This is a genomic window from Bacillus sp. NPDC094077 (assembly GCF_050279465.1).
Lineage (GTDB): Bacteria > Bacillota > Bacilli > Bacillales > Bacillaceae_G > Bacillus_A.
This window is the reverse complement of the sequence record NZ_JBNNUF010000009.1, coordinates 16,819-74,489: the sequence shown is the minus strand read 5'-3', so window position 1 is coordinate 74,489 and position 57,671 is coordinate 16,819. Positions and strand designations below refer to the sequence as shown.

Below are 57,671 nucleotides of genomic sequence, written 5' to 3'. Positions count from 1 at the left end.
TCTCTTGAACCATTCCCGGATCGTCGACGTGAGCGTGTTGCAACAGTAGCGTATCAAGCTTCGAAAGAAATTGAACAAGTGCTCCATCATGATAATTCGTTATTGTACAAGCCGTGGCAATTCCGTTCATATACACCTGTAGCACGTACATTAAAAACGACGTATGATGAACTCTTCTTGATTACGAAAGAAAAGGCTTTTGTGCGCCCAACATTCTTTGTGGAAAATAAGCATATATATATTCCTTCATTATTTGCTAAAATATCAGGCGTTTCAAAGAATGATAAAGAGTATTTTCAGCGATTAAAAGCTGTGACCTCATTTGATAACAGTTTATTAATTAATACATTTCCTTTTACGAAAGAACAAAAAGCAAATTTCCAATACCATTACCGTGATGCATTGGATCGAGGGGGGAAATTACACCCTGATTTAATTATGAACAGCCATTGGTGGCCACATAAACGTTTACCAGAAGGATTACAACATGGCATTGCAGAGGCAATTATTCATGCATGTGAAAGTGAAATGTGTAAACCAGTTGGGAAAGAGACGAAACAAGAGGTAGCGCTATATGTTTTCGCACAACTTTCCCAAATACCGCCGAATATTTTAGAACAGCTTGAGAAATTTGATTATTCACAAGATGTACCGAAAATTGTTATATTTAATAATGAGAAGAGCGGAGAATTGACTCGTTCTGATGCTGTTTTATTACTATTTTTAAATCAAATTGGAGTAGACGTATTCCACTTCAATCCAACGGGAAGAAACGATATTGAACCGTATATTGAAGCAGGGGCATTTGATTCGCATTGGCTTGAAGAAGTTAATTTCGATCTTGAGTTTCATGGTTCATCAGCCTATAAAAATTTATCACAAACAATAAAAGGACTATTTCGTCCATTTTTATAAGGAAAGGGAGAATACCATATGAATAACCCAGTCGTACTAGATTCGAAAACAGAATTAAATGAGCAAACCGCACAAGATGTTCGCTTGCAACTTAGACAAGATGCGGATGTACAACGTATTTATAATGCCGTAGATATTAAAGATCAGTTAGAATTAATTGAACTTGGAAAAGAACCTTCTATGGAAATTTCACGTTTTGCAGATCAAATTTTACATACAATGTCTTTATCAAAAATAGAAGACTCTGGTGAATTATTAAAACAGCTTGGTAAAATTATGGACCGATTCGATAGCAAAGACTTTGCGGAAGAGAAAAGTGGTTTCTTCTCACGTATGTTCAAAAAAGCGGATAAAATGATTGAACAAATCTTTAGCAAGTATCAAACGATGGGCCGTGAAATTGATAAAGTGTATGTGGAAATTACGAAGTATCAAGATGAAATGAAAAAATCAATTGGTACGTTAGACGGTTTATATGAGCAAAACTTAAAATATTACTTAGATTTAGAAAAATACGTAGTAGCAGGAGAAATGTTATTAGAGCGTTTAAATACAGAGCTAGTTCCGATGTATGAAGAGCGTGTACGTAATAATGATCAATTAGCAGGTATTGAATTAGAGTCGCTTAAAAACTCTGTTGAAATTTTAGAACAACGTATTGATGATTTAGAAAAAGCACGTATGGTTGCGTTACTTACAGCACCACAAATTCGTATGATTCAACGTGGTAATAATAAATTAATCGGTAAGATCAATACAGCATTTATTACAACAATCCCTATCTTTAAAAATGGTATCATTCAAGCGGTGAATGCGAAGCGTCAAAAGCTTGTTGCAGACTCTATGGCTGAACTGGATCGCCGTACAAATGAATTACTTAAGAAAAATGCACAAAATATTGCAACGCAAAGTGTGGAAGTAGCCAGATTATCAGGTTCTTCTAGTATTAAAATGGAAACACTTGAAGAAACTTGGAACATTATTTCAAGAGGTATGCAAGAAACACAACAAATTGAAGAGCAAAATAAACGTGAGCGTGAAGAAAGTCGCAAACGTATGGCTACATTAACAGAGAACATCAAAAAAGAATTACAAGGATAAAGTGAAACTTTAATCAGTGGGGGCATCTCTCACAAATAGCGGGATAAATGAAAAGGCAATGAGGACTGCTCCTCATTGCCTTTTAGTTTCTCTTAACTAATTTAATGATTTCATTCACAACAAGTGGAATGATACTTAATAAGAGAACGAATCCCCAATCTCGCATCGTTAATGCATGTACACCGAATATATTTGCAAGAGGTGGGATGGAGATGATACAAACTTGCATAAGAACACCGATAAGAAGTGAGAAGACTAAGTATTTATTTGTGAATATCCCAATTGAAAAAATAGATTTCGTTCTGGAACGCAAGTTAAATGAATGAACGAGCTGAGAAAAACTAAGAACGACAAATGCCATTGTTTGAGCATGTAATAGGGCATCTTCATCAATTTGCTCTGGGAAAAGAGGGAATAAATTTGTATCTCCGGTATAGAATTTTGCCCCGACGATAAAGGCTACTAACGTTAAAAGTCCAATTACAACCCCATTGAAAATGAGAAAAGGAATGCTACCGCTAAATAGGCTTTCTTTCGCACGTCTTGGCTTTTCTTTCATCACATCTGAATCTTCAGGATCAACACCGAGTGATAGTGCAGGAAGTGTGTCGGTAATTAAATTGACCCACAAAATGTGGATTGGGCGTAACGGTGTTGCCCAGCCGAGTAAAATTGCTAAAAATAGCGTGATAATTTCTCCAAAGTTACAAGACAATAGGAAGAGAATAGCTTTTTTTATGTTACGATAAATATTTCTACCTTCCTCAACAGCTTTCACGATAGATGAGAAATTATCATCTGTTAACACTACATCCGCTGCCCCTTTTGCAACGTCTGTTCCTGTAATGCCCATCGCTACGCCAACATCGGCTTGCTTTAAAGATGGAGCATCATTGACGCCATCACCAGTCATAGAAACGATATTTCCTTTCGCACGTAAAGCTTTTACAATCTTCACTTTATGTTCTGGAGAGACTCTAGCAAAAACATTTAAATGATTAATTTTATTTGCTAATTCTGTATCTGAAATGTTATCTAAATCAGTTCCAATCATAACCTCAGATTCTTTTTCAGCAATACCAAGTTCTTTGGCAATTGCAAATGCGGTGTCTTTATGATCACCTGTAATCATGACTGTACGAATGCCAGCCTTTTTACATTCTGTAATAGAATCTTTTACTTCTGTACGCGGTGGATCAATCATACCGACAAGGCCGATAAATATGAGGTCTTCTTCAAGATGATCTATATCCACATCGTTTGAATTGTATTGTTTAAATGCGAATGAAAGTACTCTTAAAGCTTCTTGAGACATTGATTGGGCAGCGTCTAATATTTGATTTGTATCAGAATCAGTTAAAACCTCGATTTTGCCGTTTTTAAAAATATGGGTACAGTGAGGTAAAAGTTTATCAATGGCGCCTTTTGTCATGCTATAGTAGCTTTCATCGTATGTATGCACTGTTGACATCATTTTACGATCTGAATCGAAAGGTACTTCGTTAACGCGCTTATGTTTATTTTCTAAATCATCTTTTTGAATGTTAAAAGAGCTTCCGGCAACGAGAAGAGCAATTTCAGTAGGGTCCCCGGTTTGTGATTCGCTACTATAAGACGCATCATTACATAACACCATATTTTCTAATAATAGACGTTGTACATCATTATTTACATTCAAATTTTCTAAGTGATCGTATGTGTTATCACTATAAAAGTGAGTAACGGTCATTTTATTTTGAGTTAATGTACCTGTTTTATCTGAACAAATAATTGTGACAGACCCGAGGGCTTCAACAGCCGGTAGTTTACGAATGATAACGTTTTGTTTAATCATGCGCTGAACACCAATTGCAAGAACGATGGAAACGATGGCTGGTAGTCCTTCAGGAATAGCTGCAACAGCTAAACTAATAGCAGTCATAAACATTTCTAACGTATCTCGACCTTGTAAAAAGCCAATGAGAAACATAATGATACAAATAGCTACAGCGACAAAGCCTAAATATTTTCCTACTTGAGCTAAGCTTTTTTGAAGTGGTGTCATATCATCGTCTGCTTCATGTAAAAGGGTAGCAATTTTACCAATTTGTGAGTTCATTCCAGTTTCAACAGCAACACCGACGCCTCGTCCATATGTTACTAGCGTTGACATAAAGGCCATGTTTTTTTGATCGCCCAGTGGTACTTGTTCATCAGCTTGCATCGACATAGAAGGGTGGTAAAGTGCTTCCTTATCAACAGGGACAGATTCACCAGTTAGGGCAGATTCTTCAATTTTTAAATTTGCTGTTTCAATAAGTCGCAAATCACATGGGATATAACGCCCTGCATCGAGCATGACGATATCACCTGGAACGACGTGTTCAGATGGAATTTCTTTTAGCTCGCCGTCCCGTTTTACGATGGCTTTAGGTGTTGACATTTTTTTTAGTGCTTCTAAAGCTTGCTCGGCTTTTGATTCTTGAATCACTCCAATAACTGCATTTAAAACGACAACGAGCGCGATAATACTTGCATCCGCCCATTCTCCTACAAATGCAGAAATAAGGGCAGCAATAAGAAGGACATATACGAGGACGTCATTAATTTGGGCGAAAACTCGCTGCCATAAAGTACGTTTTTGTTTTGTAGCTAATTCATTTGGACCAAACTGCTTTAAGCGTTCATTTACGCTGTCAGCTGTTAAACCACTTTGTTCATTTGTTTTAAGATTTGTTAATATCTGATTTTTCGTCTTACTGTACCAATTGCTCATAAGTAAGCACCCCCAGTAAAAACAGTTAGCAATGGTAGTGTTGCTATTATTTGCGAGTAGTATGTACGGAGAAAAAATCTAAGATGAGGTTCTACTTCTATTGTACAGTATTTTAGAATGGAATGAGGGAACGAGAAGAGTTGTCATGAATTTGTTGGAAATAATAAAGAGCCTCATATAATCGAGGCTCTTTGTTATTTTTTAATTAATGTACCTAATTCTTCTGTAATGGCTTGCATTTCACTAATGCTGAATGTTTCACGTTTCATAACATGCTCATAAATGTCACGTAAATCTTCGTACATTTCTTCATTAAAGCTAGCAGCTCTCATTGCTCCAGCGTTAACCATGCGTAATTTTTCTTTAATAGCTTCGACCATATATTCAACGTTTTCTTCTGATTTTACGGATAAATCCACCGAAGTGTCCCCCTTTAAAATAACATAAGGCTATCTTAACATTTTTTATCATTTTCGTTAATGAAACTTTTCAATCCTATTAAATTAGTAGGGATTTCCTTTATAATTAATAATTGGTTGTTTATACTATAAGTATATATAAAGAAATGCACCAAGAAGGGAAGAAACAAAAATATGGTTCAAGTATTGTTTGTTTGTCTTGGGAACATATGTCGTTCCCCAATGGCAGAAGCAATTTTTCGAAATCTTGTCGTAAAAGAGGGACTCGAAGAGAAAATTGTCATTGATTCTGCAGGAACTGGAGATTGGCATATTGGTCATCCACCACATAAAGGAACACAAAAAATTTTAAAAGAAAATGAAGTCGATTTTGAAGGAATTAAAGCAAGGCAAGTAGAAAAAGAAGACTTAACAAAGTTTGATTATATTATTGCCATGGACAACAAGAATATAGCGGATTTAAAAAGTTTAGGTAAAACTGGAGGCTATATTGGCAGGCTGTCCGATTTTGTTCCAGACGGTGGCTGGACAGACGTTCCTGACCCTTACTATACAGGGAACTTTCAAGAAGTGTATGACCTTGTAACAGAAGGGTGTGCAAAGCTATTAGCTTTCATTCGAAATGAGCAAGGAATATGAGGAAGCTTAGAAAGAAATACTTTCTAACATAAGAAATGAAAGGGTGAAGGAATATGGCAAAGAAAAATAATATTGCTCGAAACATTGCGCTTGGTGTAGCGGCAGGTGTAGCTGTATCCATGTTAAAGAAGGAAAACCGTGAAAAAGTAAAAAATACAGCAGAAAAAGCAAAAACAAAGATGATTGAAATTGGTGAAAATGCAAAGATCAAAGAAAAAGTGCAAACTGTTACAGATAAAGGGCGCGAACTTGCTGATTTCAATGTAGTGAAAGCGAAAGTAGCAGAAATTAAAAAATTGACACCGTCCGTTGTAGAGACGTTAAAAGAAACGAAAGAAATTTTTAGTAAGAAAAAAGTTGAGCGAGAAGAAAAGCCAGAAACGATTGAAATTCAAGCTGTATCTCCAAAGGTAGATGAGCTTAAAGCAGAAGAAGAGCCAGTAGTCGCTGAAGATGGTGGTATGAAAGAAGCACGTGAATTATTTATGAAAGACTCACATACAGAGGAAAAAAAAACTGAAGCGTACATTGAGTTAAAGCAAGATAAAGAAGAGAAGAAAAGCGTTTAAACATATATGAGAAAAATTTTAGAAAAGGTGAGAAGAAATCGCACTTATTCGTTCGGTAAAGATTTGTATGACCGGACGATGCGCGATGATGTAGCGGGCTTGGCAGCACAGCTCGCTTATTTCTTCTTGCTTGCTATTTTTCCTGGGCTTGTTTTCTTAATTACGCTTCTTGGATTCATTGACCTTCAAACAGAAAGTGTGCTCAATTTATTAGAACCGTACGTACCGGAAGATGCGATGAACTTAATTGAAGTAAACGTAGATAAAGTTGTAAATGAGCAAAATGGTGGTTTATTATCATTTGGTTTACTATCGATGTTATGGTTTGCTTCAAACGGAGTAAACGCGGTTATGAATGCTTTCAACCGTGCGTATGATGTAACAGAAACACGTTCCTTTATTAAAACACGAGCGTTATCAATTGTGTTTACGTTAGCTATCATTTTTATGATTGTATTTGCGCTGATTGTTCCGGTGTTCGGACAAGTGATTGGGGCAGCTGTGTTTAAAGCAATTGGTTTATCAGATAGTTTTTCTTACGTGTGGAGTATTACGCGATTAGTAGCGAGTTTCTTTGTACTATTTGCCTTGTTTAGTTTTGTATATACGTTTGCACCAGATCGAAAGTTAAAAAGAAGAGAAGTTATTTCAGGAGCAGTATTTGCTACTGTAGGATGGATTGTGGTATCGTACTCATTTGCTTATTATGTAGATAAGTTTGCGAATTACGCCAATACATATGGTGGTCTCGGTGGTATCATTATTTTAATGTTATGGTTTTACTTAACTGCGTGGGTAATTTTACTTGGCGGTGAAATCAATGGTTTACTCCATCATTATAGAACGGGTGACAATAATTCCCGTAATGAAAAATGAGCTCTTGTTCCATAATAAAAGGGAACAGGGGGGATATTTCATGAGTAATAATAAAAAGAACCACAATAATAAAAATAATAGTAAGAAAAAGAGCAGTTCGCATCCAAAGCATAAAACAAGCAGTAGTGCGAACGGTCATAATAGCTACCATTAAAAAAACGGGTCCTTTATGAGGGACCCGTTATTTGTTTCCTTTTAATAAGCGTAAGCCATTTAAAATGACAAGAATCGTACTTCCTTCATGCCCAATAACGCCAAATGGAAGAGCTAAAAATTGCAAGAAGTTTGAACAAATCAGCATTGCAATGACAGCTAAAGAGAAGATAACGTTTTGCTTAACAATGCGATTCATTCGCTTGGATAGACGAATTGCTTGAGAAAGGCGAGATAATTCGTTCTTCATAAGAACAACGTCTGCGGTTTCTAAAGCTACGTCTGTTCCTTCACCCATCGCGACACCTATACTAGCAGTAGCGAGTGCTGGCGCATCGTTTATACCATCTCCAACCATTGCTACTGTACCGTATTTTTCTTTTAACTTTTTAATCGTTTCAACTTTTGTTTCTGGTAAACATGATGCGTAATATTCTTTTATATTACTTTCACAGGCAATTGCTTTTGCTGTTTCCTCATTATCACCGGTAATCATAATTGCTTCAACACCAATGCTTTGTAAGTCTCGAATGGCAGCTATCGTTTCCTGGCGAAGCGTATCTTTTAAAGCGATAAGTCCAAGAATACCATCTGCATCACTTATATAAACGACAGTTTTACCTTCTTTTTCAAGTGAGGCAGAAATACCACTATGAAATGTTTTTGTTTCTTCACCGATAAAATCAGCCTTACCGATTTTATAAGCTTTGTTTTCCAATATGCCCTTTAAGCCAAAACCAGTTACATCTTCAACGTTTTCTGGTTTTTGTAATGTAATGTCATAGGCATGTTTTGCATATTTAACAATTGCTTCGGCTAAAGGATGGGTAGAGTGATTTTCAATCGATGCTGTAATAGAGAGTACTTCTTTTTCTGATATAGTATCTCGAACATATACGTCTGTTACGGTAGGTTTTCCTTGTGTTAATGTTCCTGTTTTATCAAACGCGATTGCTTTTACTGAAGCGAGACGCTCTAAATGTATACCGCCTTTAAAGAGAATTCCGTTTCTCGCTCCGTTAGAAATTGCAGATAACGTTGCTGGTGTAATGGCAGCAACGAGTGCGCAAGGGGATGCAACTACAAGTAAAATCATTGCGCGATAAAACGTTTCATTCCAGCTCCAGTCAAGTAAGAAATGAGGGACGAACATCATTAGTGCAACAACGACTAGTACCCCTTTTACATAAGTTCCTTCAAATTTTTCGATGAATAGTTGTGATGGTGATTTTTCACTTTGTGCACTTTGAACGAGACGAATAATCTTTTGAAATAGTGTTTGATCGCTCGGTTTTGTAATTTTAACTTCGATAGCACCACGTAAATTTACAGTACCGGCAAATACTTCATCACCATATTTTTTTTCATTAGGAATAGGCTCTCCAGTGATCGCTGCTTCATCGATATTTGTTTCACCGTTATGAATTGTACCGTCAGCAGGAACACGTTCTCCTGGTTTAATTAAAATAATGTCGTTAATTTGTAATTGTCCAACGGGAACACGTTCCTCAGTTCCATTTGAAATACGCAATGCTTCTTCAGGTTGTAAATCAAGAAGCGCTGAAATTTCTTTTTGACTTTTACTTAGCGTATAAGATTCCATTGCACCGCTTAGTGCGAAGATGAAAATTAAAATTGCACCTTCTGCCCAGTAGCCAATTATTGCGGCACCGATAGCAGCAAAGAGCATGAGCATTTCGACATTTAGCTCTTTTTCTTCAATTGTATCTTCAATGCCTTCTTTCGCTTTTGCATATCCACCAACTATATAAGCAAGGATATAGCAAGTAATACCTACATTCATCACATCGTTCTTTGTGAATAACCACCCAGCTAAAATGAAAATACCAGATGCGACTGCAAATATAAGTTCATAATGTTTTTTTAATGTATCCCATAAAGAGGGATGAGAAATCGTTTTTTTTGCTTGTAACGTTTTTGCTTCTGAGTTCATTACTACCCGCTCCTTCCGAATTCTTATTGAGAAAAATAATCAAAATCGAAACCCCTATAAAACGACGAAAGCTGCCATCCATAATGGATAGCAGCATTTCTGTTGAATCTGATTTTAATAGTTATTATGTTGTAATTATTCTATATTATATCATATGTTTTTATGAGATGATATGCTTTTGTTTTAAGTATAAACTGAAAACTTGTGTTTTCGCAATTCCTTTGGTATATATGAATATTGTTCGTAAAAAGGTCGGAAAGGAAGACAACAAGTGAAGACAGAGAAATTTTTTACCCATCCGATTGGCGTGTTTATTGCTGCAATAGTAACAACTTTTTTATGGGGGAGCGCATTCCCTTTTATTAAATTAAGTTATGCTGAACTTGGAATTCAGCCACAAGAAGTTGGGGAGCAAATACTATTTGCTGGTTATCGTTTCTTCTTATCTGGAGTAATGCTCTTACTATTTTTTAAAGTGTTAGGAAAAGATATGAACTTCAAAAAAGGAACGGGGAAACAGTTAGTACAAATTGGTTTATTTCAAACATTTCTTCAATATATATGTTTTTATATTGGAATGAGTTATAGTTCGGGGATTGAAGGAGCTATTATTTCAGGAACATCGTCATTCTTTCAAATTTTACTCGCGCACTTTTTATATAAAGATGATGCTCTCAATATAAGAAAAATAATTGGAGTATCTATCGGTTTTTGTGGTGTAATTTTAGTAAATGTACCGAGTGACGGTAGCTTATCATTTCATTTTGGAATCGGTAGCTTATTACTTCTTGGTGCAGCAATGATGTATTCATATGGAAACATATTAGCAAAAGAAGGTAGCAAAACACTAGATGTTGGCTATATGACAGCATATCAAATGATTTTTGGTTCTATAGGACTATTATGTATAGGTGCTTTACAAGCTGGAGTCATGCCATTTACATTTAGTCTGCATGCAATATTTATGCTGATCTATTTATCCTTCTTATCCGCAGCGGGTTTTTGCATTTGGAATACAATTATGAAGTACAATAAGGTTGGAAAAGTATCAATGTATATGTTTTTTATACCTGTATTTGGTGTGTTATTATCGAGCATAATTTTAGGGGAAGCAATTCATTCCTTTGTATTATTCGGTTTAGCATGTGTAGCAGCGGGCATTATTGTCGTAAATCGTACCCCGGCTAAGCAGAAAATGGAGCAAAAAAAACAAGTAGCGTAGAGAACAAAAAAGTGATTAAAATGGAAGAACAGTATTGTTCTTCTTTTTTTAGGGAGAAAAAGGAGAACAGACTACATATAACGAAAGAAGATACAATAAAGTATTTATTGAGGAGAACAGGTTATGAATGTACTTTACATGGTGTTAATCGGACAAATAATTATTTTTTTAACAGGAGCAATTTATGCAATAGGACAGACAAAAAGAACAAGAGAAAATATGCCGTTACCTTTAGCGGTTCGCCTTATTCTTAGTTTTTCTTTAACAGGTAGTGCAATTTGGATATGGTTACAAGATCCATCGATAGAGTATAGCAGTTGGGTTGCACTAGGAATGACTTTATCGACTGTAGGAGATTTATTTATGGCAGGTTTGATTCCCTTTGGCCATCGATTAATTGGAGGGATGGTTACTTTCGCTCTTGCCCATTGTTTTTATGTAAAAGCATTTTTGCAAACAGGTATTTCATGGAATGGTTTTTGGATTGGTTTACTTGTATACGGACTCTTTCTAATTATAGGGTGGTTCTTTTTTATCCGAAATGAAAAACAGGATAAACTGTTTACGATAGGGGCTCTGATTTACGGATTGTGGGTTGGGGGAATGGCTTGTTTTGCATTCGCCTTATACTACGAGAATACAGGAATATGGTGGATACCAGCGTTTGGTGGTTTACTGTTTGTAATTTCTGATTTTATTATTGGTGTGACAGATATCGGAGGGCGTAAATTGAAGTATGAGCCACTTTGGATTTGGTTTACATATGTCGCTGCTCAGATGTGTATTGTATATGTAGGATTATAAAAAGATACTCTCAAAAATAGTAGATAGACTATTTTGAGAGTATCTTTTTTTATTACTATGCCACTATATTTTTGTTGTAAATAAAGTAACACTAGGTTAGAGACTCCCAATGAAGATAATGAAAACCCATTTCTAGTTTCCGCAGAGTATAACAGACAAAGAATAAAGTGAAACTTTAATCAGTGGGGGTTTTGTTCATCCCCCACTGATTATTAGTTGAACCAATCGGGAGTCTTACTGCCCATAAATAGCGGGATAAAGAAATACAGTCCAACTAAAGTCGATTTTTTTGTTTAATTTTGTCAGTATTTTTCTTTTTAAGCATAATTCTCATAGAAACTTAATAAATGAAAAACATAGTATATAAGAATAATAAATTTATGAGAATTATTATTCTTATATTTGTAATATAATAATTTTTAAATTTAGAATTTTGTGGAAAATAACTAGTTGGAGTACTTATAATAAAAATAAAAAGATGATGAGATGGTGGAATGATGCAAAAGAAAAAACGCTTGCGTGAATTCTTTGAAATAATTGCAATTGCATGTGTATTGGTGTTTTTAGCGAAAATTTTTTTGTTTTTCCCTACGACGGTAAAGGGAGCATCTATGAGGCCAACGTTACAAGATGGAGATAAGGTGATTATTAATAAACTTGCAAAAAGATTTGAAAGTTATGAGAGAGAAGATATTATTGTTGTGAAGACGGATAATTTTTATGTAAAGAGAATAATTGGATTACCGGGTGATGTAATTGAGATGAGAAATGACCAATTATATGTGAATCATGAAGTGAAAAATGAAGAGTACTTACAGAATAATAAAAAACAGGCTGAAAAATTACTTATCAATTTAACAGAAGACTTTGGGCCAATTACAATTCCTAAAAATAAGATTTTTGTTATGGGAGATAATCGTTTAGTCAGCAGGGATAGTAGGAATGGTTTGGGATTCATTGACAAAGCTGATGTATTAGGAAAGTTAACAGCAATTTATTACCCATTTGAACATGTGAAAATAATGAATTAAAGTAAAAAACCAAGCAAATTTTAGTTTGCTTGGTTTTTTATGTTAAACAGTAGGAGATTCATTAGATACAAAGATGTCTTCATTATTGTTGTTAGTACTTAAAACGAATTTGTGCTGCAGTAGTTGCAGTTTAAATAATGCTAAAGGATCGTGATAAGTTTCTGGATTTGTTCTTAGTTTCGTTAATGTTTGTTCGTCTTCCTGTATTTCAAGCTGAGCTGCTTCTACATTTTGTTTCAATATGCTAAGTGGATCTTTGAAGAACATCATGATATCACGTTCTAATGCACCTTCAAATACTTCAAATTGAAGGAAGAATTGTTTTGAAATTGTTTGAGCAATTTCTGTGTAGTCTTCTGTTTCAATATATTGTTTATATTTGTTTGCGAGCATAGATTGATTTTTTTGCATATTACCAAATAATTTTCCGGCACTCTTTAAGAAAAATTGTGTCGGTGTAAAGCGTAATAAAATGTTGATGTTTGTTACTGTAATTCTATTTGTCATTCGTACAACATCCCGATGCCAATCATCTAGTAATTTGAAATCACAAGGAAGTTTCATACGTTCTTCTTTATATAGTTTATTGAAAGTTTCACTCATTTCATCTAAATAAGCTTGAGCTTGAATAAATTCATTATGTGCTGTTTCAATCCATTCTTGAATAGACTGCGTAAATTTAGGAAGAAGTACTTGTTGTACATGTTTTTGAATTCGTGCGTTCATCGCAGCGTTTAATTCTTCATGAACTAATTTGAAATCACTATCTTCTTGAACAAGGTCAGAGCAGCTCTGTAATAATTCAGGAATTTGAGAATGTATATCTCGTGTAATTTCTTCTTTCGTTAAAAGATAAGATTCTGTAATAGAACGAATTTTGTCTTTTTCTAGAGCAGTAAGATTGTTAATAAATCCATTAAGTTTTACAGATATATGTTTATTCCAGCGTACTGATTTTACTAATGTATTTTCTAATTCCACACGTTCATTCACAAGGTACGCGATTGTCTTTTGAGTAAACCATATTAGCTTTTCTATACGTTCTTTTTCTATGTCACGTTCTGCAAGATTAGAGAGAATGGATTCTGTTACATCCCCAAGTTGCTGGCTACTCTCTTGGGAAGGAGAGTATGGGAAGAATTTTGCATTTTGGAAATGGACTTTAAGTTTACTAATTAGTTTTTCATTAGTAGTCGTATTATTTGTGTGTAATACGAAATGAATTTGTAAGTTTGGCACCTGTTCACGTAGATAAAGTAATGTATCAAGTTCTTCACCGTGCAATGGTGAAGAAGAATTTAACACGTAAACAAGGCTATCTGCTGCTTGTAAGTATTCAAAATATGAGCTGTTTTTATCCAGTTGTCCTTGAACAGATGGTGTGACAAGAAATGCAAACTTATTTTTTCTTAAAAATCTACTTGGTAGCTTGATTTCTATACATTTTTTCTCAAGTTCTAACTGGGAAGATGTAGCCATTATTTGATGGAATTCATCAAGGTTCGGGATATTTCGTATGTCAAACTCGGTGAATTCTGTTATTTCAGTTTGACTATTGTCTTTAAATAGAATAGGAGTTGTTAAAGCCTCAGTTAAGATGTTCTCTCCTAATATTGAATTGACGAATGACGCTTTATCATGGTCACTAGTTCCAGCTATTAGTAATTGTGTAACATTTAAATCACATAGTTCATGGACGAGTAGCGTAAAATGATGACTTAAATCTACATCATTTTTCTCGGCCCAAATAGCAATTGTTTCGAATAAATGAGAAACGGTTTCCAAATCTACATTTGTTTCAGCTGATGAGTTAGAAAGTAAAGCTCCAGCACTTTTTACGAGTAATGATTCTAAAGTTGTAGGTGAAACTTCATTCCATGCTAATACTGCGGCAGAGACAAGTAAGGAATCTTTTGCTTTTGTTAAACTAAACCAATTTGTTAATAAATCAGGCACAAGACCGTTTAATTCATGTATAAAATGATCGCCAGTAATTAATGCAAAGTATGTTTCCTGGTAGCGGATAGAAATTTCATTCCAATTGTCATTGTTATCTGTTTCAATATGTAAGAATAAATGATTCATACTTTGGATCCAAGAAAGGTATAATGGTTCATCTTGATAGCTGTTCCAAAGAGTAATAACAAAGTCTTTAAATTGGGCTTGATCAATAGTATATAGAGCTTTTAAAGATTCATAGAAATATTCAGGTTTAATCTTTTTAGTAAATCCTCGGTTCACGTAATTGATTAACGTATCAAACCAGTGTAAAGATTTCGTTCGAATTCCTTCTTGAACTGCTAGTTCGATAGCGTTGTTCCAATCCTCTTGTTTTTCATAGAAAGAACGCGCGATTGCAGTAATATTCGGATAGTCCGGTTGAAATGCTACAGCTTCACTAACCGTCTTAAAGGCTAACCCTAAACGATCTTGTTCGATATAAAGAGAAAGAAGTTGCAAGGAAACTTCCATCGTAAGCGTTGTATCTTCAGCTTGAATAGATTGATAAATCTCTTCTGCTTTTGTTAAGAATCCTAGTTCAAAATAGGCATCAGCAATATTTTTGGTTGCCCAAAGCTCAAGATCGTTATTTACTTTCTCCCACTTAAATATGGCCGCTTCAAAATCTTTATTTTGGTAATAAAATTCACCTTGAGCAAAGCGAATATTAGAAATGTTGGAGAATTCATTTGTAGATTCATTTATATATGCTTCACCGAGTACTTCCGATACCGGAGTAGAAGTTTCTTCTGTTAAAAATGTTTTATAGTAAACTTTTTGGATAAATTGATTTTCAATGGTCATGTTCGTTCCCCCCTGTATAATTTAGAAAAATGATGTTGTATGTAAAAGGGTGCATGTTCTTTTAATAGGTAGAAGTTGCATTATATAGACCAAACTATGTTTTTGCTAGATATACCATTTTTCTTGAGAGTTAAACCGTTGCGAAAAGTAACTTTCCTTTATTGTAACAAAAAAACAAGCATATGAATTTTTATTTTTTAATCTCGGTTGGTGTGGGCTAATAATCAGTGGGGATGGACAAAATACCCGCTGATTAAAGGTTTTCTTTATCTCTGCTAAAGGAATGAATAGAAGTAGAGTTCATTATAAAAACAATGTATAGTGAATATGTATACCATGTTTGTCTTAAAGATAGAAAGGGCACAATATGGAATAACGATCGTGCATAGGATGTGTCTTCCGAATGGAACAACATATTGGCGAGTTAATCTCACATTATGGGTATTTTGGAATTATTATAGCTTTAGCTGGTGGAATCGTCGGATTACCGATACCAGATGAGTTTTTACTGACTTTTATTGGTTATAATATTTCCAAAGGAGTTATGTCAGGAGTAGCTGCTTTTTCAAGTGGGATGGCAGGTGCAATGATTGGTATTACGTTAAGTTACATATTAGGTTTAAAACTCGGACTCCCTGTTTTAAAAAAATATGGGCCAAAAATTAGAATTAAAGAACATCATATTGAAAAAACACATATTTTATTTGAAAAATACGGTCCGTTTCTCTTAATAATTGGTTACTTTATACCAGGAGTACGTCACTTAACAGCATATTTTGCGGGGGTTTCGAATTTAACATGGTGGCGTTTTTGTTTGTATGCTTACGGTGGTGCGCTCATTTGGATAAGTGTTTTTATTGGACTTGGCTGGAAGTTAGGAGAGAAGTGGCGCTTTGTTGAGTATAGTTTACATCATTATGGAATATGGATTTTATCCATTTCAGCAATTGTAACATTGATTGTGTGGGGTTACATAAGGAAAAGAAAAAACCGCTAATAATAGCGGTTTTTTTAGCTGAAAGCAATAAATAATACACCAGCTGTAATAAAGACTACACCAACGCCAGTCATAAAGTTTAACTTCTCACCGAGTATAATCATAGCGAGAATGATAGAAAATACGACGCTTAATTTATCGACAGGAGCCACTTGTGAAACTTTTCCTGTTTTTAGGGCAAGAAAATAAAATAGCCATGACGAAGCACCTGCAATCCCACTTAATGTGATAAATAGCAGTGCTTTTTTATTTAGGAGGACATCACCGATATTTTGAAATTTACCTTGTATAATAATAACGCCTACCATAAATAATGCCATAATAATAGATCGAATTGTTGTTGCAACGTTGGCATCGATTCCGTCTAAACCAATCTTTCCGAAAATAGATACAAGGGCAGCAGCAATTGCTGATAATAGTGCGAATAAGAGCCACGAACTCATAGTAAAATTCCTCCATTCTTATATTATTATACATGAAAACGATTCTCATGTATAAAAAACAAAATAATCCCCACCTTATATTTTTAATAAGGTGGGGATTATTATACTACTCTGCAATTTCCTCGTATAAAAAGTACGTTACATTATAAATATGTTCTACTTCATCATCTGTCATAAACAATAATTCGTCACGCTCAATCCCTTTTTTCTTTTCAATAAACTCAATCATGTTTTTACGTTCTTCTCTCTTCATCAATTTAACTTCTCCTCTCAATCTGTTTTAATACAGTTTATTTAAGTTAATTCTATTATATAACAGAATCTTTAGAAAGTTCCACCTATTTTATTGTTTTTTTCAGAAGAACTTTTCGACAAAACAAGCCCACTATTTGTGGGCAGTAAGATCCCTACCTCAAAGTTCAGCGAAAGCAAAGAAGTTAGGTGGGGGATCAACTGCCCGTAAAAGCCTGACTGGTGAGGGCTAATAATCAGTGGGGGATGGTCCCCCACTGATTAAAGTTTCACTTTATTTTACAGTCGTAAAAACTCGGGATCAGTCGCACCAGCACTATCGATGTAATAAATTGTGTCTGGATTGATTTTTATCAGTACGTAATTAGGGTCTTCGGCACCAAGTAACCAGCGTTTTAAGCTATTATTCCAAAACTTGTTTTTTAATGTTGAGTCTTCTTCAATTGAAGCTAAGCCTTCAACTTCTATATAATCTTCATCTAATTTTTTTCCTTCTCGTCCGAGTAGTACATGTACATTTGGATTGTTTTCAATATCTGTTATCTTTTTGGATTTTCGATCTGTTGCAACATATAGTACAAAATCTTCGTGGAAAAACATCATAAAGGCACTATGCGGTTTCTCGTTACGTACAGTTGATAACACGCCAGTTCTTTGTCCTTGAATAATCGTTGCAATTTTTTCTTTTAAGTGCATACTTTTAACCTCTTTTCATAATTTATAATTCCCTCTGCTCAAACAAGATGATTTAAATATCTTTCATACTGTTTTCTTCAATTCGATTTTTTAAACGTAATTGTGATGAAATCGGACAAGTTAGGAGAAGAATAATAATAATAAGGATGAGGAGAAATACATACGATGGAAGGATGGAAAGCATGTTTAATAAAATATTTCTTATAGTAGCGCTTATAGGGGTACCACTTTCTGTACTCGGAAAAACATTGCATTGGCCCCAAACGATTATGTTCGCTGTATATTGTATTACGATTATCGCATTAGCGGGTTTTATGGGGAGAGCAACAGAAAGTTTGGCAATTGTTTCTGGTCCGAGAATAGGCGGATTATTAAATGCTACTTTTGGTAATGCCGTTGAACTGATCATTTCAATTTTTGCACTTCAGGCAGGGTTAATTGAAGTGGTATTAGCCTCTTTAACGGGTTCTGTACTTGGAAATTTATTACTAGTAGGAGGGCTATCCTTCTTTATAGGAGGGCTTAAATACAAAAGACAAAGTTTTAATGTGTATGATGCAAGGCATAATTCAGCTTTATTAATATTTGCTGTAGTAGTAGCCTTTGTTATTCCAGAGATTTTTTCAATGAAGATGGATGTTGGAAAGACATATCAATTAAGTATTGGTGTTTCTATTATTATGATTATTATGTACCTTGCTGCGTTGCTATTTAAGTTAGTTACGCATCGTGGTGTATATCAACATAAAAGTGATGAAGTAGCTCATGAGGAAGAGCCTGAGTGGTCGAAAGGTAAAGCGCTACTCATTTTAGCGATAGCAACACTTGCGGTAGCTTATGTATCAGAGGCTCTTGTACATACTTTTGAAACGGTCGCAAAATCATTTGGTTGGTCAGAGTTATTTATAGGGGTTATTATCGTTGCGATTGTTGGGAATGCAGCGGAACATGCATCTGCAATTATTATGGCTTATAAAAATAAAGTAAATATTGCAGTTGAAATTGCAGTAGGTTCTACATTACAAATTGCCATGTTTGTTGCTCCTGTATTAGTACTGCTTTCCATGTTCTTTGCACAAAGGATGCCTTTAGTGTTTACAATACCAGAACTTGTTTCCATGATTACAGCCGTTTTCTTAACGATTGCGATTTCAAATGATGGAGATACAAACTGGTTTGAAGGTGGCACTTTATTAGCAGCGTATGTCATTATGGGAATTGGTTTTTATTTATTATGAAAAATAGGGATAACAATGCTTCAGAGGGAAAACAATAAAGTGAAACTTTAATTAGTGGGGGACCATCCCCCACTGATTATTAGCCCTCACCAATCGGGTTTTTACGGGCAGTTGATTTCCAAACTAATTTCTTTGCGTAATCGGAATATTAAGGCGGAAGTCTTATTGCCAGCAAATAGCGGGATAAATACAGTCATTTATATACCTTTACATAGGAAGGAGCCAGACAGGTGAAACGAGTGTACAGCATATGTCTTTTAACTATGGTCTCGTTTATTTTATTATTTCCTAACAGTAGTTTTGCAAAGACGACAGTAGAAGTAAAAATGCCTTCATCTGTTTTAAATATTTCAAAAGACAATACATTTCCAAATGATGCGCAAGATTTGCCACGTTTACAGCCAAGTAAATTTGCTCAAGAATTATTAAAAACAGCGAATATTAAAATTGAAAATCCGGACTTAATTCGGATGTTTAATGAAACGACAATTTCGAACGCACCGCTTGCGGTAGGGTACCGAGCGAAAATTTATTTAGGTCAATGGGCATTAAATTATGAATCCATAGACACATCGATTAATTGGGAATATAAGCAAGTGAATCGCAATGTGTACGATAATCGCGGAGGAGATCGCTTATATCCACTTCGCTATAAGCAAGAAACGCAAAAAACAATTGAAGGCGATTTAACAGCGGATATGAAAGATGCTACAGATGTGAAAAAAATGATGCTTTTAAAATCGCTGGAAAAAGTACAATTGCCACTTTCATTTAAAACGACCATTGGTTATGGTACTGGACATGAGCGTGTGTATAATATTAGTCCAAGTCAACTCGGATATTTATACGCTTATACGCCAGCAGTAAATGAAAAAGGGAAAGTAACATTTGGAGAAGTATACCTTGTGTTAAAGGGAAATCAAAAAAGACTTGTTGTGAAAAACATTACCTCACAAGGAATTGGAGCGGCTATTCCAATTCATGATCATTTATATTTTAAATTTATTTCTTCTTCCCACTCGCAATAACGTGAAAAACGTCAGCTTATAAGCTGACGTTTTTTTATAATGTAATGTTTGCTGTTTTTGATAAGAAATCTTCTGTTGGATAGTAGCTGTTTTTTACAAGAACATTCGGCCCAAGACATTTTACTGCAGGACAGTGACAGCTTAATGATTTTGCTGTTTTTGAAGCACTCCATTTTTCATATGCTTCTTGTAATGTATTTGTTTGTATGTTTCCTAGAAGTGGAACATCACCAAAGTCTGTCACAATAATATTTCCATCGAAAATGTTTACATTTAAACGAGAACGGCCATCTGGATCATTACGAACTGTTACATTCTTGCTTTCTTGTAATTTTTTAAATGTAGCGATGTCTCGCTCGTCATCGCTGCAAGCGTAGAAAGGTAATGTTCCGAATAACATCCAGACATTTTCATCACGAATATTTAATAAATGCTCAATTGCATCTCGAATTTCAGCTTTTGTTAAAATTTCTAGATTGCTCGCGAAGTCACTTGGATACATCGGGTGAACTTCGTGACGTTTACAGCCCATCTCTTCGACAATCTGACGATGAATATGTTCAATATGTGGTAGAGTTCTTTTGTTTAACATCGTTTCGGCTGATACGAGTACACCTGCATCTGATAGAGCTTTACTATTTGTAATCATTCTTTCGAATAATTTTGCACGTTGTTCATAAGTAGGTTTACGCTCCATCATTGCAAATCCGCCTTCAACGAAGTCATCAATTGTTCCCCAGTTATGAGAAATATGCAATACATCTAAGTAGGGAATAATTTGTTCGTAACGTGCTAAATCTATAGTTAAGTTTGAGTTGATTTGAGTGCGAACGCCTCGTTCATGGGCATATTTTAAGAGTGGTGTTACATAGTTGTCGACGGATTTTTTTGAAAGCATAGGTTCTCCGCCAGTAATACTTAAAGACCGTAAATGAGGAATCTCATCTAATCGTTTTAATAAAAGCTCCATCGGAAGCGGATTTGGATCTTTCGGCTGTAATGTGTAACCAACAGCACAATGCTCGCAACGCATATTGCATAACGTCGTCGTTGTAAACTCAACGTTTGTTAATAGTAGTTTGCCGTACTCTTCAAGGTCCATATACGCTTCCCATGGATCGTAAGAAGGAGTAATCGGCTTCATTTTTTGTGATATCGTCATATGAAATACTCCTTTGACTATTGAAATAACAATTTGTCCATTCTCTATAATAGAAGAATATGTACTTTTTATAAAGTGAAACTTTTTAGCGGAAAAAGAGAGAGGGCTTACATTATAGCGGATGACCGTGACAAAATTGATGAAATTTCATGCCCATAGCAATCATTTTTGCGGTATAATAAAAGCAACTCGAATTAAAAGGAGAGTGCCTTCATGGGAAAAGCAATTCAAGATAAAGATACACAATTAGTATATTTAAAAGAGCGTTTAAATATGTTCATTGAAGTAATTGATACAATTGAACCTGAAGAAGTAGAGTTAGAAGATGTGGATCGTCTTCTTGCAATGTTAGATGAATTAGAATTAAAATGTGAGCAATTTAAAAAAGACGAATAATATATTAAAAAGGCTGCCAATACAAAATTGGTAGCCTTTTTCTGTGCGGATAATAGAAGGAATATAGAAAAAAAGGTATAATCAAGTTGTGAAAAATTTCATTTAACCTTTAATGGCATAAAATAAATAAAAAGTTGAAGAGCATAATAATGAAATTTTCATCTCATAACGTTTTGGTAGCGTTCACAATTGAGGGGGAAGTAACAATGGAAAAGCTTCAAGAAAGCATGTATCAACTAGTTGTTGAAACGTCAACGAACTTACCGAAAGATGTTCGTCGTGCGATTCAACAAGCGAAAGAGCGAGAAAATGCAGGGACTCGTTCTGCGATGGCACTTGGCACAATTACGAATAATATTAAAATGGCAGATGATAATATCTCACCGATTTGCCAAGATACAGGGATGCCAACGTTTAAAATTTATACACCAGTTGGTGTGAATCAACTAAAAATGAAGGAAGCTATCTATAGTGCGCTTGAGCGGGCGACAAAAGATGGTAAACTTCGTCCGAACTCTGTTGACTCTCTTTTTGGAGACAATAGTGGTAACAATTTAGGACCAGGTACACCAGTTATTAAGTTTGAGCAATGGGAAAAAGATTATATTGATGCACGTTTGATTCTAAAGGGCGGCGGCTGTGAGAATAAAAATATTCAGTATAGCTTACCGTGTGAATTAGAAGGACTTGGACGCGCAGGTCGTGATTTAGAAGGAATTCGTAAATGCCTTCTTCATGCGGTATATCAAGCACAAGGCCAAGGTTGTAGTGCAGGTGTAATTGGTGTTGGTATCGGGGGAGACCGCACATCAGGTTACGAATTAGCAAAAAATCAATTATTCCGTACATTAGATGATGTCAATCCAGTACCAGAGCTACAAAAACTTGAAGAGTACGTATTAGAAAATGCGAATAAGCTGGGCATTGGTACGATGGGATTCGGCGGAGAAACAACTTTACTTGGTTGTAAAATTGGCGTATATAACCGTCTGCCAGCTAGCTTCTATGTATCTGTTGCATATAATTGCTGGGCATATCGTCGCCTTGGTGTGAAAATCCATCCTGAAACAGGTGAAATTATGGATTGGTTATATCAAGAAGGTGAAGATACACTTCAGCAAGAAGTACAAGAAAAAACAGAGCAACGTGAAATTGTATTGCAAGCACCAATTACAGAAGAGCAAATTCGTGAACTTCGCGTTGGTGATGTTGTAACAATTAATGGCATGATGTATACCGGGCGTGATGCAATCCATAAGCATTTAATGGATAACGATTGTCCAGTAGACTTAAATGGACAAATTATTTATCACTGTGGTCCAGTTGTAGTGAAAGATGAAAATGACAATTGGCAAATTAAAGCGGCAGGTCCAACGACAAGTATTCGTGAAGAACCGTACCAAGGCGATATTATGAAGAAATTCGGTATTCGTGCTGTAATTGGTAAAGGTGGTATGGGTGCGAAAACATTAGCTGCTTTAGAAGAACACGGTGGTGTATATTTAAATGCAATTGGTGGCGCAGCACAGTATTATGCGGAATGTATTAAAGAAGTGAAAGATGTTGATTTCTTACAATTCGGTATTCCAGAGGCAATGTGGCACTTACGTATCGATGGGTTTAAAGCAGTTGTAACGATGGACTCTCATGGTAATAGCTTACACGCTGATGTTGATAAAACATCACTTGAAAAATTAGCGAGCTTTAAAGAGCCTGTATTTAAGTAAACAAAAATGCATCTCGAATCATTCGAGATGCATTTTTTGGTATATATAGAAAAACATGCTCAGCATGAAAGAAAGCAAGGAAACAGAAACTACAGGTACGATTATATATGGAAAGGAGACTATTTATGAAATATAAATGGTTATATATAGGTCTCATTTTTTCACTTATGATGGCACTTGTTCCGGTTTCAGCATTTGCTTATACGAATACACCACATAACTGGGGAATTCCACGACCTAAAAATGAAGTGGCGCCAGACGCAGGGAAATTGTATACAGAACTATTACAAAAAAATGGTGGATTTTATTTAGGGGATACAGAGAAAAAGGATATTTATTTAACGTTTGATAATGGATATGAAAATGGCTACACAGGACAGATTTTAGATGTATTAAAAGAGAAGAAGGTGCCAGCCACTTTCTTTGTAACTGGACATTATATAAAAACGCAAAAAGATTTATTATTAAGAATGAAAAATGAAGGGCATATTATTGGAAATCATTCTTGGAGTCATCCAGATTTCACAGCGGTAAACGATGCAAAACTTCGTGAAGAATTAACGAGTGTAACAGAGGAAATAAAAAAAGTAACCGGGCAAAAAGAAGTAAAATATGTACGTCCCCCGCGCGGCGTATTTAGTGAAAGAACATTAGCTATTACGAAAGAAATGGGCTACTATAACGTATTTTGGTCGCTTGCATTTCTTGATTGGAAAGTAGATCAGCAAAGAGGATGGCAATATGCGCATAATAATGTAATGACGATGATTCATCCAGGATCTGTTTTATTACTCCATGCGATATCAAAAGATAATGCAGAAGCACTTGCGAAAATCATTGATGATTTGCGCGAGAAAGGGTATCATTTTAAAAGTCTAGATGACTTAGTAAAAAGCAATCAACCGTAAGCATGTATGCTTACGGTTTTCTCATGCTATAATGATGTGTAAAAAGGATGGGGAAACGTATGTGGAGCGAACATGTTACGTTAGAGTATCCGTATCATTTTGAAGAGGTATTAAAGCGTTTATCTTTTGATCCTCTAAACGCTATTCAATTAGATGAGAAAATTATTTATGTCCCGCTTTTTATAGACGAGGAACAGATTGTTGTTCGCTTGCAAGGGATTGGTACTGTTCAAAATCCACAGTTTTGGATTTCTAGTCAGACAGGAGAGCCAGAGAAGGTAATGAAACGAATGAGGGCCATTTTTCATTGGAATGATCCGTTTCAAGATATACAAAATCATTTTTTAAACACATCATTACGTCCACTATTCGAAATGTATGCTTATACTCCAATTATTTTAGAATTCGACTATTTCGCGTGCTTACTTCGCTGTATCATTCATCAACAAATAAATTTGAAATTTGCTACTGTGTTAACAGAACAATTTGTAAAACGATATGGAACAGAGAAGAACGGTGTATTCTTTTTTCCCACTCCGGAAATCGTAGCAAATATTTCAATAGAAGAATTGAGAGAGCAGAAGTTTAGCCAGCGGAAGGCTGAATATATAGTAGGATTAGCCAAAAGTATTGTTGACGGAACATTAGATTTAGCGAGTATAGAAACTGCGGCGGAAGAAGAGGTTTCGGCACAATTGTTACCAATTAGGGGAATTGGTGCATGGACAGTGCAAAACTTTTTAATGTTTGGACTTGGACGAAAAAATATGTTTCCAAAAGCAGACATCGGAATTCAGCGCGCAGTGCAAGGTGTATTTCAATTAGATGATAAACCTGATGATGTATTTTTAGAAAACGTGAAACAAGAGTGTGAACCATACTGCAGTTATGCAGCGTTATATTTATGGAAAAGTATAGAGTAGAGGTGTAATAATGATGCAAAAGCAACAAGAGAGTAAGTTGGAAGTTGGTCAAACGTTTCCTGTGACGATTAAACGTCTTGGGATTAACGGAGAAGGTGTCGGTTATTTTAAGAGACAAGTTGTTTTCATTCCAGGGGCATTACCAGGAGAAGAAGTTGTTGCTGAAACAACGAAAATTCAGCGTGGCTTCGCTGAAGCGAAAGTGAAAAAAGTTCGTAAAGCTTCACCACATCGTGTGAAAGCACCATGTCCAGTATATGAGGAGTGCGGAGGCTGTCAGCTGCAACATTTAGATTATAAAGAACAATTAAATCAAAAACGTGATATCGTTGTACAAGCATTTGAGAAGTACATGAATAACAGTTTAGAAGAGAAAATTCGTCCGACGCTTGGTATGGAAAATCCATGGCATTATCGTAATAAGAGTCAATTACAAGTGGGGCGTAAAGACGAGAAGGTTATTACAGGGCTATATAAACAAAACTCACATCAGTTAATTGATATCGCTCATTGTATGATTCAACATAAAGCAACAAATGAAGCGACAAAAGTTGTAAGACGTATATTAGAAAAATTAAATGTTTCTATTTACAATGAGAAAAAACAAAAAGGCTTAGTACGCACAATTGTAACACGTACTGCAGTTCAAACAGGGGAAGTACAAGTCACACTTATTACAACAAAAGAAGAATTGCCAAATAAAGAACAATTTATTGCAGAAGTACAAAAACAGATGCCAGCTGTTAAATCAATTATGCAAAACGTAAACTGGCGTAAAACATCTGTTATTTTTGGCGATAAAACATTTAAATTAGCTGGAAAAGAAGTAATTCAAGAAACACTTGGTGATTTATCATTTGAATTATCAGCACGTGCATTCTTCCAGCTAAATCCAGAGCAAACGGTTGTGTTATATGATGAAGCGAAAAAAGCAGCTGCTTTAACAGGAAATGAGAAAATTGTAGATGCTTATTGCGGTGTTGGTACAATCGGTCTTTGGCTTGCGAATGAGGCAGCTGAAGTACGTGGTATGGATGTAATTCCAGAAGCGATTGCAGACGCAAGAAAAAATGCGAAGCGCCATGGATTTACAAATACGAAATATGAAGCAGGTAAAGCTGAACAATGGTTACCAAAATGGGTAAAAGAAGGATGGCGTCCAGATGTAATTGTTGTCGATCCACCACGTACAGGTTGCGATGATAAATTATTGGAAACAATTTTAAAAGTGCAGCCGAAACGAGTTGTGTACGTATCGTGTAATCCTTCATCGTTAGCACGTGATGTGAAGGCATTAATGAAGAGTTATGAAGTGGAATATGTACAACCTGTTGATATGTTCCCGCATACAGCTCATGTGGAGAATGTAGTGAAGCTTGTTAGAAAGTAAAGTTTATTCATATTCCCTCACGATATGAGGGAATATTTTCTATGAAGGAGAATGAAATGAACAATTATAAATTAACGATTCAGTACGATGGTGCACGTTTTAAAGGATGGCAACGTCTCGGAAATAACGATAATACGATTCAAGGAAAAATTGAAAGTGTCATATCTGAAATGGTCGGAAAAGAAATTGAAATTATCGGTTGTAGTAGAACAGACGCTGGTGTACATGCTTTGAATCAAGTTGCTAACTTTCAAAGTGATGAGAAGTTAGTGGAACATAAAGTGAAAAAATATTTAAATCAATATTTACCCAATGATATTAGCATTACGAATGTAGAAGAAGTACATGATCGCTTCCATGCTCGTTACAATTCTAAAGCAAAAACATATCTTTATAAAATTTGGAATGAAGAGCATACAAATCCATTTATGCGTAAATACAGCATGCATGTGAATAAAAAATTAAATGTGAAAAGCATGAAAGAAGCTACGAAACATTTAGTTGGTTCACATGATTTTACTGCTTTTTCAAATGCGAAATCAAAGAAAAAGTCTATGGTTCGAGAAGTATATACACTTGATGTGATGGAAGAGGCAGGATTTGTACAAATTAGAGTAAGTGGTAACGGCTTCCTTCATAATATGGTGCGAAAAATTGTTGGAGCATTAATTGAAGTTGGATTAGGACAATTAGATGCTGAAGCAATTCCACACATTTTAGAGGAAAAGCAGCGCAATCAAATTAATTGTCTTGCTGAGGCGAGTGGATTGTATTTGGAGAATGTTGAGTTTTAATAATAAGTAAAAAATCGAGCTGATTAGGCTCGATTTTTTTAGCATTTTGGAATTAAGAAGATTTCACTTTCTTCATACGTAGCTTCAAATTCCAAAAAGCAGCAAGCATAATAGCTGCAAAGGAGCCGCTAATTGTGCCTAAAAGCTTTGCATAAGGAAAGCTGCTCGTATCAGCATTAATGAATAACATCATACATAGCATGGCAGGGAAAAAGTATAAGTATTGCAATAGTTTTAACTTGTTATCATTACTCATATATATCATCCCTTTCTAGCATGTTATACGTTTGTTGTAACATATTTCACCAATTGTTTATTTATACTTGGAGAAAGATTTATTTCATATGTGTAAGTGCAGTTTTTTAATTCGATATTGTAAGTTTTGTCTACTCAACCCTAAAAATTTTGCTGCTTGTGAGATATTACCATTATTCTCTTTAAGAATTTGATTGATGTAGTTCTTTTCCATTTCTTCTATTGTGTGCTTTAAAGTTTTAGGTGTATCACTATTGTGATTAGTTAGGAAAGGTTGTATATTGAATTCTTTTTTTATTAGTTCGCGAAAGCGAGTGGGAAGATGAAACGCTGTAATGATATTTTCATCTTCTATCAAGTTCATTGAACCTTCAATGATATGTTCCAATTCTCGTACGTTTCCAGGCCAATCGTATGAATAAAAGAATTCTCTTACATTTACATCTACATCCGTTACACAGAGCCCAAATTGAATGTTATACTTTTCGATAAAGTGTTGAACAAGAGCTAAAATATCTTTTTTTCGTTCACGTAAAGGTGGAAGGCATAAAGTAACAACGCTTAATCGGTAATATAAGTCCTCTCTTAACCGATTGTTTGTGATAGCTTCAAGGGGGTCTTCATTAATAGTTGCTATAATACGAACATCAATTTCTTTTTCTTGTGTGCCTCCGATTCTCCGTATTGTTTTTTCTTGTATAGCTCGCAATAACTTAGCTTGAAGTGTTGGACTTAATGAGTTGATCTCATCTAACAACAGAGTCCCGCCGTTTGCTTCTTCAAATAAACCAGCTTTATCTATAGCTCCTGTAAATGCGCCTCGATTCGTACCAAATAATAAGCTTTCCATTAGAGTATCAGGTATAGCTGCACAGTTTTGCGAAATAAATGGCTTTGTGGAACGTTGGCTCTCATTATGGATGCTTTGTGCAAATAGCTCTTTACCAGTGCCTGTTTCTCCAACAATAAGTATGGATGAGGATGTACGTATTACTTTCTTTGCTTCTGCAATGACTGATTGAATAGCTCTAGAATCACCGATTATGTGATCAAAGGTAAACTTAGTATTTTGTTTTCGAGAAAGATTCGTTTTCATTGTTTGTTTTAAGTGGTTAATCTCTTTTGAAATTTCAATAGCGCCTTTAATTTTTCCATTTTCTATTATAGGGAAAGTATCGTTAATCGTCGTAATTTCTTGCCCTTTATTGTTAAAATACGTTTGTTTTATATTTTTTTTTGTTTTTCCAAATTTTAATGCTTCTATAAGAGTACTATTTTTATTTTCTTCAAATGCAAATACCTCTAAAGGACTTTTATATAGTACATCTAAGCGGTCCATTGATTCAATTTCCATCATTTTGCGGTTATAGATAATCGTTTTACTTTCCTCATTAATAATATGAATCCCGATATCGAGTTCATTGAGTAAAGTTTCATATAGCATATTCATTTCAATAATTTGTTTAAAGTTAATTTCTTCTGTATGCATGTATCATCTTCTCCTCGTTTCACCCTATGAAGACTGACTTTTTATAATTTTATTAAAGTTCTTATAAAACCGCAAAATTTTTTTGCTATTTTTCTTTTGAAATTTTTCAAACGATAGAAAAATTTTGCGGTTATGTAGATTTTTTTGTGCGAAATCTTAATTTTTACATAGATATTGAGGTTGGTATGTATCTTGCATAAATAGTAATTGAAATCTCTAAATTGAAGGAGTGGGGGGATTAGAACTTTTCATAGGGTATGCGACATTTCAGTGCAAATTAATTAAGAGGAGGAATTTATTAAGTGAAGACGGTTATAGAAGGCGTTTATAGTCCTTGTTACGGGAAGGTAGAGAAATTATTTGTTACTGAAAGTTCTTACGTATATGAGTGGGAAAAATTAGCGTTAATTGAAACAATAGATAAACAGAAAGTAGAAATTAAGGTAGGAATCAGTGGTTATATCGAATCATTAGAAGTAGTAGAAGGACAAGCTATCACTGATCAAAAATTATTAATAACAGTAAGGGATGATCTTTTAATAACAGGTAGTGATTGATATAAGTGATATGTATTTTGCTATGTTAAATGATTATTTTTACTATGAAGAATTTTAAAAACGCTTACATTAAATGGATTTTAAAAATGAAAAGGGGGGGATGTATATGATGGATCAAAACCAAGGATTAAAAAAAGAATTAAAAAGTCGGCACATATTTATGATTGCACTCGGAGGAGTTATTGGTACCGGACTATTTTTAGGATCCGGTTATACAATTCATGAAGCTGGGCCTGGAGGAGCAATTGTAGCATATCTTGTTGGTGGATTTGTTATGTATTTAACGATGCTTTGTCTTGGGGAGTTAGCAGTTGCGATGCCCGATGCAGGATCTTATCAAACGTATGCTACAAAACACATTTCTCCCGCTGCGGGTTTTGTAGTGGGATGGATGTCTTGGTTAAACTGGTCTGCTACGATAGCCATTGAATTAATTGCAGTTAGTATTTTAATGAAACGTTGGTTTCCAGATGTATCTTCATGGATTTGGTGTGTAGTGTTTGCAGTGCTGCTCTTTGCTATTAATGCGCTATCTTCAAGAAGTTTTGCGGAAGTGGAATTCTGGTTTGCAAGCATTAAAGTAATTACAATTATTGCATTTATTATTTTAGGTGGGGCAGCGATGTTTGGTTTTTTAGATATGAAAGGAAATGAACCAGCACCGATGCTTTCTAGTTTTACTGATTATGGTGGATTGTTTCCAAATGGATTAACAGCTATTTTAGTTACGATGATTGCGGTTAATTTCTCCTTCCAAGGAACAGAGCTAGTTGGTATTGCAGCGGGAGAGAGTGAAAATCCAGAGAAAACTATCCCGAAGGCAATTAATAATACAGTTTGGCGCATACTTGTTTTCTTTGTACTATCTATTTTTATCCTTGCGGGATTATTTCCGTGGCAGCAAGCGGGAGTGATAGAAAGTCCATTCGTAGTTGTATTTGATAAAATTGGTATTCCTTATGCGGCGGATATTATAAATTTTGTTATTATTACAGCGGTACTATCAGTTGCAAATTCAGGGCTATATGCAACTTCTCGTATGCTATGGTCTATGTCTAATCAAGGAATGATTAGCCCGATTTTTAGTAAGTTATCTAAAAATGGTGTTCCTATTTATGCATTGATTGTAAGTACAATTGTAAGTTGTCTCTCATTACTATCAGGTATTTATGCGGAAGATACAGTTTATTTATGGCTTCTTTCTATTGCTGGATTCGGAGCGATATTAGTATGGGCATCTATTGCTCTATCTAACTTATTAGCTAGAAGGTCATACATTAAGCAAGGTGGAGATGTTAAGGACTTGAAATTTAAAACACCATTGTATCCATTTGTACCACTGCTTGCTTTAATATTAAATGTAACAGTAATAGTTGCTATGGCTTTTATCCCAGAACAAAGAATGGCATTATATTGTGGTATCCCATTTATGATAGTTTGTTTACTGTTTTATCGTGCTACAAGAAGTAAGAAGATTAAAATAGAACGTATTGAGAAGACGAATACAACAGAGTTAGAAAGTTTATAATCATATTTTAAACGAGTACTTTATTTAGAGACTGTAAAATTGTAAACAGTCTCTTTTTTGTGAAAATAAAGCTGGAAACATACTACGTATGCAAAGGGGAATTAGCGATGAATCAAGAAGTCTCGCAGTTAGTTGAGTTTACAAAAGTAATTATCGCTTTTATATATGAATGGTGTCATACGAAAAAGTAAGAGAATCATACATTTTTTGATTGAACTATTCCAGAGGTAAATGTACACAACATCTGAAATAGTTCTTTATATTTTCCTATGTTTTTCGTTGGACTTTAGCCAATTTTTCTTTAGCTAATTCAACAGCAATCGCATCATCTAAGTAGCCAATTGGAAAAAGATAATCGGGGATAATATCTGTTGATAAAATGAAATATAGTAGGGCACCGCCGAGAATTGCCCGTTCTTCCTCTGAGATGTTTTCCTTGCAAAACTGTTGATACATATCTGTTAATTGCTCAATGAAAGGACCAGCGCTATCAATTTGTTCTAGTTTACTTGCGAAACTTTCATGAATACGTTTTTCACCTTCGGTTGTTTTTGCGTAGCGTTCGTAATTTTCAAGCTCTTGCTTTACGCGAGTTGTTGTGTAATCAAAATCGAATAAATTAGAGGACTGTAACGTTTGTTGAATGGTATCAAGAGATGTGTACATATCTGTTTTTTCTTTATTTATGTGTGGAGAATGAGGGTACATTTCATCAAATAACAATTGCGTTGGAACTTGCAAGCATTCTGCAAATTTTTGTAGATGCTTTTGTTTCGGTTGTTGTTTTCCATTAATAATTCTTGAAATTGTTGCAGGATCAATATTTGTAAGTGTTCCTAATTGTCTCATAGATAAGGCGCGTTCTTTTAATAATTTTTTTATTAATGTACCAAGTCGATCATTTGGATTTTCATTAGACATAGTATAGGCACTCCTTTTTCGAATTTTATTGTTGAAAAAATGTTGAGTGTTTATTACAAGTATATGAAACGGACAGGCACAGTTGCTCAACATTTTCATAATATGCATGGAAAAGTGAGAAAAGGGGTGACTGTACAATGAGTACAGCAGGTTTATTGTCAATTTTATTAATCGGAGTTGCTTCTAATTTAGATAATGCGGGTGTAGGAATTGCTTACGGTATTCGTAAAATCCAGATTTCATGGTTTAATAACTTTGTCATTGCATTTTTTGGGTTTTTATTTACTTTATTAGCTGGATTTTTTGGGAATTGGATTTCATTATTTATTTCAGATTTTACGGCAAAGCTTATCGGGGCAGCTGTGCTGGGGATAATTGGTGTGTTTATTTTATGTCAGCCATTTTTCAGTAAAAAAGAAACAGTAGAAAATAATGATGATGGTGTACTTATGGGGATTTTACGTAATCCAGAAAAAGCGGATTTTGATGGTTCTAAAACAATTAGTTTTTCAGAGGCACTTGTATTAGGCGTTGCATTGTCAATTAATAATATTGCAGGTGGATTTGATGCAGGGGTAACAAATTTAAATCTTTGGCTTACAGCAATTATTTCTGGGATATTTAGTTTCATTTGCATTAGTGGGTTTGCGTATGTTGGGAAAAGGTTTTTGGCGGAATATTTAGGGAAATGGGCGGCGATTATTGCAGGGGTGTTATTAATTCTTATTGGAATAGATCAATTATTATAAGAAAAGTAAAAAGCAATATTCGAGTATTTCCTTGGAAATACATCAAAGGGCTGCATATATCGACAGTAGTTTTTGCATACTAATTATTGAACGTTTTAATGAAAGGGGAATCTATATGGGACGTGGAAAAGCATTTGATCATAAGAAAAAAGGGCATGATCATAAGCCGCCTAAAGGTGCTTTCATTCATAAAGATGTAAATGAACATACTTTAGAAGAAGAAGAGCTACCTGTTAATATTGAAACGTATAAAAATAGTTTGAAAAAACATTAAAAGCACCTACATAGGTGCTTTTTAGCGTATATCCTCAATTAGTTGTTCAGATTCTTCGTGCATACTGTATTCACTTAATACTTGAATACAAAGCCATTTTAGCTCTTCAATACTATGCTCGAGTTCTTCAGGAAGCACATGGTGAATGTCTTCAAGTCCCATTCCGAAATGAATAAGTTCTAATACTTGATCATCGATGTTCCGATCCATTAATAGTTCAAGCACTTCTAAATTGAATATGTATCGGTGTGCTTCATCGAGTGAAACAACTTTTAGCTTCAAACTTTCTACAATACTCAATATAAAAAGAAGAATTGTTTTTTCAAGAACAGGTTGTTTCGCCATTTGAAATATAAGTTTCATCTTCTACACCTCCACATATAGCGCTAGGTTGTACTATATTATTCAGGAGGGGGGAGCAAATATGCATAATAAAGAGAAACTTTCATCACTGTTTTTTTGTACTGTATTGATGCCTGACGGAACTAGATTTTTCGTGACATAAAAAATCCTGCTAATATAGCAGGATAACTTCCTAATTAAAATATACTCCAACCTTCTTGAGCAGAAAGAAGTTCAAGAATTTTAAAACCAGCGATACTATTTCCATTTGCATCTAAAGCCGGTCCGAAAATGCCGATTCCCATTTCGCCTTTTACGCAGCCGAAAATGCCACCCGCTACACCACTTTTTGCAGGGATCCCAACACGAATTGCAAATTCACCAGATTCGTTATACATACCGCACGTAACCATAAACGTTTTACAAATTTTCGTAATATGTTTAGGGATAATTTGTTTTTTCTTATATGGATCATATCCATCCATTGCAAAAATTAAGCCAATACGTGCTAAATCGATACAGTTTACTTCAACTGCACATTGACGAGTGTATAAATCCATAAGTTCCTCAATGTCACAATCGATAATTCCGTTTTGTTTCATATAGTAACAAAGTGAACGGTTTAAGTAAGCTGTCTCTAATTCTGAATTGGCAACTTTTGAAGAATAATTAATAGTAGGATTATCTGTTATTTCACGTACAAAATGAAGAATACGCTCCATTTTTTCTTCATTATCTTTTCCTGCTAACATGCTTGTAATAGCTAGTGCTCCTGCATTAATCATTGGATTAAGCGGTTTGGAAGGACTTGTCGTTTCTAACTTAATAATAGAATTAAATGGATCACCAGTTGGCTCCATTCCAACTTTAGAAAATACATATTCTTCACCACGATCTAAAAGTGCAAGTGCAAGTGTGATTACTTTGGAAATACTTTGAAGAGTAAATAGTGTTTGTGAGTTGCCAGCATGGATATATTCAGTTTCTTTATGGAAAATGGCAATCCCTAAATCATCTGGATTTGCATTTCCTAGTTCGGGGATATAAGTAGCAAGTTTTCCTTTTTTCGTATATGGTTTTACTTGTTCTAACAACTGTTGTAAGTTGTTTGTTTCAATGCACTGCATAGTACCAACGCTCCTATTTCGAATTAACTAAGTTTACTTTTCCCGATATGCTCGGAAATAAATAATAACATGAAAAAGTGGAATGATAAAACGAAAGTTATCTGTGCTATAATAAGTTTTTTTTCCTGTATATTTTGTAGTCAATAAGGAGAATTTCCCTTTTATATAACAGTTTGGAAATGGAAAACTTATCTATAAAAAGTTCGAAAATAAAAACTACACATCTATACAACTATATGTTATTATGGTTATGTAATAGAAAGCGTTTTCTAAAGCGTACTTATAATGATAACGATTTCATAAATTTGATAGGGGGAATTAAAATGTTGCAGTTTTTACAACGTATTGGTAAAGCGTTAATGCTTCCAATCGCCGTACTACCAGCAGCAGGATTATTACTTCGCTTAGGGCAACCAGACGTATTTGATATTCCTGTTATGGCACAGGCTGGTGCAGCTGTTTTTGATAATTTAGCACTTATTTTTGCAATTGGTATTGCAATCGGTCTTTCAGTTGATGGTAGTGGTGCTGCAGGTCTTGCAGGTGCAATTGGTTATCTGGTTATGAAAAACAGTATTGATGCACTTAGTAAGGGATATTCTACTGTAGAATTACAAGATAAATTAGGTAAAGTTCAAGATTTAATAGGTAATAGCGCAAATGTAGATCCATCTAAGCTTGCCGATACAATGACACAAGTATCTAAGGCAGCCGAATTATCGACTAAAGTGGATATGAAAGTTTTAGGTGGTATTATTGTCGGTGTTATAGCAGGATTCCTTTATAATAAATTCCATAAAATTAAACTTCCAGAATGGTTAGGGTTCTTTGCTGGAAAACGTTTTGTTCCGATTGTTACATCGGTCGTGATGCTAATATTAGGAATTCTATTTGCACAAATTTGGCCAGCAATTCAAAATGGCATCGATGCATTAGCTCATGGAATTGTTAATTTAGGTGCAATTGGTTCAGGTCTATTCGGTCTATTAAACCGTCTATTAATCCCAATTGGCTTACACCACGTAATGAACACATACTTCTGGTTCGTATTTGGTGACTTTACAAATGCAGCAGGTAATGTTGTAAATGGTGATATCGCTCGTTTCCTTGCAGGGGATAAAACAGCAGGTATGTTTATGACTGGTTTCTTCCCAGTTATGATGTTCGGTTTACCAGCAGCATGTTTCGCAATGATTGCAGCTGCTAAACCAGAAAAACGTAAAATGGTTACAGGTATGTTAGGTGGTCTAGCATTAACTTCATTCTTAACTGGTATTACAGAACCTATTGAATTCTCATTCATGTTCTTATCACCATTATTATATGGTATTCATGCCGTGTTAACAGGTATTTCTTTGTTCGTAACAACATCACTTGGCATTCACGATGGTTTCACATTTAGTGCCGGTGCAATTGATTACTTCTTAAACTTTGGTATTGCAACAAAACCAGTGTTACTAGCAGGAATCGGTTTAATTTACGCAGCAATTTACTTTGTAGTATTCTACTTCTTAATTAAGAAGTTTGACTTGAAAACTCCAGGCCGTGAAGATGACGATGAGTTAGCCGAAGAGGGTGATGCACCAGTTGCAGGTTCGATTGGTGAAACTTACGTAGCGGCTTTAGGCGGAAAAGACAACTTAACAGTTATTGATAACTGTGCAACACGTCTACGCTTACAAGTTAAAGATGCTGGTCAAGTGAACGAAGCAGCATTAAAACGTGCTGGTGCAAAAGGTGTTATGAAATTAAGTGACACAAGTGTACAAGTTATCGTAGGTACAAATGTTGAATCTGTTGCCGATGATATGAAAAAACACGTGTAAATAATTAGATAAGAGGATATCCGAAAAAATTGATAATATCAGTTTTTTAGAGGATATCCTCTTTTTTTATATTAAAAATTTAACGGGAATCTTACTTTTGTAAATTTTCTTTTTCTTTTTTGTACATATAGGTTGGTTATATGTTCAGTGCGTGATAAAGTAGTGATGGTATAGAATAGATTATCCATAATCTAGGGAAAAGATTTAAATTAAATCTTGATTAGAGGAAGTAAATTATTGGTGAATAAGGGGAAAAAGGCAATCATGGATCAGGAAAAAAATAATGCGAATGGGAAATCACGTCGGCCGATTGTATACATAAAAAGAACAATCATTCTCGTTCTACTATTTTCAGTTGTATATTTCATGTATACAAAAATTGTTGCGCATAATAAGAAAGAGGAAACTTTAAAAGCGGCAGCAGAAATGAAAAAACAAGAAGAGCTAAAAAAGCAAGAAGAAAAAAAGAAGCAAGAAGCACAAAAACAAAAAGAGCAGGAAGAACAAGTGAAGCAGGCCCGAGTTATAGAGCAGCCTGAAGGACCTCCTCAAGAAATTAATGAAAACGCTCAATTGGATCAATATTTACAAAACGCAGGATTTAGCGGTACAGCAGTTATTGTGAAGAACGGAAAAGTTCTTGTGAATAAAGGGTACGGGATGGCGAACAAAGAGAAACAAGTACCGAATAATTCAGAGACAACTTTTTATATTGGATCTATTTCGAAGGCATTTGTAGCGACCGCTATTATGCAGCTGAAAGATCAAAATAAATTACAAGTAGAGGATACGGTTGCAAAGTATATTCCAGATTTCCCTCAAGGTAGTGGTATCCAGTTAAAACATTTATTAACACATACATCAGGAATTCCAGAATATGAGCAGGGAACAGAGGATATTTCTCATGAAGAATTGATTAAACGAATAGGAAACCAAAAGCGTATTGGGAGTCCAGGAGAGAAATGGAAGTATTCCGATTCAAACTACTCTATACTTGCCTACATTGCCGAAAAGGTAAGTGGACAACCGTTAGAAGAATATATTAAACAAAATATTTTTGCTACTGCGGGCATGAAACATTCTGGTTTTGGTAAAGCGTTAGAACAAACACGATTCCCATCAACGGGTTATAAAATAGTAAATAAAAATATGACAACCCCTAATATTCCGAGCATGTCACAACTATATGGTTGTGGTGATATATATACAAGTGCGCATGATTTATATTTATTTAATGAAGCGCTATTTTCTGGAAAATTAATTTCAAAAGAGAGTTACAATCAAATGTTTACAGCTGTGAAAAAGGATTACGGATTTGGATGGTATGTAGACCCAGGAAGCTATTCGAATCACGGTGTAATGCCAGGGTGGAATTGCTTAAATGGATTTAGTAAAAATGGTAGTGTATATGTTGTTTTATTATCTAACATTCAAAACAACATTAAATCATTTGGTAAAGTGAATAACGACATTTATACGATGTTACGCAATATTGAAGTGTAAAAGGCATCCCTATTTGAAATGGATTGGCGAGATGGAACGCATATTAATGTGAAAGAAGATGGTATTCCATTAGAAGCTGCCATAATTACAATTAAAAATTAAAAGGTAAAAAAGATAGATGGAACACCATCTATCTTTTTTTATGTTCTGAAACAATTATTTCTTTTGGAAAATGTATGCCTTACCTATCACAAAAAAAGCCTGCTTTGTATACATTAAGATGTATAGATATAAAATTTTATATTTTAAACATAATAGGAGGAGAAATGTATGTGTCTGTTCAGAAAATATTGGCATAAATTATCCAGACTGTTTAATAGGCAATTAGGCTATTTTTTAGATGACAAATTATTGCCTGCTGTGGAACGACTTTTATTTTCACAAAACTTTGCGAAATTTATTCAAAGAAATTCTAAGCAAGCTACGGAGGAATTTATTGAATCAAGTCAATTCCAATCGATTATTTGTAACATTTTAAAAGAATGTAATACATCACCGTTTAAAGAAATTGCAAAGCAGTATTTAGGTAAAAATGTAGAAATTACTGTGACAGTTGGACAGCTAACAGGTGTTATTGTAGCGGTTGGTGATGATTTTTTAACATTGCAAGAAGGAATAGGAACAGAAGTTTTATTACCATTTACAAGTATTATATCAATTAAAGAAGTGTAAGAAAGGAGACTTATATATGTTATTTACTGATGAATTGCGTAACCATGTTGGTGAGCTAGTGCAAGTTGTGACAGCTGTTGAAATTGTTGTAGGCATTCTTTTATCTGTGACGGATGGAGCAGTAAGTGTTCGTACTTCTCCTTCTTATGGACCACCTGAGGATGTACTAGTACGTATTCCTATTATTGCCTATGTTCGCTTGGAAGGATAAGCGTGATACCAGTATGAGAGTATCAGTTGTTATTCCAGCGCATAATGAAGCAAGTACTTTATCTCAAGTTTTAGTAGAGGTGGAGAAGCTCGAACCGTATGAAATTATCATAGTAGATAATGGATCGACAGATGGGACAAAAGAAATAGCAATACAACATCATTGCCATGTGATTTATTATAAACATTCTCTCGGCAATGATGTTGGACGGGCAATTGGAGCTAGAGAAGCAAAAGGTGAAATTGTATTGTTTTTAGATGGTGACATTGTTATTGAGAGTAAAGAGTTACAATGTTTTGTGAAAGGAATTAGGCAAGGGCATCAAATTGTTGTGAATAATTTAACATGGTCTGTTTATTTAAAGACGAGACCACATTATACGACAGTTGGAAAATTCATGTTGAATCGTTATTTGAATAAAAAGGAGCTTGTTGTTGGATCTTTAATCGCAATTCCACATGCGATGAGCAGGGAAGTTATCGAGAAACTTGGGTGGTGGAATTTAGCAGATCCAGCACTATTTCAAGCGATGGCGATGTCTAGAGGAGTAGATATTGTCGATATGGCCTCGTTCGATGTAATTCACACAAATAAAGTTCGTCCTGTGCATACGGGGACATCACCTGGTTCTCCTTATCCGAAAGCGACTAGTCGTATTATGGGTGATCATTTACGCGCTTTGCACTATGTAATCGAAACATATGGTAAACGCGGCGGTTTTTCGGAGGGAAATAGGGATAGAGAGTTTATAGGGAAATATAAACCAGTTGTATTACAAAGAGAAAAATCGAAATATAGTGCGATTATACCAGTATCAGAAGAAAAAATGACTATAAGATCTGTTATACAAGAAGTGAAAAAAGCAGGGGTAGATGAAATTATTGTTGTTGCGAATGGAGCGGATGTAGAGACTATTAAACAAGCAAAGCTAGAGAATGTTATTGTTGTTGAATTCGCGAATGCGCTTGGACATAATGTAGCGCGAGCAATAGGGGCCATGCATGCTACGGCAGATATTTGTTTATTTGTTGATGGTGATTTTGCTATTCCGGCAAAAAAACTAATTCCCTTTTTGCGTGCTATTGAAGATGGAAGTGATATGGCATTAAATGATTTGCAATGTTTATTAGATATGTTTCATCCTACAGATCCAATTAGTATGGGGAAATACTTTGTAAATTTAGTAGCGAAACGACCAGATTTATGGAATAACTCACTAACGGCAGTACCACATGCTATGCATAAGAAGGTAATAGAGAAAATTGGATATGACTCTCTCATTATTCCGCCATTAGCTCAAATGAAAGTTATTTTGGAGGGATTCTCTATTGCAGCAGTAGAATTTGTAGATGTTATAAAAACAAATCGAGTACGCCCAGAGCAACATGGATTTGTAAATGGACGTATTCCAGCATTTGACCGTATTTTCGGTGATCAACTTGAGGCAATTGCTTATCTATTACAATATACAGACGAACGCGGGAGTTTTACAGATGGAGAGCGGGATAGAGATATTATTCAACAATTGAGAAAGGAAGAAAAGAATACAGATGAATGCTAGTAGTAAAGTAGCTATTATTGGATTAGGATATGTTGGTCTTCCTTTAGCGGTCCATTTTGCAGAAAGAGGACATACAGTACTTGGACTAGATAAAGATACTAGAAAAATAGAATCGATTATAAAAGGAGAAAGTTATATTCCAGATGTTTCTTCTAAAGCGTTACAAAGTTTATTAACTAAAAAAAGCTTAATAGTAAATACACCAGATAAAGGTGTTGCTGAGTTTCAAAATAGTGATTATGTTATTGTCACTGTCCCGACTCCAATTAATGAGCAAAGAGAACCAGATTTAAGTGCCCTCATTTCAGCTTCGCATTATATACAACAAAACCTTCAAAAAGGACAAACCTTCATTTTTGAAAGCTCCACATATCCAGGCACACTTGAAGAAGTTATCATTCCTATTATTTCTCAAACAGGTAAAAAGGTAGGAGAAGATTATTATATCGGCTATTCTCCTGAGCGAATTGATCCAGCAAATAGTCAATATTCAGTTCAATCGATTCCAAAGGTTATTAGTGGACAAACAGAACAATGCAAACAAAAAGTACAGGATTTGTATAGCACTATCTTTGATGTAGTTGTTCCTGTTAGTTCTCCAAAAGTAGCAGAGATGTGTAAGCTATTTGAAAATATTCAGCGCTTAGTTAACATTTCGTTAGTAAATGAGTTAAATATACTATGTGAAAGTTTGAATATTAATTTTTATGAGGCGATTGAAGCTGCATCTACAAAACCGTTTGGATTTACTCCGTATTGGCCAGGGCCAGGAATAGGAGGGCATTGTATTCCAGTAGACCCTTTATATTTTCAATGGAGAATAAAAAAGAATGGAGCAATTAGTCAATTAATTGAGGCAGCACATATAATTAATGAAGAAATGCCAGAGAAAATAGTCGGGAAAGTAAAAGACATGGTGCAATCACCAGCAATGGTTTTAATTGTAGGCATGGCGTATAAGAAAGATGTCAATGATTTGAGAGAATCACCAGCATTGCCAATTATTCAATTACTAATAAAAGAAGGATACGAGATAGAATACCATGATCCATATATTTCTTCTGCGGAAATTGGAGATAAGGTGTATCAATCTGTTTCCTTGGATGAACAAACAGTTAAAGAGGCCGATTGTATTTTAATTTTAACTGATCACTCTAATATTGATTGGAAGCTTTTTAAAGGAATAAAGCGAGTAATCGATACACGTGGAATTATAAAGAAGGTGAGTATATGAGTAAGAAATGTTTAATTACAGGTGGAGCAGGATTTATTGGATCGCATTTAGCTGAAGAATTGGTGAAAAGAGGTTATGGAGTCACGATTGTGGATAACTTCTATAAAGGGAAAAATAAATATCATAATAAGTTAATGAAAGAGATTCCAGTTATTCCAATCAGTGTTTTAGATAAAAAAGCAATCGATGAATTAGTAAATCAACATGATGTAGTATTCCATTTGGCGGCAATATTAGGTGTTAAAACGACAATGGAAAAAAGTGTAGAGCTCATTGAAACAAATTTTGATGGGACGAGAAACATTTTACGAGCAGCATTAAAAGGCAAGAAAAAAGTAGTCTTTGCGTCTACTTCAGAAGTATATGGTAAGGGCCAGCCACCTTTCTCTGAAGAAGGGGATCGATTATACGGGGCAACTTCTAAAATACGTTGGAGTTATGCAGTTTGTAAAACGTTAGAAGAGACATTATGTTTAGGATACGCATTGGAAGGTTTACCGGTAACGATTGTTCGTTATTTTAATATTTATGGTCCAAGAGCGAAAGATGGTCCGTATGCAGGGGTAATCCCACGATTTATCCGCGCAGCTTTGCAAGGGGAAGACATTCTCGTATATGGAGACGGAAAGCAGACACGTTGCTTTACGTATGTAAGTGATGCGGTAGAGGCAACGATTCGAGCAATGGATGAGAATGTAAATGGTGAGATTATTAATATAGGTTCTGAGAATGAAAAAAATATTAAAGAAGTAGCAGAAGTAATCAAAAAACTAACGAATTCTTCTTCAAAAATTGTACAAGTTCCTTTTGAAGAAGTATATCCACATGGTTTTGAAGAAATTCTGAATAGAAGACCAGATGTAACGAAGTTAAGAGAACTTGTTCAATTTCAAGCGAAAGTAACGTGGGAACAAGGATTGAAAGAAACTATTAAGTGGTTTCGTGAAGAAAACAATGGTTAAATCATTATCGGTTATTATTCCTGTATGTAATGAAGTAGATATGATTTCAGACGTGATTCAATCAGTAAAACCATTAAATCCAGTAGAGATTATTGTAGTAGCAAATGGTTGTAATGATGGTACAGAAGTGATTGCTGAGAACTTAGGATGTAAAGTAATTCAGCATCAAGAGTCACTTGGTAACGACGTTGGACGCGCAGTTGGCGCAAAACAAGCGATAGGTGATGTATTACTATTTATAGATGGGGATTTTGCTATTCCGACTTCAAAATTGCAATTATTCCTTAATCCGATTTTACATGACCAGGCTGACATCGTTTTAAATAATTTGGACGCATTGTTTTTAAAGAAACAAAAACCACATTCCATTACAGTATGGCGCCAAATATTAAATGCAATGTTAGAGCGCGAAGAATTAAAAATTGATTCTTTATTATCTGTACCTCATGCGTTGACGAAAGAAGTTGTACAAAGTATTGGATACGAATGTTTTGTTAATCCTATTGTGGCTCATCTACGCCTAGTACAAAGTAAATGGAGAATTAGTCGTCATTGTGCAATTGACGTTATTACCCCGAACAAATTTCGACCGACCGAGCATGCTGCATATGGCACGGATCTTTCTCAATCTGAAAAACGAATGATAGGTGATCATATAGAAGCTGTAGCGGAGCGGATAGTAGGCAGCGATGAGCGCGGAGGATATTATGATGGAAATAGGAAAAGAGAGTGTGTTTATCATACTTTAAATTTTGAAGATTTTTATCGAGGATGGGGCGTTACATCTAAGCTATATAAAGGAAAGCAATTATCGGTAATTATTCCTGTACAAGATGAAGAGAAAACAATTGGAAATGTTATAGAAGAGCTTCGTAAAATTGAACCTTTTGAAATCATCGTTGTTGTAAATGGTTCGTCAGATAAAACAGCAACAATTGCAAAAGACAAGGGAGCAACAACAATTGTATATAAAGAAGCACTTGGAAACGATGTAGGGCGTTCGCTTGGAACTTATTTTGCAAAAGGGGATATTGTGTTATTTATAGACGGTGATTTTGCTATTCCAGCTAGCGAGCTATATCCTTTTGCAAAAGCTATTGCAGATGGAAAGGATGTCGCCTTAAATGATCTAAATCACTATTTAGATTTAAGAGTACCACTTCATCTCGTAACTGCATTTAAATATGCGCTAAATTTAGCTTGTGATAGAAAAGACTTAGGGGTAGGTTCTCTTATTGCTGTACCCAATGCGTTTAGTCGGGGGTGTTTAAAAGCGATAGGATATAGATCTTTACTGTCACCTTGTGTAGCACAAGTGAAAGCTGTGCTTTCAGGATTTGAAATTGCATGTGTAAGTCGTGTTGAGGTCGATAAGATGAACCGCATTCGTCCCAGTGAACATTTCGCAAAAATAGGACATCCTCCAGCTGTGCTTCGAATTATTGGTGATCATATAGAAGGATTAGAGCAATTAATTGCATTAACAAACAGTCGTGGTAGATTCTATGATGGAAATAGAAAAAGAGATGTTTTATAGTGGTAACAAAAAAGTGTACAACATATGTACACTTTTTTGTTCTGTTATAAAAACTATAACAGATTAGGAGATAAGAGTATTACAGCTCTACAATGGGTATTGTTCTTATATTACAAAATAGGACTCGTATATAAGGATACCAAAAAAATACAATTAAAGAAAGGGTTAATTATAAAGACTTTTAAGTGAATTTAACACTATGTGCATAGTAGTTTGCTCAATATTTCACAAACATGTCACAACTATTTCGTTCACTTTCGCAAAAAAGTAGTATTCTAAGTGTGTAAGCTGTTATATAAAAAATCTTAGTCCTGTACTAATCAAAAATGGAGGAGATTAGGATGACTCAAGTATTAGAAAATGTTAAAAACGCATGGGAAAACTTTAAAGGTGAAAAATGGAAAGCAGAGATTGATGTTCGCGATTTCATTTTAAATAATGTAAACGTTTTCGAAGGGGACGAATCTTTCTTAGCGGGAGCAACTGAAGCAACGAAAAAACTTTGGGATCAAGTAATGGATTTAACAACAAAAGAACGTGAAAACGGTGGCGTTCTTGATATGGATACAAAAATTGTTTCTTCTATTACATCACATGAACCAGGATATTTAAATAAAGATATTGAAAAAGTAGTCGGTTTCCAAACTGATAAACCATTTAAACGTTCTTTACAACCATATGGTGGTATTCGTATGGCGGAACAAGCATGTGAATCTTATGGATACGAAATGGATAAAGAACTTAGTCGTATTTTTAGAGAGTGGAGAAAAACTCATAACCAAGGTGTATTCGATGCTTATACACCAGAAATGAGAAATGCACGTAAATCAGGTGTTATTACTGGTCTTCCAGATGCATACGGCCGTGGACGTATTATCGGTGACTACCGCCGAGTAGCGTTATATGGTATTGATCATTTAATTGAAGCGAAAAAAGCTGATTTATATTTAACTGGTGGTGTAATGAGCGAAGATACAATGCGTTTACGCGAAGAGTTATCTGAGCAAATGCGTGCACTTCAAGAATTAAAACAAATGGCTGCTTCTCATGGCTTTGATATTTCTAAACCAGCAACAAATGCACAAGAAGCATTCCAATGGTTATACTTCGCATATCTTGCTGCAATTAAAGAGCAAAACGGAGCTGCAATGAGTCTTGGACGTACTTCTACATTCTTAGATATTTACATTGAAAGAGATTTAGCAAATGGTACTTTAACAGAAGAAGAAGTACAAGAAATTGTGGATCACTTCATTATGAAATTACGTCTTGTGAAATTCGCAAGAACACCTGATTATAATGAACTATTCTCTGGTGATCCAACTTGGGTAACTGAATCTATCGGTGGTATTGCATTAGATGGTCGTCCATTAGTAACAAAGAACTCATTCCGTTTCTTGCATACATTAGATAATTTAGGACCGGCTCCAGAACCAAACTTAACAGTTCTTTGGTCTAAGCAATTACCACAGAACTTTAAAAACTACTGTGCGAAAATGTCCATTAAAACATCTGCAATTCAATACGAAAATGATGACATTATGCGTCCTGAATATGGAGATGACTACGGTATTGCATGTTGTGTATCTGCAATGAGAATTGGTAAGCAAATGCAGTTCTTCGGAGCTCGTGCAAACTTAGCAAAAGCATTACTATATGCGATCAACGGTGGTAAAGATGAAAAATCAAAAGCACAAGTTGGTCCTGAGTACGCACCAATTACTTCTGAAGTATTAGATTATGAAGAAGTTATGCATAAGTTTGATATGACAATGGAATGGTTAGCGGGTCTATATTTAAACACATTAAATGTTATCCACTACATGCATGATAAATATAGCTATGAACGTATTGAAATGGCACTTCATGATACAAACGTTCTTCGTACAATGGCAACAGGTATCGCGGGTCTATCTGTAGTAGCAGACTCATTAAGTGCAATTAAATACGCAAAAGTAAAACCAATTCGTGATGAAAATGGTATTGCAGTTGACTTTGAAATCGAAGGTGATTTCCCTAAATACGGTAACAATGATGATCGTGTAGATGAAATCGCAGTAAATCTTGTGAAAACATTTATGAATAAACTTCGTAAACATAAAACATATCGTAATTCTGTTCATACAATGTCTATCTTAACTATTACTTCTAACGTTGTGTATGGTAAGAAAACTGGTAATACTCCAGATGGTCGCCGTACTGGAGAGCCGTTCGCACCAGGTGCAAACCCAATGCATGGCCGTGATACAAAAGGTGCATTAGCTTCATTACTATCTGTAGCTAAATTACCATATGAAGATGCACAAGATGGTATTTCTAATACATTCTCTATTATTCCGAAAGCACTTGGTAAAGAAGATGATGTACAAGTACGTAACTTAGTATCTATGCTTGATGGTTATGCAGTAAAAGAAGGACATCACTTAAATATTAACGTATTTAATCGTGAAACATTAATGGATGCAATGGAACATCCTGAGAAATATCCACAATTAACAATTCGCGTATCTGGTTACGCTGTAAACTTTATTAAATTAACTCGTGAACAACAAATCGATGTAATTAATCGTACAATGCATGAAAGCATGTAAGTGAAAAAAGTGTCCCTCTGCTATTTATAAATAGTAGAGGGGGCTGTTTCAATAAAGGAGGAAGTAACATGGTAAAAGGAAGAATTCATTCTGTAGAGTCTTGTGGTACTGTTGATGGCCCAGGGATTCGTTATGTCATATTTACACAAGGGTGTTTATTACGTTGTCAATATTGTCATAATGCTGATACGTGGGAGATCGGTAAAGGAAAAGAAATAACAGTTGAAGAAGTAATGCAGGATGTGACATGTTACCTTCCTTTTATTGAAGCTTCCGGAGGCGGTATAACAGTTAGTGGTGGAGAACCATTACTACAGTTAGACTTCTTAATTGAATTATTTAAAAAGTGTAAGGAAGTTGGAATTCATACAACAATTGATTCTTCAGGTGGTTGCTATTCTGAGGAACCAGAATTCCAGCGAAAGCTAGATATATTAATGGAGTATACAGATTTAGTTTTATTGGATTTGAAACATATCGATTCCAAGAAGCATCGTAAATTAACAGGAAAACCAAATGAACATATTTTACAATTTGCTCGTTATTTATCAGATAAAAATAAACCGATTTGGGTACGACACGTATTAGTTCCAGGTATTACTGATAATGAAGAAGATCTGCAAAATTTATCTAGCTTTATTCAAAATTTATCTAATGTTCAAAAAGTTGAAGTGCTACCATATCATAAGCTTGGTGTATATAAATGGGAGGCGCTTGGACATAAATACCCACTTGCAAATGTAGAACCACCTACAGAAAAAAATGTAGAACAAGCGAAACATATTTTACAAGCAGTCTAATCCAAATATTGGATTAGACTTTTTGCTTTCTTTACAATAAAACCTAGAGTATATATATAGAAAAGAGTATACTGAAAATAGAATATCCATATTTTTGTAAGGAATAAGTAGAGAAATTTACATAATTGTAAAGGGAAATCAAAATAGTAAAAAGAATTAAGAAGTAAAAGAGTGAGTATCATGGAATAGAGAACATTTGTAAGTTATTGCGAAAGCTCTTATAGGAAAGTATAATGTAAAGATATGAGCACAGATAGGATTAAGGGGTCAATCTTATATGCTTTGCATATCCACGACAGGTACATAGCTGAAAGGGAAATATTAGAATCTGTTTATGTAATTTTTAAGGAAAATGTTTTTCCTATTGTCGTATATGCAATATGGAGAAACAAAAAGCTAGGAGTGGATTTGTTTGATAAAAAACCCCAAGGTTTTAATATTAACTGCACATTACGGTAATGGTCATGTGCAAGTAGCGAAAACATTAGAACAAACATTTCGCCAAAAAGGAATCGAAGATGTAATTGTGTGCGACTTGTTTGGAGAATCACATCCATTTATAACCGACATTACAAAATATTTATATTTAAAAAGTTATACAATAGGAAAAGAATTATATCGTTTGTTTTATTACGGGGTAGAAAAAATTTATGATAAGAAAATAGCATCTTGGTACGCAAATTTTGGAAGGAAACGTTTGAAATCACTTTTACAAGTAGAGAAACCGGACATTGTTATTAATACCTTTCCAATCATAGCTGTACCAGAATTGAAAAAGCAAACAGGTATTTCAATTCCTGTTTATAACGTATTAACGGATTTTTGCGTGCATAAAATATGGATTCATCGAGAAGTAGATCGTTATTTCGTAGCAACTGATCACGTGAAAAAAGTAATGGTTGATATCGGTGTGCCTGCGGAGCAAATTGTTGAAACTGGAATTCCGATTCGCAGTAGTTTTGAGTTAAAGATAAATCCAGATATTATATATAATAAATATCAGTTATGTAAGAATAAAAAGATTTTACTAATTGTAGCAGGTGCTCATGGGGTACTAGGAAGTGTAAAAGAACTATGCCAGTCATTTATGTCAGTACCTAATTTACAAGTAGTTGTCATTTGTGGGAAAAATGAAGCTTTAAAACAGGATTTAGTAGGTTTACAGAAGCAAAATTCTGATGCATTAAAAGTATTTGGTTATGTTGAAAACATTGATGAACTATTCCGCGTTACTTCCTGTATGATTACGAAGCCAGGCGGTATTACATTAAGTGAAGCAGCAGCGTTGCAAGTACCAGTCATTTTATATAAGCCTGTTCCAGGACAAGAAAATGAAAATGCGATGTACTTTGAAAGAAAAGGAGCTGCAGTTGTAATTCGTGATGATAGTGAGGTTTTTGCAAGAACAGAGGCGTTATTACTAGATGAGATGAAGCTTCTTCAAATGAAAGAAGCAATGAAAAGCATTTATCGTCCGGAGCCAGCTGGTCATATTGTTGATGCAATTTTGGCAGAAAATCATGCAGAGCCCAATCGTATACCTATGAAATCACCTGCTCTTGCAGAATCGTTTACTTAATATGAAACCCTCTTTTGTATGTTTAAAGAGGGTTCTTTATTATTTAAAAAGAAAAGATAGCAACTTATCCACAAAAAGGTCGCGCTTTCATTAGACAGTAAAGTCGGAATATTAACAACTATATCCACATAGTCCACAATTTTTAGAAAAATATCCACAATTCTAACAGTTGACATGCGCTTAAATATATATAAATATTAAAGGTTTTTGAAAATTAATCACAATTCTATTAATTCTGTGGATAAAGTTGTCCACAACTAAAAAGTTCCCTTATGTATAAGGGAACTTTTTAGTCTATTCCTATTAGTCGGGAAAATTATGTAATGAAAATGAATAATTAGGGGGGAACTTCTAATTATTCATTTTCACTTTAAATACTCTTTGAGCGATATCCCGCTGCGCGATCTGCTTTTCGAAATTCTCGTTGATAGAGAACTTCTTGTGTACTAGATAATGTGTTTTTTGCTTTGTCGCGTTTCTTTTTATCCATTACAAATCACCTCGTGTCCTAAAGTCACTATCTATCGTTTCCAAAGACATTGGGTGATATACGTATATGTCAAAAGTATAATGATTAATTATTATTTCCGAAAATTTAGATTACGCTTCTTTTAAGTGATGGGCATCTTGGAATGTTGTATCTCGCATTGTTGCAAGGGTATATTGATCTTTTGGAATTTCATATAAGTTATATACTTCTTCATTCGCGTTAATTTCATCATAAACGGCTTTTCTTGTTTCGTTTGCTAGATTTACATATTGTAGTTTTTCGGCAGCTTTAATAGAACGAATATTTATTTTACGAATACGCATAAAGATTGTTTCAATATCTAATTCATAGAAAAGTTCGCTAAAAAATGAATCTTTCGCTAATTTATTATATCCTTTACCATGATATGGTTTTCCAAGCCATGTTCCAAGGAATCCGGCTTTTTCTTGCACATCAAATAAAGTAATTGTTCCGATAGGGTTACCCCATTCATCTAAAATTGTGCGTGAAATCAATTCTCCACGCTCTTCGGCTTCAATGGTTTGTTTCGTTAAAAATAAATATTCCTCATAAGAATAAGCCTTTTGACGCACAAAAGGGAAGACAGCTGGATCCACCATTAACTCGTATAGAACGTGGCTGTCGTGTAAGTCGCGTTTTTTCAACATACTAACTCCTCCTCACACGAGGGTAGCATGACGAAAAAACACCCCACCCTCGAAATTTTTATATCAATCTTAAAAAAATTTCGGGGTGGGAATCGAACCCACTAGAACCAGTTTATAACGCTGGTGGCGCACCATTTGCCTTCCCCATTCATCAATTTGAAAATGATAATCACGACACAAATTGATTATGGTTTCATTCAGTTTATAATCGTATAATACTTTATCTAGTCAAAAAAATAAACTAGTTTTTTTTATTTTTTTTGTAAATTATTTTTCCGTCAATCATTGTGAGTACAGGCTTGGCTAAATAATGGAAAGGATGATGAGTCCATAACACAAGATCAGCGTCTTTTCCAACTTCAATACTTCCAATTCTATCCTCTAAGCGCAAGTTTCGTGCTGGGAGTATGGTGATTCCTTCTAAAGCTGTTTTCTCATCTAATCCTTCTCGTACTGCCATAGCAGCACAAACATTTAAATATTGAATCGGGGTATACGGATGATCTGTTGTAATCGAAACCTCTATGCCATTTTTTGATAATATATGGTAAGTATCCCATGTTTTATTTTTAAGTTCGATTTTTGAACGTCGTGTAAGAGTAGGGCCAACTGAAACTTTTAAATTATGTTTTGAAAGCTCATCGACAATAAAGTGTCCCTCTGTACAATGTTCAATACGTAAATCAAGATTGAATTCTGTTGCAAAGCGAAGAGCGGAGCTAATGTCATCTGCGCGGTGAGCGTGGATACGTACCGGTATTTCGCGGCGTAATGCTTTTAAAATAGGGAGCATTCGAAAATCGGCTTCATGCCCATAGTGCTGTGCATCATAGAATGATTCACGAAGTAATCCCATAATGCCCATACGTGTTATGGATTCTTTTGTACCGTTACTATGGACCTTTTTAGGGTTTTCTCCAAAGGCGATTTTTAAACCAGCGGGTTCTTGAATAATCATACGATCAATACAAGTTCCAGCAGTTTTTATTACACAAGTAGTACCCCCGATAATATTTTGACTCCCAGGCATAACGTGAACAGTTGTGATCCCATTTTGTACAGCGTCTTGAAATGCAATATCAAAAGGATGGATACCATCTAGAGAACGGATATGAGGTGTTGAAACTTCAGATGTTTCATTTGCATCATTACCAGCCCAACCAGTCCCTTCATCATAGAGGCCGAGGTGTGTATGAACATCAATAAATCCAGGTAAGAGATGAAGACCCCGTGCATCTATAACTGTCATATCTTGAGTAGGCTGAAAAAAAGGTTTAACCTCGGTGATTCGTTCTCCAGTAACGAGTACATCCCCTTGGAATTTTGGAGAGGTAATAGGATACACAATGGCTTGTTTGAGCAATATTTTCATAGGTACCTCATTTCTATTACTTTGAAATGTTAATGGAAACTAATACAAAGTAACTGAAAGGTTATTCGTGTAGTAATGCTCCTGATCCTAGAAAATGAAAGTTTTGGAGGGGATAAAGTGAAATTTTAATCAATGGGGAAAGCCTCGGCTGATTATTAGCCCGCATCAATTAAGATCTTACGGCCGCAAGTAGCGGGATAACCTCCTCATAAAACTTTATTTTAGAAGTACTACATTGTATGCGAGAGTATATTTTGTAATGCATGGTTTATTGTTGGAAATATGAATTGATATCCATGTGCAATAGCTTTATTTGGTAATACATGTTGACCTTCTAATACGAGTACGCTCATTTCGCCAAGTAAAGCTTGAAGTATAAATGAAGGAACGGGTAGCCAATGAGGTTTTCCTGTTATAGAGGCAATAGTTTCTCCGAATGCCTTCATTCTTATTGGTGTGGGAGCTGTAATATTAAGAGGACCAACTATTTCTTTTTTGTGTATAACAAAGTCAATCATGCGAACAGCATCATCTAAATGAATCCATGATAACCATTGGTTTCCGGATCCGATTGTCCCCCCGATATATAATTGATAAGGGAGTAGCATTTTTGAAAAAGCGCCTCCATCTGTCCCTAATACGACTCCAAATCTTGCGTAGACAGTCCTTATTCCAAGTGAGTGAGCTTTAGCTGCTTCTTGCTCCCATAAATATACTGTATTCGCCAAAAAGTCATCTCCAGGGGTCGTTTGCTCTTCGGTAAAAGACTCGGTTTCAGATGTTCCGTAGTATCCAATAGCACTTGCGTTAATAAATGTGTGTGGTTTCGTTGCAAGTGCTTGTAACTGTTTAATAAGGCTATTTGTTGTTTGAATTCTACTTTTTAAAATTGCTTCTTTTTGTTTTTTTGTCCATCGACTATTAATAGATTCTCCAGCTAGATTAATAATTACATCGATAGAGGAGAGGGGGAAAACGTGTGAATCTGGTGTCCATTTTACGTATTGAAGGTTAGGGCTTGAAGTTTCGACTTTATTTTTTCGGGTAAGAATGTAGACAGTATATCCTTTTTGAATAAAAAAAGTAGAAAGGTATTTACCGATAAAACCGGTGCCACCGGAAATTACGATTTTCATAATCATTTCCTCCTCATTATATATATTCTTGAAAAGCAAAAATGTTCCTTGACTATGTTAAAATAATAGAGAGGTGAGAGTATGGCTGTCATTACAAAAATAGAAGTGCAAAAACGATCGAAAGAACGATTTAATATTTATATTGATAAAGGTCAAGGTGAAGAGTACGGATTTAGTGTGGATCAAGTAATCTTAATGAAACATGGATTACAAAAAGGTTTAGAAATTGATGAAATAGAGTTAGGAAATATTTTATACAATGAAGAGGTACAAAAAGCATATTTACAAGCAATTTCCTATCTATCCTATCAAATGAGAACAAAACAAGAAGTAGAAGATTTTTTACAAAAAAAAGAAGTGGGACAGGCCATCATCTCTGAAGTTATTTCGAAATTATTACATGATCGATATATTAATGATAAAGAGTACGCCATTTTATATGTACGAACGCAAAGTAATGTGAATCAAAAAGGCCCAACTGTTATTAAAAGAGCGTTGATAAGCAAAGGTGTTCAGGATTTAATCATTACACATAGTTTACAAGAGTATCCAAAGGAGAAGCAAATTGAAAATGCTTTAATTCTTATAGAAAAAAAGAAAAAATCTTATCAAAAGCATTCATTTTTACAAATGAAGCAAAAGTTAGAAGAAATGCTTGTTCGTAAAGGATATTCTAGAGATGTAATTCAAATTTGTCTGGAAGAATTAAAAGACGAAAAAGATGACGAACAGCAACAAGAAGCGTTACACTATCATGGGAATAAATATTATGAGAAATATAAGAAGTATGATGGATGGGCATTCGAAAATAAGATGAAACAAGCGTTATATCGAAAAGGATTTTCTATTGATGAGATAGAGATATTTTTACAAATGAAACGTGAAGAGGGATGAGGGGAATAATAAGATGAATATGCCAAAACGCTACAGTGAAATGACACAGCATGAGCTTAGGGAAGAAATTGGAGCTTTGAAGGAGCAAGCAGTAAAGGCTGAGCAACTTGGAATTGTAAATGAATTTGATGTATTAATGAGAAAGATGGCTATGGCTCGTGCTTACATGACGGATATAAACAAATTCCATATTGGTGAGACCTATGAATTAGTAGAAGAACCTGGTGTATTATTTAAAATTACGTACTTCAATGGGGTATTTGCTTGGGGATATAAGCAAAATGATAATGAAGAGATTGGGATACCAATTTCCTTATTACAAGAAAAATGAAAACCAGAGAGCTAATATCTCTCTGGTTTTCATCTTTGGTAGGCGTTAAAGGAGATAGGAGATTCTAAAATTGGCGTTTTTTACATTCGTTGGCCAATATAATGAGAGACTGGGTTTGTTGCGTCTGTCCGTTAACTTGCGCTTTCGCATGTTTCGGACGAGTCCACGTATGGTTAAATAATTCAGAACGACTATCTAAACGATCACGGTAGCTCATCTTTATCACCTCGTGTAGGAAGTTAATTTATTTTGTACTACTCTTCCTGCTGATTTGCAGCACGCATACGTTCTTGTGGGTGCGTGTTAATTGTGCCGTTAGGTCGTTTCGAAGCGAAGCGTGATTTCGCCTTCGGCTGACCGTCGATTTTGCTGTTGTTTTTTGACTCAGACCAAAATTCGGCTTGTTTACCCATTGTGAACGCCCTCCTCATCATCAGTTGATACCTCTTTAAGAAGTATCAATTATAGAATGTGCAAAATAGAAGAAACTATCCTTTAGAAATGAAGGGAATAAAGTGAAACTTTAACCAGTTGTTTTTTCATCCCCTATTGATTATTAGCCCGCACCAATCAGGCTTTTATGGGAAGTTTGACTCCCGCCCAACTTCTTCGTATTCGCCGAATTTTGAGATGGGAGTCTTACTGTCCAAAAATAGTGGGATAAATAGATAAAAGGAGATTAGAATATGAATGATATTTACGAAACATTAACGAAAGAACTATTATACAAAAATGACAAACTTTCTTACGCGCAAGCTCGTGCGTGGGTTGAATTACTGTGGGAAGACTTTCAAACAACTTATGCGAAATCAGGTCGTTACCAAGGTGATGAAATGACTGAACAAGTAGTACGAACATGGATTAATAATCATGGAGCGCGTCTTCATGAAATGCGTACAAATAATCCGAAATATAGTCATTTAATTAATCAAGAAGACCATTTAAAACATTAAAAAAAGCGACTTAAGTCGCTTTTTTAATGTGGGAGCAATTCCAGTTTCTTTCGAAGCTTTTCTTCACTAAAAATCCATCCTGTATAAGAGTTAATAATATTTAAATTGTGGTCGAGTTGAACGATTGCAACGAATGGATAATAATCTTTACTGCGATATCGCAAATCAATGAATCGAATTTCATAATAGTTATCATAATCAAAAATATCCCAGCGATATACAGGAGAAAAAGATAAGAAGGCCGAGATGTTTTCATCTTGTTTAGCTGCTCGCATAATAGCGTTATCTGGGAACGGTACCCGATCGAACTTATCGTATATCATAATGTTACCACGATGCCATCTCGCAACGTAGTAATAATCACTTGTAACGACTGCTAAATGATAATGATAAAATCGGTAAGAAGGAGAAATGATTATCCTCTCAACATTTTTGAAACGTTTGTGTACAACACTTCTTATATTTCTATGCATCATAATTCGTCCGATATAGTAAACAATCATTAATATATAAGCTGCTAAGGCTGTATACCCTTTATGGGAACCTACGAGCATACAAGCAATTGCAAGTATATGGATAAAGAAAATTACGGTATCAAACGTATTAATTATGCCGAGTGCGACCCATTTTTTTGTGAAAGGCCGTAATGCCTGTGTACCGTAGGCATTGAAAATATCTACAAAGACGTGAAGAAAGACAGCGATAAATGACCATAGTAGTAAATGCAGATATGGAGCGTCTGAAAAGAAGACAAACGAGATGCCGCTTATAAGGAATGACCAAAGGATTACTGCAGGAATGGAATGAGTAATTCCACGATGATTTCTTATATATTTAGCGTTATTACGCAATTTTAAAACTGTATCAATATCAGGAATATTGGAACCAGCAATTGTAGCAAGCATAACTGCTTGTGGCCCAATATCACTTTGTGCTATAGCTGGGTCTAATGTTGCTAAACTACCTAAAGTGACACCCATAACAAGGTGAGTGGCTGTGTCCATAGAAATCCACCTCCGTTTTTTTATTAATGTAACTCTTTTTATTCGATACCTCAAGTCCTTTGCCTTCTATTTCCTATGTCATCTTACTTAAATTTTTTCCTAAAATCTTTATAATAGTACGTATATGCAAAAAAATGAGGGGGATCAAGTTTGACACTTGAAATATTAGATAATTTTAACATAGAGCAGTTTCAGAATGATTTAATTGGTTGGTTTGAAAAAGAGCAACGTGACTTACCATGGCGAAAAAATAAAGATCCGTACCGCGTTTGGGTTTCTGAAATTATGTTACAGCAAACAAGGGTAGAAGCTGTAAAACCATATTACGCAAATTTTATGGGGAAGTTTCCTACGCTTGAAGCATTAGCAAACGCCGATGATGAAGAAGTATTAAAAGCATGGGAAGGTTTAGGATATTATTCTAGAGCCCGCAATTTACATGCGGCAGTAAAAGAGGTAAAAGAAGTATACGGCGGGATAGTACCGAATGATGTAAAGAAAATTGAAAAGTTAAAAGGGGTCGGACCATATACAAAAGGTGCCATTTTAAGTATTGCATATGGTATACCAGAACCAGCAGTTGACGGAAATGTTATGCGTGTATTATCTCGTATTTTATCAGTATGGGATGATATTGCAAAACCAAAGACTAGAAAAGTGTTTGAAGAGATTGTGCGTGAAATTATTTCAACAGAAAATCCATCTTATTTTAATCAAGGATTGATGGAATTAGGTGCCCTAATTTGTATTCCTAAAAATCCATCTTGCTTACTTTGTCCTGTACGTGAGCATTGCAGGGGATATGCTGAGGGTGTTCAAAAAGAATTGCCAGTAAAAAGTAAAGCGAAGGCTCCTAAAATGGTACCACTTGTTGCAGGAGTACTTCAAACTGAAGATGGTCGTTACGTCATTAATAAACGTCCAAGTACAGGATTACTAGCTAATATGTGGGAGTTTCCGAATATTGAACTTGGCGAAGGAATACGGAATCAGAAGGAACAGCTTTTAGATTATATGAAAGAAAAATTTGAGCTCTCGGTTTCCATTGATGAATATGCAATGAATGTACAACATACATTTACACATCGCACCTGGGATATATTTGTATTTTACGGAAAAGTATCGGGTGATATCGTGGAAACAGATACAGTGAAATTTGTATCGAAAGAAGCATTTGAACAGTTACCTTTCTCGAAATCGCATCGTACTATTTACGAAAATTGTGTTGAGAAGATCACAATGCAATAAAAGATAAAAACGTGTTCTAAAATTTTGGAACACGTTTTTTTATTTGTACGCTGAGTTTAAAGAGCCTAGTAATCATACTGATTAAAGTTTTATTTTATAATCCGCCACGTGATTCGATTTCTTTCACAATTTCTTTATAAATCGTTTGTCCTTCTACATTTAGATAAGGCATAATTTGCTGAAATGAGTGATGAAAATGAGTTAATTCATTTTTTCTCCATTCATTTTTTGAAATCATTGTTAGTTCAGTTATGTCACGTCCAGTGTACATGTTTCCACCTCCATCATCTGTAGTTTGAATGAGTAATAAGAGATATATGCGGAAATTTTTCAAAAGAAAATTACGGATAACTTCTAAGTGAATTGGTTACATTATTAATTGTGGAGGTGAGAAAGATGAGTAAAAAACAACAAGGTTATAACAAAGCAACTTCTGGCGCTAGCATTCAAAGTACAAATGCTAGTTATGGTACAGAGTTTGCAACTGAAACAAATGTACAAGCAGTAAAACAAGCAAACGCACAATCAGAAGCAAAGAAAGCACAAGCTTCTGGCGCACAAAGTGCAAATGCTAGTTATGGTACAGAGTTTGCAACTGAAACAAATGTACAAGCAGTAAAACAAGCAAACGCACAATCAGAAGCAAAGAAAGCACAAGCT

General features: G+C 35.0%; 58 protein-coding genes and 1 pseudogene (1 of these 59 running past the window's edge). 38 read left to right on the top strand and 21 right to left on the bottom strand.

Annotation, left to right across the window (positions count from 1 at the left end; genetic code table 11):
- Positions 1-915, top strand: the 3' portion of a protein-coding gene (locus ACQKNR_RS20300) for a YceG family protein (RefSeq protein WP_427320029.1). It extends 717 nt beyond the left edge of the window; the window shows 915 of its 1,632 coding nt (coding positions 718-1,632); the start codon falls outside the window, past its left edge; it ends in the stop codon at positions 913-915.
- Between the two features lie 18 nt (positions 916-933).
- Positions 934-2,016 (top strand): toxic anion resistance protein, encoded by a 1,083-nt coding sequence (locus ACQKNR_RS20295; protein ID WP_001064413.1) that lies wholly within the window; start codon positions 934-936, stop codon positions 2,014-2,016.
- A gap of 82 nt (positions 2,017-2,098) precedes the next feature.
- Here the strand turns inward: ACQKNR_RS20295 and ACQKNR_RS20290 are convergent, their stop codons facing one another.
- Positions 2,099-4,771: a cation-translocating P-type ATPase gene (locus ACQKNR_RS20290; protein ID WP_427320027.1), complete on the bottom strand. Its 2,673-nt coding sequence runs from the start codon at positions 4,769-4,771 to the stop codon at positions 2,099-2,101.
- Positions 4,772-4,965: 194 nt separating this feature from the next.
- Positions 4,966-5,190, bottom strand: coding sequence for a DUF1128 domain-containing protein (locus tag ACQKNR_RS20285; RefSeq protein WP_000366197.1), 225 nt, complete (start codon positions 5,188-5,190; stop codon positions 4,966-4,968).
- A 174-nt stretch (positions 5,191-5,364) separates the two neighbouring features.
- On the opposite strand from ACQKNR_RS20285, the gene ACQKNR_RS20280 reads away from it, so the two are divergent.
- The 3 genes from ACQKNR_RS20280 to ACQKNR_RS20270 are packed head-to-tail and all read left to right on the top strand — an operon-like array spanning position 5,365 to position 7,274.
- Positions 5,365-5,829 (top strand): low molecular weight protein-tyrosine-phosphatase, encoded by a 465-nt coding sequence (locus ACQKNR_RS20280; RefSeq protein WP_427320025.1) that lies wholly within the window; start codon positions 5,365-5,367, stop codon positions 5,827-5,829.
- Positions 5,830-5,882: 53 nt separating this feature from the next.
- Entirely contained in the window at positions 5,883-6,398 is a 516-nt protein-coding gene (locus ACQKNR_RS20275; protein ID WP_427320023.1) for a DUF4075 domain-containing protein, read from the top strand.
- Between the two features lie 6 nt (positions 6,399-6,404).
- Positions 6,405-7,274 carry a YihY/virulence factor BrkB family protein gene (locus tag ACQKNR_RS20270; protein WP_427320021.1) on the top strand — a complete coding sequence of 290 codons (870 nt, stop codon included), beginning with the start codon at positions 6,405-6,407 and terminating at the stop codon, positions 7,272-7,274.
- 181 nt (positions 7,275-7,455) lie between these two features.
- Here the strand turns inward: ACQKNR_RS20270 and ACQKNR_RS20265 are convergent, their stop codons facing one another.
- Complete coding sequence (locus ACQKNR_RS20265; protein WP_427320019.1) at positions 7,456-9,381, bottom strand: heavy metal translocating P-type ATPase; 1,926 nt, start codon at positions 9,379-9,381, stop codon at positions 7,456-7,458.
- A 271-nt stretch (positions 9,382-9,652) separates the two neighbouring features.
- Here ACQKNR_RS20265 and ACQKNR_RS20260 point away from each other — a divergent pair, with 271 nt between their 5' ends.
- The 3 genes from ACQKNR_RS20260 to lepB all read left to right on the top strand — a co-directional run bounded on the left by ACQKNR_RS20260 (position 9,653) and on the right by lepB (position 12,438).
- Positions 9,653-10,603 carry a DMT family transporter gene (locus ACQKNR_RS20260; RefSeq protein WP_427320017.1) on the top strand — a complete coding sequence of 317 codons (951 nt, stop codon included), beginning with the start codon at positions 9,653-9,655 and terminating at the stop codon, positions 10,601-10,603.
- 123 nt (positions 10,604-10,726) lie between these two features.
- Entirely contained in the window at positions 10,727-11,407 is a 681-nt protein-coding gene (locus ACQKNR_RS20255; RefSeq protein ID WP_427320015.1) for a lysoplasmalogenase, read from the top strand.
- A 494-nt stretch (positions 11,408-11,901) separates the two neighbouring features.
- Entirely contained in the window at positions 11,902-12,438 is a 537-nt protein-coding gene (gene lepB / locus ACQKNR_RS20250) for a signal peptidase I (RefSeq protein WP_193414402.1), read from the top strand.
- Between the two features lie 42 nt (positions 12,439-12,480).
- Here the strand turns inward: lepB and ACQKNR_RS20245 are convergent, their stop codons facing one another.
- Positions 12,481-15,243 carry a tetratricopeptide repeat protein gene (locus tag ACQKNR_RS20245; RefSeq protein WP_427320013.1) on the bottom strand — a complete coding sequence of 921 codons (2,763 nt, stop codon included), beginning with the start codon at positions 15,241-15,243 and terminating at the stop codon, positions 12,481-12,483.
- Between the two features lie 403 nt (positions 15,244-15,646).
- Between ACQKNR_RS20245 and ACQKNR_RS20240 the strand changes: the two genes are divergently transcribed.
- The gene (locus ACQKNR_RS20240; RefSeq protein ID WP_427320011.1) at positions 15,647-16,240 is read left to right on the top strand and encodes a DedA family protein; all 594 of its coding nucleotides are present in this window, start codon (positions 15,647-15,649) and stop codon (positions 16,238-16,240) included.
- Between the two features lie 14 nt (positions 16,241-16,254).
- Here ACQKNR_RS20240 and ACQKNR_RS20235 read toward each other — a convergent pair whose 3' ends face one another.
- From ACQKNR_RS20235 to ACQKNR_RS20225, 3 genes are all read right to left on the bottom strand, one after another.
- Positions 16,255-16,683: an EamA family transporter gene (locus ACQKNR_RS20235; protein ID WP_193414405.1), complete on the bottom strand. Its 429-nt coding sequence runs from the start codon at positions 16,681-16,683 to the stop codon at positions 16,255-16,257.
- 106 nt (positions 16,684-16,789) lie between these two features.
- Positions 16,790-16,936, bottom strand: a complete 147-nt coding sequence (locus ACQKNR_RS20230; RefSeq protein ID WP_000817786.1) for a BH0509 family protein — start codon at positions 16,934-16,936, stop codon at positions 16,790-16,792.
- 278 nt (positions 16,937-17,214) lie between these two features.
- A complete protein-coding gene (locus ACQKNR_RS20225; protein ID WP_427320009.1) occupies positions 17,215-17,631 on the bottom strand; it encodes a pyridoxamine 5'-phosphate oxidase family protein in 417 nt (138 codons plus the stop codon).
- Positions 17,632-17,813: 182 nt separating this feature from the next.
- Between ACQKNR_RS20225 and cax the strand changes: the two genes are divergently transcribed.
- Together cax and ACQKNR_RS20215 are read left to right on the top strand one after the other, a co-directional pair.
- Complete coding sequence (cax, locus tag ACQKNR_RS20220) at positions 17,814-18,869, top strand: calcium/proton exchanger (RefSeq protein ID WP_427320007.1); 1,056 nt, start codon at positions 17,814-17,816, stop codon at positions 18,867-18,869.
- Between the two features lie 230 nt (positions 18,870-19,099).
- Positions 19,100-19,897, top strand: coding sequence for a YfkD family protein (locus ACQKNR_RS20215; RefSeq protein WP_427320006.1), 798 nt, complete (start codon positions 19,100-19,102; stop codon positions 19,895-19,897).
- Positions 19,898-19,931: 34 nt separating this feature from the next.
- On the opposite strand, the gene yfkAB is transcribed toward ACQKNR_RS20215, so the two are convergent.
- A complete protein-coding gene (yfkAB, locus tag ACQKNR_RS20210; protein WP_427320004.1) occupies positions 19,932-21,059 on the bottom strand; it encodes a radical SAM/CxCxxxxC motif protein YfkAB in 1,128 nt (375 codons plus the stop codon).
- A gap of 213 nt (positions 21,060-21,272) precedes the next feature.
- On the opposite strand from yfkAB, the gene ACQKNR_RS20205 reads away from it, so the two are divergent.
- From ACQKNR_RS20205 to truA, 6 genes are all read left to right on the top strand, one after another.
- Positions 21,273-21,455: an SE1561 family protein gene (locus ACQKNR_RS20205; protein ID WP_000513558.1), complete on the top strand. Its 183-nt coding sequence runs from the start codon at positions 21,273-21,275 to the stop codon at positions 21,453-21,455.
- Between the two features lie 206 nt (positions 21,456-21,661).
- A complete protein-coding gene (fumA, locus tag ACQKNR_RS20200; protein WP_427320002.1) occupies positions 21,662-23,182 on the top strand; it encodes a class I fumarate hydratase in 1,521 nt (506 codons plus the stop codon).
- Between the two features lie 125 nt (positions 23,183-23,307).
- Positions 23,308-24,090, top strand: coding sequence for a delta-lactam-biosynthetic de-N-acetylase (pdaA, locus tag ACQKNR_RS20195; protein WP_427320000.1), 783 nt, complete (start codon positions 23,308-23,310; stop codon positions 24,088-24,090).
- 59 nt (positions 24,091-24,149) lie between these two features.
- On the top strand, positions 24,150-25,013 hold the full coding sequence (locus tag ACQKNR_RS20190; RefSeq protein WP_427319998.1) for a DNA-3-methyladenine glycosylase family protein: 864 nt from the start codon (positions 24,150-24,152) through the stop codon (positions 25,011-25,013).
- Between the two features lie 10 nt (positions 25,014-25,023).
- The gene (gene rlmD, locus ACQKNR_RS20185) at positions 25,024-26,403 is read left to right on the top strand and encodes a 23S rRNA (uracil(1939)-C(5))-methyltransferase RlmD (RefSeq protein ID WP_427319996.1); all 1,380 of its coding nucleotides are present in this window, start codon (positions 25,024-25,026) and stop codon (positions 26,401-26,403) included.
- A 56-nt stretch (positions 26,404-26,459) separates the two neighbouring features.
- Entirely contained in the window at positions 26,460-27,197 is a 738-nt protein-coding gene (gene truA, locus ACQKNR_RS20180; protein WP_427319994.1) for a tRNA pseudouridine(38-40) synthase TruA, read from the top strand.
- Between the two features lie 52 nt (positions 27,198-27,249).
- On the opposite strand, the gene ACQKNR_RS20175 is transcribed toward truA, so the two are convergent.
- Together ACQKNR_RS20175 and ACQKNR_RS20170 are read right to left on the bottom strand one after the other, a co-directional pair.
- Positions 27,250-27,453, bottom strand: a complete 204-nt coding sequence (locus tag ACQKNR_RS20175) for a hypothetical protein (RefSeq protein WP_427319992.1) — start codon at positions 27,451-27,453, stop codon at positions 27,250-27,252.
- Positions 27,454-27,537: 84 nt separating this feature from the next.
- Complete coding sequence (locus ACQKNR_RS20170) at positions 27,538-28,941, bottom strand: sigma-54 interaction domain-containing protein (RefSeq protein WP_427319990.1); 1,404 nt, start codon at positions 28,939-28,941, stop codon at positions 27,538-27,540.
- A 302-nt stretch (positions 28,942-29,243) separates the two neighbouring features.
- Between ACQKNR_RS20170 and ACQKNR_RS20165 the strand changes: the two genes are divergently transcribed.
- Positions 29,244-29,498, top strand: coding sequence for a biotin/lipoyl-containing protein (locus ACQKNR_RS20165; RefSeq protein ID WP_427319988.1), 255 nt, complete (start codon positions 29,244-29,246; stop codon positions 29,496-29,498).
- Positions 29,499-29,604: 106 nt separating this feature from the next.
- Complete coding sequence (locus ACQKNR_RS20160; RefSeq protein WP_427319986.1) at positions 29,605-31,026, top strand: amino acid permease; 1,422 nt, start codon at positions 29,605-29,607, stop codon at positions 31,024-31,026.
- A gap of 267 nt (positions 31,027-31,293) precedes the next feature.
- Here ACQKNR_RS20160 and ACQKNR_RS20155 read toward each other — a convergent pair whose 3' ends face one another.
- On the bottom strand, positions 31,294-31,947 hold the full coding sequence (locus ACQKNR_RS20155; RefSeq protein ID WP_427319984.1) for a helix-turn-helix domain-containing protein: 654 nt from the start codon (positions 31,945-31,947) through the stop codon (positions 31,294-31,296).
- A gap of 137 nt (positions 31,948-32,084) precedes the next feature.
- On the opposite strand from ACQKNR_RS20155, the gene ytaF reads away from it, so the two are divergent.
- Both ytaF and ACQKNR_RS20145 read left to right on the top strand, forming a co-directional pair.
- A complete protein-coding gene (gene ytaF, locus ACQKNR_RS20150) occupies positions 32,085-32,696 on the top strand; it encodes a sporulation membrane protein YtaF (protein WP_427319982.1) in 612 nt (203 codons plus the stop codon).
- A gap of 115 nt (positions 32,697-32,811) precedes the next feature.
- Complete coding sequence (locus ACQKNR_RS20145) at positions 32,812-32,970, top strand: hypothetical protein (RefSeq protein WP_193414420.1); 159 nt, start codon at positions 32,812-32,814, stop codon at positions 32,968-32,970.
- 21 nt (positions 32,971-32,991) lie between these two features.
- Here ACQKNR_RS20145 and ACQKNR_RS20140 read toward each other — a convergent pair whose 3' ends face one another.
- Both ACQKNR_RS20140 and glsA read right to left on the bottom strand, forming a co-directional pair.
- Complete coding sequence (locus ACQKNR_RS20140) at positions 32,992-33,333, bottom strand: DUF3969 family protein (protein WP_002174732.1); 342 nt, start codon at positions 33,331-33,333, stop codon at positions 32,992-32,994.
- Positions 33,334-33,509: 176 nt separating this feature from the next.
- Complete coding sequence (glsA, locus tag ACQKNR_RS20135; RefSeq protein WP_001149853.1) at positions 33,510-34,439, bottom strand: glutaminase A; 930 nt, start codon at positions 34,437-34,439, stop codon at positions 33,510-33,512.
- A 323-nt stretch (positions 34,440-34,762) separates the two neighbouring features.
- Between glsA and nagE the strand changes: the two genes are divergently transcribed.
- The 12 genes and pseudogenes from nagE (at position 34,763) to ACQKNR_RS20075 (ending at position 48,915) form a co-directional block, all read left to right on the top strand.
- Positions 34,763-36,265 (top strand): N-acetylglucosamine-specific PTS transporter subunit IIBC, encoded by a 1,503-nt coding sequence (gene nagE / locus ACQKNR_RS20130; RefSeq protein WP_427319979.1) that lies wholly within the window; start codon positions 34,763-34,765, stop codon positions 36,263-36,265.
- A 264-nt stretch (positions 36,266-36,529) separates the two neighbouring features.
- Positions 36,530-37,768, top strand: a complete 1,239-nt coding sequence (locus ACQKNR_RS20125) for a serine hydrolase domain-containing protein (RefSeq protein WP_427319977.1) — start codon at positions 36,530-36,532, stop codon at positions 37,766-37,768.
- 270 nt (positions 37,769-38,038) lie between these two features.
- Complete coding sequence (locus ACQKNR_RS20120) at positions 38,039-38,440, top strand: DUF2642 domain-containing protein (RefSeq protein ID WP_427319975.1); 402 nt, start codon at positions 38,039-38,041, stop codon at positions 38,438-38,440.
- A 16-nt stretch (positions 38,441-38,456) separates the two neighbouring features.
- Complete coding sequence (locus ACQKNR_RS20115; RefSeq protein ID WP_215560877.1) at positions 38,457-38,651, top strand: hypothetical protein; 195 nt, start codon at positions 38,457-38,459, stop codon at positions 38,649-38,651.
- A gap of 13 nt (positions 38,652-38,664) precedes the next feature.
- A complete protein-coding gene (locus ACQKNR_RS20110) occupies positions 38,665-40,212 on the top strand; it encodes a glycosyltransferase family 2 protein (protein ID WP_427319973.1) in 1,548 nt (515 codons plus the stop codon).
- Positions 40,202-41,446, top strand: a complete 1,245-nt coding sequence (locus tag ACQKNR_RS20105; RefSeq protein WP_427319971.1) for a nucleotide sugar dehydrogenase — start codon at positions 40,202-40,204, stop codon at positions 41,444-41,446. The genes ACQKNR_RS20110 and ACQKNR_RS20105 overlap by 11 nt, the downstream gene beginning before the upstream one ends.
- Complete coding sequence (locus ACQKNR_RS20100; RefSeq protein ID WP_427319969.1) at positions 41,443-42,408, top strand: NAD-dependent epimerase/dehydratase family protein; 966 nt, start codon at positions 41,443-41,445, stop codon at positions 42,406-42,408. Before ACQKNR_RS20105 ends, ACQKNR_RS20100 begins: the two co-directional genes overlap by 4 nt.
- Complete coding sequence (locus ACQKNR_RS20095; RefSeq protein WP_427320235.1) at positions 42,401-43,945, top strand: glycosyltransferase family 2 protein; 1,545 nt, start codon at positions 42,401-42,403, stop codon at positions 43,943-43,945. Before ACQKNR_RS20100 ends, ACQKNR_RS20095 begins: the two co-directional genes overlap by 8 nt.
- Positions 43,914-44,134: pseudogene (locus ACQKNR_RS20090) on the top strand (hypothetical protein). Before ACQKNR_RS20095 ends, ACQKNR_RS20090 begins: the two are co-directional and overlap by 32 nt.
- Positions 44,135-44,286: 152 nt before the next feature.
- Positions 44,287-46,536, top strand: a complete 2,250-nt coding sequence (gene pflB, locus ACQKNR_RS20085) for a formate C-acetyltransferase (RefSeq protein ID WP_427319967.1) — start codon at positions 44,287-44,289, stop codon at positions 46,534-46,536.
- Positions 46,537-46,604: 68 nt separating this feature from the next.
- Positions 46,605-47,336, top strand: coding sequence for a pyruvate formate-lyase-activating protein (gene pflA, locus ACQKNR_RS20080; RefSeq protein WP_427319965.1), 732 nt, complete (start codon positions 46,605-46,607; stop codon positions 47,334-47,336).
- A gap of 412 nt (positions 47,337-47,748) precedes the next feature.
- Positions 47,749-48,915, top strand: coding sequence for a diglucosyl diacylglycerol synthase (locus tag ACQKNR_RS20075; protein WP_427319963.1), 1,167 nt, complete (start codon positions 47,749-47,751; stop codon positions 48,913-48,915).
- Positions 48,916-49,285: 370 nt separating this feature from the next.
- Here the strand turns inward: ACQKNR_RS20075 and ACQKNR_RS20070 are convergent, their stop codons facing one another.
- From ACQKNR_RS20070 to ACQKNR_RS20055, 4 genes are all read right to left on the bottom strand, one after another.
- Entirely contained in the window at positions 49,286-49,405 is a 120-nt protein-coding gene (locus tag ACQKNR_RS20070; protein ID WP_000358484.1) for a YfhE family protein, read from the bottom strand.
- 110 nt (positions 49,406-49,515) lie between these two features.
- Entirely contained in the window at positions 49,516-50,073 is a 558-nt protein-coding gene (locus tag ACQKNR_RS20065) for a GNAT family N-acetyltransferase (protein WP_000914736.1), read from the bottom strand.
- 241 nt (positions 50,074-50,314) lie between these two features.
- Positions 50,315-51,445, bottom strand: coding sequence for an amidohydrolase (locus tag ACQKNR_RS20060; protein WP_427319961.1), 1,131 nt, complete (start codon positions 51,443-51,445; stop codon positions 50,315-50,317).
- Between the two features lie 230 nt (positions 51,446-51,675).
- On the bottom strand, positions 51,676-52,581 hold the full coding sequence (locus tag ACQKNR_RS20055; protein ID WP_427319959.1) for a TIGR01777 family oxidoreductase: 906 nt from the start codon (positions 52,579-52,581) through the stop codon (positions 51,676-51,678).
- Between the two features lie 81 nt (positions 52,582-52,662).
- Here ACQKNR_RS20055 and recX point away from each other — a divergent pair, with 81 nt between their 5' ends.
- Positions 52,663-53,475 carry a recombination regulator RecX gene (recX, locus tag ACQKNR_RS20050; RefSeq protein ID WP_427319957.1) on the top strand — a complete coding sequence of 271 codons (813 nt, stop codon included), beginning with the start codon at positions 52,663-52,665 and terminating at the stop codon, positions 53,473-53,475.
- 13 nt (positions 53,476-53,488) lie between these two features.
- The gene (locus tag ACQKNR_RS20045; RefSeq protein ID WP_001057037.1) at positions 53,489-53,806 is read left to right on the top strand and encodes a YfhH family protein; all 318 of its coding nucleotides are present in this window, start codon (positions 53,489-53,491) and stop codon (positions 53,804-53,806) included.
- Between the two features lie 64 nt (positions 53,807-53,870).
- Here the strand turns inward: ACQKNR_RS20045 and ACQKNR_RS20040 are convergent, their stop codons facing one another.
- Both ACQKNR_RS20040 and ACQKNR_RS20035 read right to left on the bottom strand, forming a co-directional pair.
- Positions 53,871-54,023, bottom strand: a complete 153-nt coding sequence (locus ACQKNR_RS20040) for a YpzG family protein (RefSeq protein WP_000122093.1) — start codon at positions 54,021-54,023, stop codon at positions 53,871-53,873.
- Positions 54,024-54,060: 37 nt separating this feature from the next.
- Entirely contained in the window at positions 54,061-54,219 is a 159-nt protein-coding gene (locus tag ACQKNR_RS20035; RefSeq protein ID WP_000517891.1) for a small, acid-soluble spore protein K, read from the bottom strand.
- A gap of 273 nt (positions 54,220-54,492) precedes the next feature.
- Between ACQKNR_RS20035 and ACQKNR_RS20030 the strand changes: the two genes are divergently transcribed.
- Positions 54,493-54,759: a YfhJ family protein gene (locus ACQKNR_RS20030; protein WP_427319955.1), complete on the top strand. Its 267-nt coding sequence runs from the start codon at positions 54,493-54,495 to the stop codon at positions 54,757-54,759.
- A gap of 23 nt (positions 54,760-54,782) precedes the next feature.
- Here ACQKNR_RS20030 and ACQKNR_RS20025 read toward each other — a convergent pair whose 3' ends face one another.
- Complete coding sequence (locus tag ACQKNR_RS20025) at positions 54,783-55,763, bottom strand: metal-dependent hydrolase (RefSeq protein ID WP_427319953.1); 981 nt, start codon at positions 55,761-55,763, stop codon at positions 54,783-54,785.
- A gap of 150 nt (positions 55,764-55,913) precedes the next feature.
- Here ACQKNR_RS20025 and mutY point away from each other — a divergent pair, with 150 nt between their 5' ends.
- A complete protein-coding gene (mutY, locus tag ACQKNR_RS20020; protein WP_427319951.1) occupies positions 55,914-57,011 on the top strand; it encodes an A/G-specific adenine glycosylase in 1,098 nt (365 codons plus the stop codon).
- Positions 57,012-57,105: 94 nt separating this feature from the next.
- Here mutY and ACQKNR_RS20015 read toward each other — a convergent pair whose 3' ends face one another.
- Complete coding sequence (locus ACQKNR_RS20015; RefSeq protein ID WP_427319949.1) at positions 57,106-57,282, bottom strand: hypothetical protein; 177 nt, start codon at positions 57,280-57,282, stop codon at positions 57,106-57,108.
- A gap of 125 nt (positions 57,283-57,407) precedes the next feature.
- Here ACQKNR_RS20015 and ACQKNR_RS20010 point away from each other — a divergent pair.
- The coding region (locus ACQKNR_RS20010; protein ID WP_427319947.1) for a gamma-type small acid-soluble spore protein at positions 57,408-57,671 on the top strand (264 nt) is incomplete at its 3' end.

Coding starts and splice junctions, on each gene's coding strand:
- ACQKNR_RS20295 (WP_001064413.1), top strand. CDS start 934: ATGAATAACCCAGTCGTACTAGATTCGAAAACAGAATTAAATGAGCAA.
- ACQKNR_RS20290 (WP_427320027.1), bottom strand. CDS start 4,771: ATGAGCAATTGGTACAGTAAGACGAAAAATCAGATATTAACAAATCTT.
- ACQKNR_RS20280 (WP_427320025.1), top strand. CDS start 5,365: ATGGTTCAAGTATTGTTTGTTTGTCTTGGGAACATATGTCGTTCCCCA.
- ACQKNR_RS20275 (WP_427320023.1), top strand. CDS start 5,883: ATGGCAAAGAAAAATAATATTGCTCGAAACATTGCGCTTGGTGTAGCG.
- ACQKNR_RS20270 (WP_427320021.1), top strand. CDS start 6,405: ATGAGAAAAATTTTAGAAAAGGTGAGAAGAAATCGCACTTATTCGTTC.
- ACQKNR_RS20265 (WP_427320019.1), bottom strand. CDS start 9,381: ATGAACTCAGAAGCAAAAACGTTACAAGCAAAAAAAACGATTTCTCAT.
- ACQKNR_RS20255 (WP_427320015.1), top strand. CDS start 10,727: ATGAATGTACTTTACATGGTGTTAATCGGACAAATAATTATTTTTTTA.
- lepB (WP_193414402.1), top strand. CDS start 11,902: ATGATGCAAAAGAAAAAACGCTTGCGTGAATTCTTTGAAATAATTGCA.
- ACQKNR_RS20245 (WP_427320013.1), bottom strand. CDS start 15,243: ATGACCATTGAAAATCAATTTATCCAAAAAGTTTACTATAAAACATTT.
- ACQKNR_RS20240 (WP_427320011.1), top strand. CDS start 15,647: ATGGAACAACATATTGGCGAGTTAATCTCACATTATGGGTATTTTGGA.
- ACQKNR_RS20235 (WP_193414405.1), bottom strand. CDS start 16,683: ATGAGTTCGTGGCTCTTATTCGCACTATTATCAGCAATTGCTGCTGCC.
- ACQKNR_RS20230 (WP_000817786.1), bottom strand. CDS start 16,936: ATGAAGAGAGAAGAACGTAAAAACATGATTGAGTTTATTGAAAAGAAA.
- ACQKNR_RS20225 (WP_427320009.1), bottom strand. CDS start 17,631: ATGCACTTAAAAGAAAAAATTGCAACGATTATTCAAGGACAAAGAACT.
- cax (WP_427320007.1), top strand. CDS start 17,814: ATGTTTAATAAAATATTTCTTATAGTAGCGCTTATAGGGGTACCACTT.
- yfkAB (WP_427320004.1), bottom strand. CDS start 21,059: ATGACGATATCACAAAAAATGAAGCCGATTACTCCTTCTTACGATCCA.
- ACQKNR_RS20205 (WP_000513558.1), top strand. CDS start 21,273: ATGGGAAAAGCAATTCAAGATAAAGATACACAATTAGTATATTTAAAA.
- fumA (WP_427320002.1), top strand. CDS start 21,662: ATGGAAAAGCTTCAAGAAAGCATGTATCAACTAGTTGTTGAAACGTCA.
- pdaA (WP_427320000.1), top strand. CDS start 23,308: ATGAAATATAAATGGTTATATATAGGTCTCATTTTTTCACTTATGATG.
- ACQKNR_RS20190 (WP_427319998.1), top strand. CDS start 24,150: ATGTGGAGCGAACATGTTACGTTAGAGTATCCGTATCATTTTGAAGAG.
- rlmD (WP_427319996.1), top strand. CDS start 25,024: ATGATGCAAAAGCAACAAGAGAGTAAGTTGGAAGTTGGTCAAACGTTT.
- truA (WP_427319994.1), top strand. CDS start 26,460: ATGAACAATTATAAATTAACGATTCAGTACGATGGTGCACGTTTTAAA.
- ACQKNR_RS20175 (WP_427319992.1), bottom strand. CDS start 27,453: ATGAGTAATGATAACAAGTTAAAACTATTGCAATACTTATACTTTTTC.
- ACQKNR_RS20170 (WP_427319990.1), bottom strand. CDS start 28,941: ATGCATACAGAAGAAATTAACTTTAAACAAATTATTGAAATGAATATG.
- ACQKNR_RS20160 (WP_427319986.1), top strand. CDS start 29,605: ATGATGGATCAAAACCAAGGATTAAAAAAAGAATTAAAAAGTCGGCAC.
- ACQKNR_RS20155 (WP_427319984.1), bottom strand. CDS start 31,947: ATGTCTAATGAAAATCCAAATGATCGACTTGGTACATTAATAAAAAAA.
- ytaF (WP_427319982.1), top strand. CDS start 32,085: ATGAGTACAGCAGGTTTATTGTCAATTTTATTAATCGGAGTTGCTTCT.
- ACQKNR_RS20145 (WP_193414420.1), top strand. CDS start 32,812: ATGGGACGTGGAAAAGCATTTGATCATAAGAAAAAAGGGCATGATCAT.
- ACQKNR_RS20140 (WP_002174732.1), bottom strand. CDS start 33,333: ATGAAACTTATATTTCAAATGGCGAAACAACCTGTTCTTGAAAAAACA.
- glsA (WP_001149853.1), bottom strand. CDS start 34,439: ATGCAGTGCATTGAAACAAACAACTTACAACAGTTGTTAGAACAAGTA.
- nagE (WP_427319979.1), top strand. CDS start 34,763: ATGTTGCAGTTTTTACAACGTATTGGTAAAGCGTTAATGCTTCCAATC.
- ACQKNR_RS20125 (WP_427319977.1), top strand. CDS start 36,530: ATGGATCAGGAAAAAAATAATGCGAATGGGAAATCACGTCGGCCGATT.
- ACQKNR_RS20120 (WP_427319975.1), top strand. CDS start 38,039: ATGTGTCTGTTCAGAAAATATTGGCATAAATTATCCAGACTGTTTAAT.
- ACQKNR_RS20115 (WP_215560877.1), top strand. CDS start 38,457: ATGTTATTTACTGATGAATTGCGTAACCATGTTGGTGAGCTAGTGCAA.
- ACQKNR_RS20110 (WP_427319973.1), top strand. CDS start 38,665: ATGAGAGTATCAGTTGTTATTCCAGCGCATAATGAAGCAAGTACTTTA.
- ACQKNR_RS20105 (WP_427319971.1), top strand. CDS start 40,202: ATGAATGCTAGTAGTAAAGTAGCTATTATTGGATTAGGATATGTTGGT.
- ACQKNR_RS20100 (WP_427319969.1), top strand. CDS start 41,443: ATGAGTAAGAAATGTTTAATTACAGGTGGAGCAGGATTTATTGGATCG.
- ACQKNR_RS20095 (WP_427320235.1), top strand. CDS start 42,401: ATGGTTAAATCATTATCGGTTATTATTCCTGTATGTAATGAAGTAGAT.
- pflB (WP_427319967.1), top strand. CDS start 44,287: ATGACTCAAGTATTAGAAAATGTTAAAAACGCATGGGAAAACTTTAAA.
- pflA (WP_427319965.1), top strand. CDS start 46,605: ATGGTAAAAGGAAGAATTCATTCTGTAGAGTCTTGTGGTACTGTTGAT.
- ACQKNR_RS20070 (WP_000358484.1), bottom strand. CDS start 49,405: ATGGATAAAAAGAAACGCGACAAAGCAAAAAACACATTATCTAGTACA.
- ACQKNR_RS20065 (WP_000914736.1), bottom strand. CDS start 50,073: ATGTTGAAAAAACGCGACTTACACGACAGCCACGTTCTATACGAGTTA.
- ACQKNR_RS20060 (WP_427319961.1), bottom strand. CDS start 51,445: ATGAAAATATTGCTCAAACAAGCCATTGTGTATCCTATTACCTCTCCA.
- ACQKNR_RS20055 (WP_427319959.1), bottom strand. CDS start 52,581: ATGAAAATCGTAATTTCCGGTGGCACCGGTTTTATCGGTAAATACCTT.
- recX (WP_427319957.1), top strand. CDS start 52,663: ATGGCTGTCATTACAAAAATAGAAGTGCAAAAACGATCGAAAGAACGA.
- ACQKNR_RS20045 (WP_001057037.1), top strand. CDS start 53,489: ATGAATATGCCAAAACGCTACAGTGAAATGACACAGCATGAGCTTAGG.
- ACQKNR_RS20040 (WP_000122093.1), bottom strand. CDS start 54,023: ATGAGCTACCGTGATCGTTTAGATAGTCGTTCTGAATTATTTAACCAT.
- ACQKNR_RS20035 (WP_000517891.1), bottom strand. CDS start 54,219: ATGGGTAAACAAGCCGAATTTTGGTCTGAGTCAAAAAACAACAGCAAA.
- ACQKNR_RS20030 (WP_427319955.1), top strand. CDS start 54,493: ATGAATGATATTTACGAAACATTAACGAAAGAACTATTATACAAAAAT.
- ACQKNR_RS20025 (WP_427319953.1), bottom strand. CDS start 55,763: ATGGACACAGCCACTCACCTTGTTATGGGTGTCACTTTAGGTAGTTTA.
- ACQKNR_RS20015 (WP_427319949.1), bottom strand. CDS start 57,282: ATGTACACTGGACGTGACATAACTGAACTAACAATGATTTCAAAAAAT.